This is a genomic window from Achromobacter sp. UMC71 (assembly GCF_014170305.1).
Taxonomy (GTDB): Bacteria; Pseudomonadota; Gammaproteobacteria; order Burkholderiales; family Burkholderiaceae_B; genus Achromobacter.
In genome coordinates this window covers 1-57,671 of record NZ_LZZT01000031.1, presented here as the reverse complement: position 1 = coordinate 57,671, position 57,671 = coordinate 1, and the positions used below count along the sequence as shown (strand labels likewise).

Annotated in this window: 51 protein-coding genes (1 of these 51 running past the window's edge); 40 read left to right on the top strand and 11 right to left on the bottom strand. The window is 63.8% G+C overall.

Translation table 11 applies throughout. The annotated features are described in order from the left end of the window. Positions 1–201 carry the 5' end (the start) of an FMN reductase gene (gene msuE, locus A9974_RS14395; protein WP_183004855.1) on the bottom strand. The gene continues 381 nt to the left of window position 1, outside the view, so 201 of the gene's 582 nt are visible here — the first part of the coding sequence; it begins with the start codon at positions 199–201; its stop codon lies beyond the left edge, outside the window. Between the two features lie 143 nt (positions 202–344). Here msuE and A9974_RS14390 point away from each other — a divergent pair, with 143 nt between their 5' ends. Together A9974_RS14390 and A9974_RS14385 are read left to right on the top strand one after the other, a co-directional pair. Then, the gene (locus A9974_RS14390) at positions 345–1,268 is read left to right on the top strand and encodes a LysR family transcriptional regulator (protein WP_183004854.1); all 924 of its coding nucleotides are present in this window, start codon (positions 345–347) and stop codon (positions 1,266–1,268) included. A 53-nt stretch (positions 1,269–1,321) separates the two neighbouring features. After that, complete coding sequence (locus tag A9974_RS14385) at positions 1,322–2,230, top strand: methylenetetrahydrofolate reductase (protein ID WP_183004853.1); 909 nt, start codon at positions 1,322–1,324, stop codon at positions 2,228–2,230. 43 nt (positions 2,231–2,273) lie between these two features. Here the strand turns inward: A9974_RS14385 and A9974_RS14380 are convergent, their stop codons facing one another. Continuing rightward, positions 2,274–3,209 (bottom strand): LysR family transcriptional regulator, encoded by a 936-nt coding sequence (locus A9974_RS14380; protein ID WP_183004852.1) that lies wholly within the window; start codon positions 3,207–3,209, stop codon positions 2,274–2,276. A gap of 94 nt (positions 3,210–3,303) precedes the next feature. On the opposite strand from A9974_RS14380, the gene A9974_RS14375 reads away from it, so the two are divergent. Next, entirely contained in the window at positions 3,304–4,080 is a 777-nt protein-coding gene (locus tag A9974_RS14375) for an SDR family oxidoreductase (RefSeq protein WP_183004851.1), read from the top strand. Further along, positions 4,073–4,471, top strand: coding sequence for a heme-binding protein (locus A9974_RS14370; protein ID WP_183004850.1), 399 nt, complete (start codon positions 4,073–4,075; stop codon positions 4,469–4,471). Before A9974_RS14375 ends, A9974_RS14370 begins: the two co-directional genes overlap by 8 nt. A 70-nt stretch (positions 4,472–4,541) precedes the next feature. Here A9974_RS14370 and A9974_RS14365 read toward each other — a convergent pair whose 3' ends face one another. Further along, positions 4,542–5,336, bottom strand: coding sequence for an APH(3')-II family aminoglycoside O-phosphotransferase (locus A9974_RS14365; protein ID WP_183004849.1), 795 nt, complete (start codon positions 5,334–5,336; stop codon positions 4,542–4,544). Positions 5,337–5,496: 160 nt separating this feature from the next. Between A9974_RS14365 and A9974_RS14360 the strand changes: the two genes are divergently transcribed. Continuing rightward, positions 5,497–5,847 carry a VOC family protein gene (locus A9974_RS14360; protein ID WP_183004848.1) on the top strand — a complete coding sequence of 117 codons (351 nt, stop codon included), beginning with the start codon at positions 5,497–5,499 and terminating at the stop codon, positions 5,845–5,847. Between the two features lie 5 nt (positions 5,848–5,852). Here A9974_RS14360 and A9974_RS14355 read toward each other — a convergent pair whose 3' ends face one another. Next, on the bottom strand, positions 5,853–6,869 hold the full coding sequence (locus tag A9974_RS14355; protein WP_370539633.1) for an AraC family transcriptional regulator N-terminal domain-containing protein: 1,017 nt from the start codon (positions 6,867–6,869) through the stop codon (positions 5,853–5,855). Positions 6,870–7,008: 139 nt separating this feature from the next. Between A9974_RS14355 and A9974_RS14350 the strand changes: the two genes are divergently transcribed. After that, positions 7,009–7,860, top strand: coding sequence for an SDR family oxidoreductase (locus tag A9974_RS14350; RefSeq protein ID WP_183004847.1), 852 nt, complete (start codon positions 7,009–7,011; stop codon positions 7,858–7,860). 193 nt (positions 7,861–8,053) lie between these two features. Here A9974_RS14350 and A9974_RS14345 read toward each other — a convergent pair whose 3' ends face one another. Then, positions 8,054–9,178, bottom strand: coding sequence for an MBL fold metallo-hydrolase (locus A9974_RS14345; protein WP_183004846.1), 1,125 nt, complete (start codon positions 9,176–9,178; stop codon positions 8,054–8,056). 78 nt (positions 9,179–9,256) lie between these two features. Between A9974_RS14345 and A9974_RS14340 the strand changes: the two genes are divergently transcribed. The 28 genes from A9974_RS14340 to A9974_RS14200 all read left to right on the top strand — a co-directional run bounded on the left by A9974_RS14340 (position 9,257) and on the right by A9974_RS14200 (position 32,491). Next, positions 9,257–9,910, top strand: a complete 654-nt coding sequence (locus A9974_RS14340) for a TetR/AcrR family transcriptional regulator (protein ID WP_183004845.1) — start codon at positions 9,257–9,259, stop codon at positions 9,908–9,910. 199 nt (positions 9,911–10,109) lie between these two features. Next, positions 10,110–10,742 carry a putative 2OG-Fe(II) oxygenase gene (locus A9974_RS14335; RefSeq protein ID WP_183004844.1) on the top strand — a complete coding sequence of 211 codons (633 nt, stop codon included), beginning with the start codon at positions 10,110–10,112 and terminating at the stop codon, positions 10,740–10,742. 164 nt (positions 10,743–10,906) lie between these two features. Beyond that, positions 10,907–11,914, top strand: a complete 1,008-nt coding sequence (locus A9974_RS14330; RefSeq protein ID WP_183004843.1) for a hypothetical protein — start codon at positions 10,907–10,909, stop codon at positions 11,912–11,914. Then, complete coding sequence (gene fliQ, locus A9974_RS14325; RefSeq protein WP_183004842.1) at positions 11,904–12,170, top strand: flagellar biosynthesis protein FliQ; 267 nt, start codon at positions 11,904–11,906, stop codon at positions 12,168–12,170. Before A9974_RS14330 ends, fliQ begins: the two co-directional genes overlap by 11 nt. 7 nt (positions 12,171–12,177) lie before the next feature. Then, a complete protein-coding gene (locus tag A9974_RS14320; protein ID WP_183004841.1) occupies positions 12,178–12,942 on the top strand; it encodes a flagellar biosynthetic protein FliR in 765 nt (254 codons plus the stop codon). Further along, positions 12,942–14,021, top strand: a complete 1,080-nt coding sequence (locus tag A9974_RS14315; RefSeq protein WP_183004840.1) for a flagellar biosynthesis protein FlhB — start codon at positions 12,942–12,944, stop codon at positions 14,019–14,021. The genes A9974_RS14320 and A9974_RS14315 overlap by 1 nt, the downstream gene beginning before the upstream one ends. Next, positions 14,018–16,096 (top strand): flagellar biosynthesis protein FlhA, encoded by a 2,079-nt coding sequence (locus A9974_RS14310; protein ID WP_183004839.1) that lies wholly within the window; start codon positions 14,018–14,020, stop codon positions 16,094–16,096. The genes A9974_RS14315 and A9974_RS14310 overlap by 4 nt, the downstream gene beginning before the upstream one ends. Before the next feature lie 36 nt (positions 16,097–16,132). Further along, on the top strand, positions 16,133–16,861 hold the full coding sequence (locus A9974_RS14305; protein WP_183004838.1) for a flagellar hook-basal body protein: 729 nt from the start codon (positions 16,133–16,135) through the stop codon (positions 16,859–16,861). 11 nt (positions 16,862–16,872) lie between these two features. Next, positions 16,873–17,655, top strand: coding sequence for a flagellar basal-body rod protein FlgG (flgG, locus tag A9974_RS14300; protein ID WP_183004837.1), 783 nt, complete (start codon positions 16,873–16,875; stop codon positions 17,653–17,655). Between the two features lie 7 nt (positions 17,656–17,662). Further along, positions 17,663–18,625: a flagellar basal body P-ring formation chaperone FlgA gene (gene flgA / locus A9974_RS14295; RefSeq protein ID WP_183004836.1), complete on the top strand. Its 963-nt coding sequence runs from the start codon at positions 17,663–17,665 to the stop codon at positions 18,623–18,625. Next, the gene (locus A9974_RS14290; RefSeq protein ID WP_183004835.1) at positions 18,622–19,221 is read left to right on the top strand and encodes a flagellar basal body L-ring protein FlgH; all 600 of its coding nucleotides are present in this window, start codon (positions 18,622–18,624) and stop codon (positions 19,219–19,221) included. Before flgA ends, A9974_RS14290 begins: the two co-directional genes overlap by 4 nt. Beyond that, positions 19,221–20,360 (top strand): flagellar basal body P-ring protein FlgI, encoded by a 1,140-nt coding sequence (locus tag A9974_RS14285; RefSeq protein ID WP_183004834.1) that lies wholly within the window; start codon positions 19,221–19,223, stop codon positions 20,358–20,360. Before A9974_RS14290 ends, A9974_RS14285 begins: the two co-directional genes overlap by 1 nt. A 21-nt stretch (positions 20,361–20,381) precedes the next feature. Then, positions 20,382–20,759, top strand: a complete 378-nt coding sequence (gene flgB / locus A9974_RS14280; RefSeq protein ID WP_183004833.1) for a flagellar basal body rod protein FlgB — start codon at positions 20,382–20,384, stop codon at positions 20,757–20,759. 2 nt (positions 20,760–20,761) lie between these two features. Next, the gene (gene flgC / locus A9974_RS14275) at positions 20,762–21,199 is read left to right on the top strand and encodes a flagellar basal body rod protein FlgC (protein ID WP_183004832.1); all 438 of its coding nucleotides are present in this window, start codon (positions 20,762–20,764) and stop codon (positions 21,197–21,199) included. Beyond that, positions 21,196–21,498 carry a flagellar hook-basal body complex protein FliE gene (fliE, locus tag A9974_RS14270; RefSeq protein ID WP_183004831.1) on the top strand — a complete coding sequence of 101 codons (303 nt, stop codon included), beginning with the start codon at positions 21,196–21,198 and terminating at the stop codon, positions 21,496–21,498. Before flgC ends, fliE begins: the two co-directional genes overlap by 4 nt. Before the next feature lie 17 nt (positions 21,499–21,515). Then, the gene (gene fliF / locus A9974_RS14265; protein WP_183004830.1) at positions 21,516–22,943 is read left to right on the top strand and encodes a flagellar basal-body MS-ring/collar protein FliF; all 1,428 of its coding nucleotides are present in this window, start codon (positions 21,516–21,518) and stop codon (positions 22,941–22,943) included. Further along, the gene (locus A9974_RS14260; protein ID WP_183004829.1) at positions 22,943–23,464 is read left to right on the top strand and encodes a hypothetical protein; all 522 of its coding nucleotides are present in this window, start codon (positions 22,943–22,945) and stop codon (positions 23,462–23,464) included. The genes fliF and A9974_RS14260 overlap by 1 nt, the downstream gene beginning before the upstream one ends. Continuing rightward, a complete protein-coding gene (locus A9974_RS14255) occupies positions 23,461–24,240 on the top strand; it encodes a FliH/SctL family protein (protein ID WP_183004828.1) in 780 nt (259 codons plus the stop codon). Before A9974_RS14260 ends, A9974_RS14255 begins: the two co-directional genes overlap by 4 nt. Next, a complete protein-coding gene (locus A9974_RS14250; protein WP_255468170.1) occupies positions 24,237–25,574 on the top strand; it encodes a FliI/YscN family ATPase in 1,338 nt (445 codons plus the stop codon). Before A9974_RS14255 ends, A9974_RS14250 begins: the two co-directional genes overlap by 4 nt. Further along, positions 25,571–26,029: a flagellar export protein FliJ gene (locus tag A9974_RS14245; RefSeq protein ID WP_183004827.1), complete on the top strand. Its 459-nt coding sequence runs from the start codon at positions 25,571–25,573 to the stop codon at positions 26,027–26,029. The genes A9974_RS14250 and A9974_RS14245 overlap by 4 nt, the downstream gene beginning before the upstream one ends. Continuing rightward, entirely contained in the window at positions 26,016–26,687 is a 672-nt protein-coding gene (locus tag A9974_RS14240) for a hypothetical protein (protein ID WP_183004826.1), read from the top strand. The genes A9974_RS14245 and A9974_RS14240 overlap by 14 nt, the downstream gene beginning before the upstream one ends. Before the next feature lie 5 nt (positions 26,688–26,692). Then, on the top strand, positions 26,693–27,082 hold the full coding sequence (locus tag A9974_RS14235) for a flagellar hook assembly protein FlgD (protein ID WP_183004825.1): 390 nt from the start codon (positions 26,693–26,695) through the stop codon (positions 27,080–27,082). Between the two features lie 11 nt (positions 27,083–27,093). Beyond that, complete coding sequence (locus tag A9974_RS14230) at positions 27,094–28,293, top strand: flagellar hook protein FlgE (protein WP_183004824.1); 1,200 nt, start codon at positions 27,094–27,096, stop codon at positions 28,291–28,293. Between the two features lie 59 nt (positions 28,294–28,352). Further along, complete coding sequence (locus tag A9974_RS14225) at positions 28,353–29,063, top strand: FliM/FliN family flagellar motor C-terminal domain-containing protein (RefSeq protein ID WP_183004823.1); 711 nt, start codon at positions 28,353–28,355, stop codon at positions 29,061–29,063. A gap of 76 nt (positions 29,064–29,139) precedes the next feature. After that, positions 29,140–29,454, top strand: a complete 315-nt coding sequence (locus A9974_RS14220; protein WP_183004822.1) for a FliM/FliN family flagellar motor switch protein — start codon at positions 29,140–29,142, stop codon at positions 29,452–29,454. A gap of 319 nt (positions 29,455–29,773) precedes the next feature. Further along, positions 29,774–30,523, top strand: a complete 750-nt coding sequence (gene fliP / locus A9974_RS14210) for a flagellar type III secretion system pore protein FliP (protein WP_183004820.1) — start codon at positions 29,774–29,776, stop codon at positions 30,521–30,523. 11 nt (positions 30,524–30,534) lie between these two features. Continuing rightward, the gene (locus tag A9974_RS14205) at positions 30,535–31,311 is read left to right on the top strand and encodes a sigma-70 family RNA polymerase sigma factor (protein WP_183004819.1); all 777 of its coding nucleotides are present in this window, start codon (positions 30,535–30,537) and stop codon (positions 31,309–31,311) included. A 61-nt stretch (positions 31,312–31,372) separates the two neighbouring features. After that, complete coding sequence (locus A9974_RS14200) at positions 31,373–32,491, top strand: hypothetical protein (RefSeq protein WP_183004818.1); 1,119 nt, start codon at positions 31,373–31,375, stop codon at positions 32,489–32,491. Positions 32,492–32,515: 24 nt separating this feature from the next. Here A9974_RS14200 and A9974_RS14195 read toward each other — a convergent pair whose 3' ends face one another. The 6 genes from A9974_RS14195 to A9974_RS29490 are packed head-to-tail and all read right to left on the bottom strand — an operon-like array spanning position 32,516 to position 37,884. Further along, the gene (locus A9974_RS14195; RefSeq protein WP_183004817.1) at positions 32,516–32,902 is read right to left on the bottom strand and encodes a hypothetical protein; all 387 of its coding nucleotides are present in this window, start codon (positions 32,900–32,902) and stop codon (positions 32,516–32,518) included. 8 nt (positions 32,903–32,910) lie between these two features. Beyond that, positions 32,911–33,474: a tetratricopeptide repeat protein gene (locus A9974_RS14190; protein WP_183004816.1), complete on the bottom strand. Its 564-nt coding sequence runs from the start codon at positions 33,472–33,474 to the stop codon at positions 32,911–32,913. 23 nt (positions 33,475–33,497) lie between these two features. Further along, positions 33,498–34,616 carry a hypothetical protein gene (locus A9974_RS14185; protein ID WP_183004815.1) on the bottom strand — a complete coding sequence of 373 codons (1,119 nt, stop codon included), beginning with the start codon at positions 34,614–34,616 and terminating at the stop codon, positions 33,498–33,500. Further along, a complete protein-coding gene (locus tag A9974_RS14180; RefSeq protein WP_183004814.1) occupies positions 34,613–35,515 on the bottom strand; it encodes a hypothetical protein in 903 nt (300 codons plus the stop codon). The genes A9974_RS14185 and A9974_RS14180 overlap by 4 nt, the downstream gene beginning before the upstream one ends. 11 nt (positions 35,516–35,526) lie before the next feature. Then, entirely contained in the window at positions 35,527–37,707 is a 2,181-nt protein-coding gene (locus A9974_RS14175; protein ID WP_183004813.1) for a YcaO-like family protein, read from the bottom strand. 42 nt (positions 37,708–37,749) lie between these two features. After that, positions 37,750–37,884, bottom strand: coding sequence for a hypothetical protein (locus tag A9974_RS29490; protein ID WP_255468169.1), 135 nt, complete (start codon positions 37,882–37,884; stop codon positions 37,750–37,752). A gap of 500 nt (positions 37,885–38,384) precedes the next feature. On the opposite strand from A9974_RS29490, the gene A9974_RS14170 reads away from it, so the two are divergent. The 6 genes from A9974_RS14170 to A9974_RS14145 form a co-directional block, all read left to right on the top strand. Beyond that, complete coding sequence (locus tag A9974_RS14170; protein WP_183004812.1) at positions 38,385–53,207, top strand: LysM peptidoglycan-binding domain-containing protein; 14,823 nt, start codon at positions 38,385–38,387, stop codon at positions 53,205–53,207. Positions 53,208–53,216: 9 nt separating this feature from the next. Continuing rightward, the gene (locus tag A9974_RS14165; RefSeq protein WP_183004811.1) at positions 53,217–53,522 is read left to right on the top strand and encodes a hypothetical protein; all 306 of its coding nucleotides are present in this window, start codon (positions 53,217–53,219) and stop codon (positions 53,520–53,522) included. Positions 53,523–53,818: 296 nt separating this feature from the next. Next, positions 53,819–54,352, top strand: a complete 534-nt coding sequence (locus A9974_RS14160; RefSeq protein ID WP_183004810.1) for a hypothetical protein — start codon at positions 53,819–53,821, stop codon at positions 54,350–54,352. 253 nt (positions 54,353–54,605) lie between these two features. Continuing rightward, positions 54,606–56,720: a hypothetical protein gene (locus A9974_RS14155; protein ID WP_183004809.1), complete on the top strand. Its 2,115-nt coding sequence runs from the start codon at positions 54,606–54,608 to the stop codon at positions 56,718–56,720. Further along, the gene (locus A9974_RS14150; protein WP_183004808.1) at positions 56,717–56,947 is read left to right on the top strand and encodes a hypothetical protein; all 231 of its coding nucleotides are present in this window, start codon (positions 56,717–56,719) and stop codon (positions 56,945–56,947) included. The genes A9974_RS14155 and A9974_RS14150 overlap by 4 nt, the downstream gene beginning before the upstream one ends. Before the next feature lie 317 nt (positions 56,948–57,264). After that, positions 57,265–57,671 (top strand): hypothetical protein (locus A9974_RS14145; RefSeq protein ID WP_183004807.1); only part of this gene is annotated, 407 nt, incomplete at its 3' end.

The following is a 57,671-nucleotide window of genomic DNA, read 5'->3' as shown; positions in this document are numbered from 1 at the left end:
CTCGCGCTCGACCGTGTCGGGCAGTTGCGAACGCCAGACCGCGCCCGCCAGTTGCGGGGCGAGCTGACCCAGTTCGACCAGGTGCTGCTCGCAGGGGAATTCGCCGGCGATCAGGTCGAGCAGGTGCTCGGCCAGGGCCGCGGACTTGGAGGGGCGTTGCAGTCCGCCGGAAACGGCTACGAGACGGAGTGGGCGTGTCATTTTTGCTTCACATGAATGGTTCTACGCGGCGCCGCATCTGCTTTTGTGCAGTTGCAGCATCAAGCCGGAAGCGCATGCTAGAGGAGGGGAGTGATGAAGTAAAATGGTTTTATTTCACGAATCCATGAGCGGAAATCATCTGAATGCTTGAGCGCATCCATCTCAGCATCGTCCAGCAGGTCGAAAAGCAAGGGTCCTTGACGGCGGCCGCGGGCGTGTTGAACCTGACCCAGTCGGCCCTGAGCCACAGCATGAAGAAGCTGGAGCAGCAGCTGGGCACCGATGTCTGGCTGCGCGAAGGCCGAAGCCTGCGCCTGACACAGGCCGGCCAGTATCTGTTGGCGGTGGCCAACCGCGTGCTGCCGCAGCTGGATCTGGCCGAAGAGCGCCTGGGCCAGTTCGCGCAGGGCGAGCGCGGCGCGCTGCGTATCGGCATGGAATGCCACCCGTGCTACCAGTGGCTGCTCAAGGTGGTGTCGCCCTACCTAGCGGCCTGGCCGGACGTGGACGTGGACGTCAAGCAGAAGTTCCAGTTTGGCGGAATCGGCGCGCTCTTCGGTTACGAGATCGACCTGCTGGTCACCCCCGATCCGCTGTTCAAGCCGGGCCTGAAGTTCGAGCCCGTGTTCGATTACGAGCAGGTGCTGGTCGTGGCCAAGGGCCACCCCCTGGCGGGCGCGGCCTATGTGAAGCCCCAGCAGCTGACCCAGGAAGTGCTGATCAGCTACCCCGTGGACATCGAGCGCCTGGACATCTACAACCAGTTCCTGTTGCCGGCGGGGGTTACGCCCAGGCGCCACAAGGCCATCGAGACCACCGACATCATGGTGCAGATGGTGGCCAGCGGCCGCGGTGTGGCCGCCTTGCCCCGTTGGCTGGTCGAGGAATACGCGGCCAGGATGGACGTGGTACCCGTGCGGCTGGGCGCGCGCGGCATCGCCAAGCAGATCTTCCTGGGGGCGCGCGAGGCGGACACCGCCATCGACTATGTGCGGGCCTTCATCGAACTGGCGCGCCATCCCGCCGCCGTTCCCGTCGCCGCCATCGCGCCCGAAGCCATCGCCTGACCCCACTGTTGAACGCAAACCGCTTGCCGAGCCCTTCGGCGAGCGCTTCATTCATGTCCTTGATTCCTTCCCATACGCTCAAGTCCTCCGGCACCCTCACCGACGCCTATTCGCTGGAAGTCAGCGTAAAGGACATTCCTGCGCTGACCGCGACGGCGTCGCGATTATTGCCGGGGTCGACCATTTCCATCCCCTACCTGTCAGGCCAGGATGACGAGGCGCGGCTCGCTGCCGCGAGGGCCGTGCGCGGACTGGGCTTGGAACCCATGCCGCACCTGTCGGCACGCCGTATCGCCTCGCTTGCCGAGCTTGAATCCTTCGTCACGCGCGCGGTCGCCGACGCTGGCGTCGAGCGCTGCTTCGTGATCGCAGGCGACCCGTCGACCCCGCTGGGGCCGTTTCCTGACAGTGCCTCGTTGATCGAAACCGGCGTGTTCGAGCGCGCGGGCATCCAGGTTGTCGGCGTGGGCGGGCACCCGGAAGGCCATCCGGTCATGAATGCGGCCGAGCGGTGGGAGGTGCTGGAGCGCAAGTGCCGCAGCATCGGCATGCGCGGCATGACGCCCTTGATCGTCACGCAGTTTGGATTCGACGCCGACATCGTGTTGGCGTGGTTGAAAACGCTGCGCGAGCGCGGCATTGAACACCCTGTGCGTGTGGGCGTGCCGGGGCCTGCGGGGATCGCGGTTCTGGCTCGCTATGCCGCGTTGTGCGGTGTCAGCGCCTGCGCGTCGATGTGGTCCAAGTACGGCATCTCTCTGGGTAAGCTGTTTGGCACGGCGGGGCCGGATGTTTTCGTGGATAGGCTGGCCGCGGGGCTGAGGGAGGCCCACGGTGCGGTGAGTCTGCATTTCTTTCCATTCGGCGGCATCGCGCAGTCCGTGAAATGGATCGACCAGTACCGCGCTCGCGCCGAGCAGGCGAAGCCCGTGATCGTGCGGGCGTACGAAGGGCAGGGGTGAAGAGCGCTTGGCTGCGCACCGGCCGCCTGGCACATATGGGCGCCTAGGCGGGCGGGGCTGGCGACGGCCGGACTGACGGCTCGCGCAGCATGTCGATCAAGGCACGCAGCGCGCTCGACACGTGGCGATGCCCCGAGTAGTACAGACTCAGCCCCGGGTACGCCGGGCACCACTCGTCCAGCACGCGCTCCAATCTGCCGTCCCGCAGGGCATCGGCGGCAAGATGCTCCGGCACAAAGGCAATCCCGATTCCATCAATCGCCGCCTCCACCATCAACGGCTGATCGGTGAGCGTCAGCGGCCCATCCACATTGATGGTCTCTTGCACGCCATGGCGGGCGAACTCCCACCGGTAGAGGCTGCCGCTGTCGAAGCGGAAGCGGATGCAATCGTGCCGCAGCAAATCCTGCGGCACGGCGGGCCGGCCCCGCGTGTCGAAATAGCTTGGCGCCGCTACGGCGGCAAAGCGCACGGGGCCGCCCAGGCGCACCGAGATCATGTCCTGCGGCACGGCTTCGGCCAGCCGGATGCCGGCGTCAAAGCCTTCGCCGACGACGTCGCTCAGCTTGCCGTCGCAAACGATGTCCAGATGCACCTGGGGATAGGTGCGCAGGAAGCGCGCCAGAATCGGCCATAGCACCAAGCGGACCGCGCCCTCGCTGGAATTGATGCGCACGGTGCCGCTGGGCGTGTCCCGAAAGTCGTCGATTTCCTGCAGGGTCTGGCTTAACGATGACAAGGTCGGGCGCAGCTGGGCCGCCAGCCGTTCTCCGGCATCGGTCAGCGACATGCTGCGCGTGGTCCGGTTCAGCAGCCGCACGCCCAGGCGTTGCTCGAGCGTCTTGATGGAATGGCTGACCGCCGAGGCCGTGATGTCGAATTCCCTGGCCGCGGCGCGAAAGCTCCGGCGGGCCGCGACAGCCAGGAACACGTTCAGGGCCAGCAGATCGCAACCTTTGAATTGGTGAATAGGATTCATCGAGGCGAAAAATATTGATGTGATTGTTTTGATATTAGCGTCTCCCTACACTGGCTGACAGGAATTCACACACCAGCACGGGAGGGATCACACCATGGCTCAAAAGATTTTGATCACAGGCGCCAGTTCGGGTTTTGGCCGGGGCGCGGCTATTGAATTGGCCCGGCAGGGGCACCAGGTCGTGGCCACCGCCGAAACCTGGCCGCAGGTCCGCAGCCTGCGGGCTGACGCCGCCGACGCGGGCGTCAAGATGGAGGTGATCAAGCTGAACCTGCTCGACAGCATCGATATCGCACACGCGGGCAAGTTCGACCCCGACGTGCTGGTGCTCAATGCGGGCGTGATGGAAGGTGGCTCGATCGCGGATATCCCGATGCAGCGGGTGCGCGAGTCGTTCGACATCAACGTGTTCGGGCATCTGCAACTGGTCCAGGCCATCGTGCCCAAGATGGTGGCGCGGCGGTCGGGCAAGGTGGTGTGGACGTCGTCGATGGGCGGCATTCTGGTGGTGCCTTTCCTGGGCGTCTACTGCGCGACCAAGCATGCGATCGAGGCGATTGCGGGGTCGATGAAGGCCGAGTTGGCGCCCTTTGGCGTCAAGGTCGCGACCGTCAACCCCGGGGTCTTTGGCACGGGATTCAACGACACCGGGGCGGAAAGCTATGTCCAGTGGTATGACGCCGACAAGGCGGTGGTGCCGATGCCGGACTTTGGGGACAGCCTGCTGAACCAGGCCGATCCGCAGGAAATGATCGATGCGATGGTCGAGATCATTCCCGCCGACGAGCATCTGTACCGCACGATGCGTCCGCAGGCGACGATTGATGTCGCCAAGCAGTGGCAGGCAACGGAGTGGTCGCAAAATGCCTGATATCGCCCTCGATCACGCGCAGCGCCTGGTGGCGCGGGGCCGGCAGGCGGCCGGGCAGGCCGGGGTGAACGCGGTGTTCGCGGTGCTGGATCGCGGCGCGAACCTGGTCGCCTTTGCGCGCATGGACGATGCGTGGCTGGCGTCGAACGAGTTAGCCGTGGCCAAGGCGCGGGCAGCGGTGATGTTCCGGATGCCGAGCGAAGCGTTGAGCGCGCCGGTGCAGGTGGGTGTGCCGCTGCCGCACTTTGACCACGTTCATGCGGGCGGCCTGTTGCTGATGGGCGGCGGGGTGCCGCTGTTTGACGGTCAAGGGGCGCTGATCGGGGCCTTGGGCGTGTCGGGCGGCACGCCCGAGCAGGATGCGGCGATTGCGCGCGCTGCGCTCGATTGATCTATTGCCGCGGTCGGATCTTTCGGCCGTCGCGCCGGTTCGTGCCCGATGTCGCCCTAGGGCTCGCCTGTCAGAAAAATTCGTCGAGCAGGCGATAGAACTTGAGCCGCTCTCGGTCAGGACGGTCGATCCCGTAGCGGTCCAGAAAGGGGTTGACCCATTCCGGTCCCAGCGTGTCGCCAATATCCCGCGCGGCCAGCGCCAGGTCCTGATAGCGGTCGGCCAAGCCCAAGCGACCGCAATCGATCAGTCCTGATACGCGGCCCTGATCGACCATGATGTTGGGCAGGCACGCATCGCCGTGCGTGACCACGGGGGCTTCGTCCCGCGGTCGGGTTTGTTCGAGATTGGCAAACAGCGCCGTGGGCGTGAGCGCGCGGTGGTCCTCATCAAAATCGTCCGTATCGACACGCCCGGCGGCGAGGCGGGCGCGGGCATGCTCGATACGGCGCGCGGCCCGCTGATCAAACGGGCAGGTCTTGGGATCCACGCTGTGCAATCGACGCAGGACCTCGGCAAGGATCGCCACCTTGTCCGCGGGCGGCAGAGGTGCCGAGTGCAGATCCGTGCCAGGCACGGCATTGAGCAGCATCCAATCGCGGCCGGCTTCATGGGCCAGATCAAGGACTTGCGCGCACGGAATGCCGGTCTGGCCCAGCCACCTGAGCCGGGCCGCTTCATTCTGCAATTCGCTCAGGGGGCTGGCGGGTTCGGTTTTGAGGAACAAGGTGGGGCGGTTCGGGGCTTGCAGCTGGAACACGGCGGCATCGGAACAGCCGGCGGTTTGCCGCGTCCAGTCGTAGCTCGCCAGGGTATTGCGCCAGGCGGTGGGGGCAGATGGATTGAAGTCTGTGTTGTCAGGCACGTTTGGATTCCGTCTTGCATCCTCGCGGGTACATTTGCCGGTTTGCCAGCTAGTACGAATGGACAATCAAGGCCATGTGGCCGTGTTCGAGTTTATGCTTGCGATCGCGTCGCAGCCGATTTGAATGTGCTGGACTCCCCGACCGCCACCTAGGACCTCGATGAAAGTCAATCGCATTGTCGCAAACATCCCGGCAGCCGACCCTTGCGCGGTGGACCCGTTCTATCGAGGCCTCTTCGGCCTTGATCTGGTCATGGACCATGGCTGGATCCGCACCTACGGGGATGCCGCCAAGATGACGGTGCAGGTCAGTTTCGCCAGCCAGGGGGGGGCGGATACGCCGGTGCCCGCGTTGTCCATCGAAGTGGACGACCTTGCCGAGGCACTGCGCCGGGTCGAGGCCGCAGGCATCGCCCTGGAGTACGGTCCGGTCAGCGAGCCGTGGGGCGTGCGTCGGTTTTTTGTCAGGGATCCGCTTGGCACGCTCGTGAATGTGCTTCAGCACGAATAGCGCCGTCAGTGCGGCGTGGCGATCCCTTCCAGCTGCGCCGCGGGCAGTAGCGAAAATGCGAATTTCATTTCCCGTGTTTCCTCCCCCGGGCTGCGGCCGAACTGCCGCTTGAATTCCCGGTTGAACTGCGATGCGCTTTCGTAGCCGACGCGCGCGGAGGCGGCCGCGGCGGTGAGGTTGTCGCGGATCATCAGCAAGCGGGCCTGGTGCAGCCGGACGGACTTGATGTATTGAATCGGGGACGTGCGGGCGATGGCCTTGAAGTGCGCGTGGAAGGCGGGCACGCTCAGGCCGGCTTCACGGGCCAGCGAACCGACGTCCAGGGGGCGCGCGTAGTCGTCGTGGATGCTCTGCAAGACGCGCGAGATGCGGCCGAAGTTGCCTTGGCTGGCCAGGGCGGCCCGGATCGCGCCGCCCTGCTCGCTTTGCAACACGCGAAAGCACAGTTCGCGCACGATGCCGGGGGCCAGCACTTTGGCCTCGATCGATGTGGACAGCGCGCGCAGCAGACGCAAGGTGGTGTCGGCCAAGGCGTCGTCCAGCGGCGTGGAGACGATGCCCTCGGGCGCGGCGTTGCCGTCTGATCTTGCGTTGGGGGCAGGCTGCTGACCGTCATGCGCGTCCCCCGGCGTTTCCTGGCCATCGACTTCGATCGCCAGGTCCGCCACCGTCGTCATGTCCAGGCGCACGGATACCGCCAGCAACGGTTCGGCTTCGGTGGCGTCGGTTTCGGTGGCGAACGGCAGCGGCACGGACAGCACCAGGTAATGCTGCGCGTCGTAGCGGTAGACCCTGTCCGCCACGTAGCCGCGCTTGGAGCCCTGGCAGACGATGACGATGCTGGGTTCGTACAGCACCGGGGTACGCCCCACGGGCCGGTTGGCGCGCATGAAACGCACGCCGTCCAGGCGCGACCGGGTGTAGCCCTCTTGCGGGGCCAACTGGCCGAGCAGGGCGGTCATCTGCTGCTGGACCGATACGGAAGAGGGCATGGTGAGCTCGGGGGTAAGAGTCTTAGGCATCATTTTGCCTGGAAATAGGCAAGAATGGAGATAAGTTCTTAGGAATAGGCAATGATCCAATAGCTGTGTGCCTATCGGACCGTTGCCTGCGCGCCTAGCATTTGATCCTGCAATCCCCTCATCACTGGAGCACAGGAAAATGCAAAAAAGCCAAGGCAACAAAGTCTGGTTCATCACCGGCGCCGCACGCGGCATCGGGCTGTCGCTGGCGCGTCAATTGCTGGCGCGCGGTGACAAGGTCGCTGCCACGTCGCGCACGCTGGCCAGCCTGCACAAGGCGCTGGGAAGCGACAACGCGAATCTGCTGGCGCTGGAAGTCGATCTGGTGTCGGAAGCCAGCGTCCAGGCCGCCATTGAAAAGACTATCGCGGCCTTTGGCCGGATCGACGTGATCGTCAACAACGCGGGTTACGGCCAGCAAGGCGCGGTGGAAGCGCTGACCGACGACGAGGTGCGCCGCAATTTCGAAGTCAATGTGTTCGCGCCGCTGCACGTGCTGCGCCACGCGTTGCCTCACCTGCGCCAGCAGCGTAGCGGGCATATCTTCAACGTGGCGTCCATCGCCGGCTTCATGGGCGGTTATGCGGGCTGGGGCAGCTACGTGGCGACCAAGTTCGCGCTGGCGGGGCTGACCGAAACCCTGGCGGCCGAAGGGGCGGAACTGGGCATCAAGGCCACGGTGGTGTATCCCGGGCCGGTGCGCACGGAGTTCCTGACGAACAACAGCCTGGTGATTGCCAAGCGTTCGATCGCCGACTACACCGCGGCGCAAGCGTCGCTGGACCTGCATCAGGGACTGGATGGCAAGCAAGACGGGGATCCGGACAAGCTGGCCTTGATGATCCAGCAGGCTGCCGCGGTGGCCGAGCCGCCGGTGCATCTGTTCGCGGGCAAGATTGCGAACGGCTTTGCCGACGAGAAGCTGGCAGCGGCGCGCCGGGATATCGATGCGTGGCGAGGCGCGTCCGAGGCGACGGATTTCGCTGACTGACGCATAGGCCGGGGCGGCGGCGAGCCATCGAGGCGGGGGCGGGTCCGCTTGCCGGGCAACGCGTCGAATCCGAGTCGGCGCGCAAAGGCGGATCGCGGCGTTGCCGCAGTCCGTCTTTGGCGTCAGGCGGTCACGAAGCCGTCCGGCCAGATGGATAGGGCAAGGATGGATTTACCGTCAGACGGCGGGTCGGCTATTCCGTTTTGGGCGCTGCTGCCATCCGTTTATCGGGCGAGGGTTGCGCCACCAGCTTGCGCCACCACGGCGATCCGGCGTGCGGCGCGGTGATGTCCAGGCGTTCACCCATTTCCGGCGTGGTCAGCGCAACGCCTTGCGCTGCAGCCAGGGCGCTGATGCGTTCAAAGGGCTCCTGCCAGGCATGCATCGCCAGGTCGAAAGTGCCGTTATGGATGGGCAGCAGCACGCGGCCGCGCAGGTCCAGGTGGGCCTGCAGCGTCTCTTCGGGCTGCATGTGCACGAAGGCCCAGCGCTTGTCGTAGGCGCCGGTTTCCATCAGCGTCAGATCGAACGGGCCGTGGGCGTCGCCGATGGCCTTGAAACCGTCGAAGTAGCCCGAATCACCGCTGAAGAATATCTTCACATCGTCGTCCTGGATGACCCAGGACGCCCACAGGCTGCGGTCGCTGTCGGTCAGGCCTCGTCCCGAGAAATGCTGGGCGGGCGTGGCGGTCAGGCGCAGCTCGTCGACCACGGTCGATTGCCACCAGTCCAGTTGGTCGACCTGCTTGGGGTCGATGCCCCAGGCGATCAGTTGATCGCCCACGCCCAGGGGCGCGATGAAGCGGCCCGTCTTGCTGGCCAGTTGCATGACCGCAGCGTGGTCGAGATGGTCGTAGTGGTTGTGCGACAGGATCACGCCGGCCAGCGGGGGCAGGTCGTCGATGCGGATGGGCGGCGCATGGAAACGCGCCGGGCCCGCCCACTGCACGGGCGAGGCGCGCTTGGAAAACACCGGGTCGGTGATCCAGTAGCGTCCTCGCAGCTTCAAGAGAATGGTGGAGTGCCCCAGGCGGTACAGGCTGCGGTCCGGCGCGGCATCGAGATCGGCGCGGGTGAGCGTGCGTACGGGCACCGGCTGGTCGGGCACCGTGCCGGTGGGCTTGTCAAAAAGGAAGGCCCAGGTCAGTTTCAGCCCGTTCCAAAAGCCCATGGGCGGGCGGGGCGACGGATTGGTGAAGCGGCCCTCGCGGTGCTGGGGGGAATCGGGATAGCTGGGGTTGCTGCGGCACAAGGCAAGGCTGGTCAGGGCGGTCACGGCAAGAATTCCTGGCAGGAGAGCGGCGGAAGAGCGCTTCATCGGTAGCGTCCAAAATTACACTGATGAGTGTAGTTTCGTTTTCTAAAAAAGTACACTGGCCGGTGTAAAATCGTTCACATGTCATCTTCCCGTTCCGCCAAACCCGCCGCCCCGCAGCGCCTGACCGACCGCAAACGTGAAGCCATCGTGCGCGCGGCGGTCGACGAGTTTCGCAGTGCGGGATACGAGGCCACCAGCATGGACCGCATCGCCGCGGCGGCAGGGGTGTCCAAGCGCACGGTCTACAACCACTTTCCCAGCAAGGACGAACTGTTCGGACTGACGCTTGAACACCTGTGGGAAAGCAGCGCGGGCAGCGAAGATCTGGCCTATCGCCCGGACCTGCCGCTGGATCGGCAATTGCGGCAGTTGTTGATGCAAAAGCTGGAGCTGCTGGGTGACCCGAGCTTTATCGATCTGGCGCGCGTGGCGATGGCCGAGATCATTCACTCCCCAGAGCGCGCGCAAGCCATCGTCTGCCGCATGGGGGAAAAAGAGACAGGGGTGACGGCCTGGATCCGCGCGGCCATCGCCGACGGTCGATTGATCGAGGTCGATGTGGATTTCGCCGGGCATCAATTGCAGGGCCTGGTGAAGAGCTTTGCGTTCTGGCCGCAGGTGACGCTGGGCCAGCCGCCGCTGGCGAAGGCCGAACGGCGGCGGGTGGCGGATTCGGCGGTGGCGATGTTTTTGGGGTGTTATGCGCGCCAGCGGGCTGACGGCAAGGCCTGAAAGGGGGAGGTGCCGATTGGGCCTCTGCCGATGACTTGACTATGGTTTGACCCGGACACTGCAATCAGGCGCTCAGGCGCCTTTTTTCATGGCCAGAAAAATATTTAATTTACACCCCTAAACTGATTTCGGACCAGGGGGATAACTTAGGAATGTAGCGGCGCGAAAGGCGCGCCGCGTGTGCTTGCCTGGTTTATCCATGTCCCGCGAAATCCAATGGTTGTGGCCCACTCCGATCATGCATTGCAACCTGCGCGAAAGCGGCCAGGTGGATGCCGGTCTGCATGACGCATTGCAGGCGTTCTCGGAACGTAACCAGAGCCGCTTGCTGAACGACGAGAAGCGCTCGTCCACTCGGGAAACGCTCTATACCCGTTACGACACGGGCATATTCAAGCGCACCCGAAATCCTCAACTGAAAGCCATCCGCGAACTGATCTTGTCAGAGTGCGACGACTTCGCGGCGCAGGCCTACGGTGACCAGGTGCGCCAAGCCAGGCGCGACCATACCATGTGGTTCGTGGTGCAGCGGTCGGGTCAGGCCAAGGACGCAGTGCACGCGCATTATCACGAAGGCTCGGACCTGGCCTTTGTCTATTACCTGACCATGCCCAAGGACGGCAGCGGCCAATTAGTGCTGATGGACCCCCGCGGCACGGTTGGCAGAGGCGGTTTCGTCGTGCCGCGCCATGCCCTGGTGAACATCATCCAGCCCCGTGAAGGCGACCTGATCCTGTTCCCGCGCTACCTCATGCACTACACAACGCCCAATACCGACAATGTAACAAGGCGGGTGATTGCAGGTAGCGTCAAGTACGAAAGACCGCATTAGATAAGGCTGAACGCAATGTTCTGCCAGGATTTTTGCATTCGTTGACAGTTACAACATACATGTTCTGCAAATATAAGTTTCGTCTTGAGATGGGTGCCCAGCGCCTTCAAGCCTCCACGAATTCGCGCTGATACACCGCAGTCGCCGTTTGCTCCGGGTTTTTCATGTACTTCCTGTTTCGTCCCATCAAGCATCTGCATCCCATTCGTGAATGGGCGCTTGCACATGGCGCGGACGCCTCGTTGGACCCGTTGACGTTCGAGATGACGCTGCGTTGCGACGGCCGCACGGTCGTGCTGTATCCGCGCTTCGTGCGCCAGCACGAGGGGCGCACGATGTATCAGCGACCTTTCGCCGGGGATGGTGATTTCATCGGCTGGATGCCCTATCCGGTGAAGTCATGGGGGTTGTCCACGGACAAGACCTTGTTCAAGGACTATGCCCTGGCGAATGGCCTGCGTGTCACGGCCAGCTGGACGGACGGCCCCGGACTGGTGTCCGACTATATCGTCAAACCTGCCATCAGTTCGTTCGGCGTGGGCATACGGGGTCCGTTCGGTCCGCTGGCGCCACCGGTAGGCGGGCTGGCGCTGGGGCCGGGCGAGTTCTGCGAACAATTCATTCGTGGCCGCAGCGCCAAGGCCTGGTTCTGGAATGGTGAGCCGGCGGCGCTGGAAGTGCTGACGCCGCCGCAGATCATCGGCGATGGCCGGCGCACACTGCGCGAGATCGCGACACAGCCGCGCGGAAATTTCGACCTCGTGATGGACCTGGACGCGTCCTTGCAGATTCTGGCGTGGCAAGGCTATCACCTGGATTCCGTGGTGCCAGAGGGCGTGGAAGTGATGTTGGATTTCCGCTACCTGACTCCGCACGACCGGGTCACGCTCAAGAATCGCGACGTCTGGAACGCGGTGTCCACGGAGATCGCCACACAGTTCTGTTATGCCGGCCCGCTGCTCTACCGAGGCATTGATGAGCCGCTGCGGCGCAATTCGGTGTTCACGCTGGACGCCGTGATCGACGCCGACGATCGCGTGTGGCTGCTTGAAATGAACAGCCACCCCATGATCCACCCCAACGTGTACCCATTGATGCTGGCGTCGGTCTTTGCGGACGAACCGCCGGAGGCTGAGCCGACGCTGGAAATCAGGAGCACGCATGAGGCCTGATCTCGCCATCCAGTTGATGAGTGACCTGTTCTGGACCGGTTTGATGATCTGCGCACCCGTGCTGCTGCTGACGCTGGCGGTGGGAGTGGCCATCAGCATCCTGCAGGTGGTGACCCAGGTGCAGGAAATGTCCCTGACTTTCATTCCCAAGATTGTGGCGGCGGTGGTCGCCATGGTGATCTTCGGTCCCTGGATGCTGCGCACTCTGATGCAATACGCGAGCACGCTGCTGCGGGATGTGCCGGGACTTCGCTGAGAGCGCTATGTTTGCCATTGATATTCCTCTCCTGGCGACGGCCGCCCTCGTGTCGATCCGCATCGCGGTGATGCTGGCTTTCACACCTGTCTTTACGCAGTTTCCCATCCCGGCGACCGCCCGCGTGCTGTTGGTGGCCATGCTGTCCATGACGCTAGCCATGGCCTTGCCACGGACCGGCCAACCGGTGCCGACCGACCTGGGCGGCTTCATCCAGGCCGCCGCCCTGGAATTCTCGTTCGGCTTGCTGCTGGCTTGCGGCATCTTCTGCGCCTTCTCGGCGATTGCCTTTGCCGGGCGCGCGCTGGATATCCAGATCGGCTTCGGCATCGGCCAGGTGTTCGATCCGATCAGTCGCGCGCAGGTGCCGATCATGACGTCGGTGCTTTTGTATACCGGCGTCGTGGTGTTCTTTCTGCTCGACGGCCACCATGCCTTGCTGCGGGGGCTTGCCTACACATTGACGGTCGTGCCGGTGGGCGGGTTTTCTCCGCAGGACGTGAACGTGCGCGCGGTGATTGCAGCCTGGGGCAACGTGTACGGGCTGGGGTTCATGCTGATCGCGCCCGTCGCTGCATTGTTGCTGCTGGTCGAGCTGGGGTTGGGCATCCTGGCCCGTGGACTGCCGCAGATGAACGTATTCGTGATCGCGCTGCCGATCAAAATCATGGTGGGCCTGGCGGCGCTGGCCGCTTGGGCACGCTTCATGCCGTCGGGCCTGTCGCGCATCTTCGGCCTGACGTCGGATGTCTGGAACGGGGCGGTGCGCTGATGCAGGAATTCGATAAGAGCGAAGCCGCCACCCCGTTCAAGCTGCAGCAGGCGCGTAACCGCGGTTCGGTGGCGCGCAGCCCCGACCTGACGGGCGCGGTTGCCATGCTGACGGCCGCCGCGGTGATGTATGCATGGGGTTGGGAGGCCGTGCAGGCGCTGGCGGCGCTGGCGCGTGCGGCCCTCGTTCATGGCCTGGGCATGCATGTCTCCGCGGCGTCGGTGGTGTCGTTGATCGGTCGCGTGGGAGCCGATGCCTTGCATATCGTTGCGCCGTTCGCGCTGACGGTGGGCGCCGCTGCCCTGATCGCCAATGTTGCGCAGACAGGGCCGGTGTGGAGCGGATTTCCGCTCAAACCAGATCTGAACCGCATCAATCCGGCCAGTGGCCTGAAACGGCTATTTTCGCTGCGCACGGTGTATGACGCGGTCAAGAGCGTACTCAAGGTAACCGTGCTGGCGTGGGTGCTGTACCTGGTGATCAAGGACCTGAGGTCGTTGTTTTATCTACTGGGCGAGCGCACGCCTTTCCTGGCGTTGAAACAGTTGCTGGAAATGTTGACCTCCATGGCGCTGAAACTGGCGTTCGCGGCCTTGTTGCTGGCGTTGATGGACCTGGGCTACACCCGCTTCGAGTTCAAGCGCAAGATGCGTATGAGCAAGCGCGACGTGAAAGACGAGGTCAAGAACCGCGAAGGCGATCCACGCGTGCGCTCGCGCCTGCGCGGGCTGCGCATCGAGATGCTCCAAAAAGCGGCGTCCGTGCGCCAGGTAGGTCAGGCCGATGTGCTGATCGTCAATCCCACCCATATTGCCGTAGCGCTGCAATACAAGCGGGGCGAGATGGCCGCTCCCGTGATGCTGGCCAAAGGGGCCGGCACGCTGGCCGCACGCATGCGGGCCGAGGCTTCTCGTTGCGGCGTGACGGTGGTACGCAGTCCCACACTGGCACGCGCGCTGTTCTTCCAAGGCGACATGGGTCAGGCGATTCCGACCGCGCTGTACGCCGATGTGGCGCGCATCATGGTCTGGCTGATCGCCCAACGCAATGCGCGCAGCGCGCCGGGGGGGGCGGTATGAACCGGCTGTCGCAATGGCTGGCGAGCAACCGGGACATCGTGATGGTCCTGGTGGTAATGGGCGTGCTGATTGTCCTGTTCATGCCGATTCCGCCAGGGGCGCTGGATTTCCTGATCCTGGCAAATTTCAGTTTCGCCTTTCTGATCCTGCTGCTGACGTTCTACATGACACGGCCGGTGGAGTTTTCGACGTTTCCGTCGCTGCTGCTGATCGCCACGCTGTTCCGCCTGTCATTGAATGTTGCCGCCACGCGGCTGATCCTGTCGGAGGCGAATGCCGGTAGTGTGATTTCGGCCATTGGCGGCTACGTGGTGGGTGGCAACTATGTGATCGGGCTGATCGTGTTCCTGATCCTGATCGTGGTGCAGTTCGTCGTGGTGACCAACGGCGCGCAGCGCGTGTCCGAGGTGGCGGCGCGTTTCACGCTGGACAGCATGCCCGGCCAACAGATGAGTATCGACGCCGACCTGAACATGGGTTTCATCACCCAGGAACAGGCACAGGTGCGCCGCAAGACGCTGGAAAAGGAAGCCGCCTTCTATGGTGCGATGGACGGGGCGTCCAAGTTCGTCAAGGGCGATGCGATTGCCGGCATTCTGATCATGGCCATCAACATCATCGGCGGCCTGGTGATCGGCGTGATGCAACTGGGTATTCCCTGGAGCGAGGCGATCCGCGTTTATACCTTGCTGACGATCGGAGATGGCATTGTGACGCAGGTGCCGGCGCTGGTGATCGCGGTGGCCACCGGCATCATCGTGACGCGTTCGGCGTCGGACGGCAATTTCAGCCAGGAAGTGGCGCGCCAGATCACGCTGTTTCCCAAGACGCTGTTCCTGGTGTGCGCGGCTCTGTTCGCGCTGATGGCGCTGCCGGGCATTCCGGCGTTGCCGGCATTCCTGCTGGCGGTGACCGTGCTGGCGCTGGGCTGGGCGGCGCATCGGGCGGCGCGGGCCAAGCGCGCCGCGGACAGTCCCGCAGAGGACGCGTTGCCAGCTTCTGTGTCGGCAGGTGACCCCTATGATGCCTTGAAGGTCGAAGCCATCGAGATCCTGGCGGGCGCGCACTTGCTGCCGTCGGTGATGGAACTCAGTGGCTTCGCCGACCGTATCGCCGCATTCCGCAACCAGTACGTGCAGGAAATGGGCATGGTCATTCCCTCGGTCAAGGTGCGCGCCAGCACCCGGTTGGGGCCGGACGACTACGAGATCGTGGTGTATGGCGTGCCGGCGGGCAAGGGCCAGGCTATGGCGGAACGCTGGCTGGCGATCCACCCGGCAGGCGTGACCAAGACCGTGCGTGGCATCGAAACGCGGGATCCGACCTACGGCTTGCCGGCGGTGTGGGTCGAGGAATCCGAGAAGGCTAATGCGCAGCAGGGCCGCTACACGCTGATCGACGGCCTTACCGTGTTGATGACGCACCTGACCGAGGTGCTGCGGCGCGAGTCCGCCAATCTATTGACCCGCGCCGAGACCGACCGGCTTCTCGAGCGTGTGCGCTTGGCACAGCCCGGCCTGGTGGAAGAACTGACGCCGGGAATCCTGTCCATGACCGAAGTGCAGAAGGTGCTGCAGGCGCTGGTACGCGAGAAGGTCAGCATTCGCAATCTGGAGGCGATCCTGGAAGTGTTGGCGGATGCGGGTCGCAACCAGCGGGATCCGGGCTTTCTGGCCGAACAGGTGCGCCAGCGCCTGGGGCAGGCGATCTGCCGCTCGCTGTCGGGCGACGCCAGTACGTTGCACGTCATCACGCTAGACCCGTTGACCGAAGCGCATATCGGCCATTCCCTGCGCCATACGGCTGAGAACGGCGGTCGCTTGGCGATCGAGCCGCGCGTAGCGGACCAGTTGATCGGCAGTCTCGTGCAGCAGGCCGAAGCCATGATGAAGGCCAATCTGCTGCCGGTACTCCTGTGTTCGCCGGACCTGCGGCGCCATCTGCGCATGTTGACCGAACGCGTGTTGCCGCATCTGCGGGTGCTGTCCATGGCAGAGATCCCCGGCAGCATCGATCTGAAAGCATTTTCGGCGGTTTCCGTTGCCGCCTTGCAGGAAGCCGCGAACCGCGCCTGAAAGGCGTCGGCGCGACTGAATCACAAGGAGTGAACCATGGAAATAATGAATCTGATCGGGCAGGGCATGAGCGTGGATCAGGACCGCCTGACGGCGATCGCCGTGAATCTGGCCAATGTGCGCACGCCTGCCTACAAACGCGAACTCGTGAACGGCGTGGCATTCGAGACGCAGATGGACGTGCTGGAACGGCGCACTCAGGGCGCTGACGCGCCGTCGCCATCGGCCACGTATTCCGACATGCGGCCCGGCGCGGTGCGTTACACCGGCCGCCCGCTGGACCTGTCGCTCACGGGCGAGGCCGTCTTTCTTGAACTGTCCCGTGACGGCAAGACGCTATATGGGCGGCAGGGGTCATTGCATGTGGATAGCCAGGGTCGCCTGGCGACGGCGAGCGGCGATCTGGTCATGGGGCAGGGCGGCGAGATTCGCCTGACGTCGACCGCACCGCGGATTGATCCGATGGGCAACGTCTACGACCAGGGCCGCTTTGTCGACAAGCTGAGCCTGGCGTCATTCACGGATCCGCAAGGCCTGACGCGACTGGGCGGCGGCGTCTACGCGGCAGCGCAAGGCCGCGCCCAACTGGCGCGGGAAGGCGAGTCGTCGGTGCTGCAAGGCTATCAGGAAGGATCGAACGTGGATCCGGCGCGCGAGATGGTCGGCATGATCGACGTGATGCGCCACTTTGAAAGTCTGCAAAAGAGCGCCCAGTTCATCGACGAAATGACCGGTCGTGCCGTCCAGAAACTGGGCGAATTCTAAGGAAAACCCGAATGATCGATTCCCTGTATATCGGCGCCACCGGCATGCATGCGCAGCAGACCGGCGTGGATGTCGTGGCCCAGAACCTGGCCAATATGAATACCACTGGCTACAAGAAATCGTATGTTGTGTTCGAAGATCTGATGACGCGGGCCGCCAGCGGCGGGCAGCCTGCCGGCGTGCTGGGCGCGGACCCCGCTTCCAACATGGGGCTGGGCGTGGCGATTGCGCGCAATGCCAAGTCGTTCACCACCGGCGAGATCAAGCAGACCGGCAAGCCCCTGGATCTGGCCATTCATGGTGACGGGCTGCTGGAAGTCAGCATGCCCGACGGCGGCGTGGCCTATACCCGTGGCGGCACCTTGAAGATCGATCAAGACGGCATGTTGTCGACGCTTGCGGGCCTACCGTTGAAGGCGTCGATTTCAGTGCCGGCCGATACCGAAAAGCTGGCCATCGCGCCCGACGGGCGTGTCACGGCCTGGCGCAATGGCGGTCGGGATGCCGACGAACTGGGCAAGCTGGAACTGGTGCGTTTTAACGCACCGGAAGACCTGAATTCACTGGGCGAGGGGTTGTACCAAGCGACGGAACGATCGGGCGAGCCCGTGTTGGGACGCCCGGGCGAGGACGGTCTGGGGCTGTACGCGCAAGGTTTTTTGGAATCTTCCAATGTGCAGCTCAATGAGGAAATCGTCAATCTGATGGTGGCGCAACGCGCCTATGAGGCCAACGCCAAGGTCGTGCAGGCGTCGGACGACATGCTCGGCCTTGTCAATAACCTGCGACGCTAGGCGAAACGTGCGCAAGCTGTTCTTCCTGTTGATGCTGTGGCCATGCGTGGCCGGGGCGGTGCCGCAAGAGGGCGATGCGGTGCTGTTCCTGCGCGCACAGGTGCGGGTGCCGACGGCGGTGCTGACGCTGGGCGATGTAGCACGCATCGAGGCGCCCGCTGAGCAGCTGCCTGCGTTGGCGGGCCTGGCCATCGGCGCTGTGCCGCCCGCCGGCGCAACGCGTGAGATCGGCCGCGAGGAATTGCAGCGCTGGATCGATACCGCTGGGCAAGATCTGGGGCAGGTGCAGTGGCGCGGCAACGCCTCGGTGCGGGTGGCGCGCAAGACGGCCGCGCTGGATACCGACGCCGTCCTGAAGGTGGCTCAGGACGCGGCGCGCCAGGCATTGCAGGCGCGCTTCAAAGAATTCTCGGTGGAAGCGGCGGGCAATCCTTTGCCGGACGTCGTCTCGGCAGGCGCCTTCGAACTCCGGGCGCGTCCAGTGGCAGCAAGCGACACCCTGGCATCGCGCCTGGTGGTATGGGTCGAGCTGTGGCAGAAAGGCCAGTTGTATCGGGCCGTGCCGGTGGCGCTGAAGGTACGGGCCATGGCGCCGGTGCTGCGGGTGAATGCCTCGTTGCCGGCGGGCGCATCGGTGTCGATGGCGGACGTGACCGTCGAACAACGTGACGTGGCGGCCCTGGCCGGCGCGTATTGGCCAGCGGATGAACCGCTGGGCGCGGTGCGCACACGCCTGGCCGTGGCCTCGGGGGCCGTGCTGCTGCGTTCGCAGCTGGACGCGCTGCCGGATGTGGAACGCGGTGACCAGGTGGCGCTGCGTGTACGCGCGGGCACGGTCACCATCGAGACCACGGCGCAAGCCATGCAGGACGGTTGGGCCAACCGCACGTTACGGGTGCTGCCAGCCAATGCCACGGACACGATACAGGCGCGCGTGATACGCGGCGGGCTGGTGGAGGTAGTGCAATGAAGTTGAATGCTGTCTTGGCACGCGCGGCTGCCGCACGGGCAATGGGCCTGGTGCTGGCGTTGGCGGCGGTAGCCGCACAGGCCGAAAGCCTGTATGACCCGGCGCTGTACCGCTCCCTGGGCACGGACCGCAAGGCCGCCCGGATTGGCGACGTGCTGACCATCCAGGTGGTCGAAACGTCGTCGGCGACCAGTTCGGCCGACACCTCGACGGGCCGCAAATCCAGCATCGATGCGGAATTCCGTCTCTCGCGCCGGCCGACGACGGCCGGTGGACTGGAGGTGGACAGCGATTTCGAGGGGGGCGGCAAGACCCAGCGATCGGGTCGGTTGTTGGCGCAGATGTCCGTGAACGTGGTGGACATCGCGCCCAACGGCGATCTGTATGTCAAGGGCGATCAGTTGCTGACCGTGAACGACGAGCAACAAAAAATTCACGTCAAGGGCAGGGTGCGGCCGCAGGACATTTCGCCGGGCAACGTGGTGCTGTCCACCCGCCTGGCGGAAGCCGAAATCATATACATGGGCGAAGGCGAATTGGCAGGGCGACAGCGCCCTGCCTGGTGGAACCGTTTTCTCAATTGGTTGGGCTTCTGATGCGCGCGAGGATCGCAGTACTGGTGATGGTGGGGGCTCTGGTGACGTCGCAATCCGCCTTGGCGGTGCGGGCGGCCGATAGCGAGGTTGTGCGCATCAAGGACCTTGGCAAGCTCAAGGGCTGGCGCGAGAACTCGCTCGTGGGCTACGGCATCGTGGCCGGCCTGGCTGGCACGGGTGACTCGCCGTCCAATAAAACCACGCGTCAAGCGATGGCGAACGTGTATTCGCAGTTCGACCTGACCGTGGCGCCGGATCAGGTGCAAAGCCGCAACGTGGCAGTGGTGATGGTCAGTGCCATGCTGCCGCCTTTCGCGCGTCCGGGAGACGCCATCGATGTGGTGGTGACGTCGGCCGGCGACGCTCGGAGCCTGGTGGGCGGCAACCTGCTGGTGACGGCGCTGAAGGCGCCTAACGGCAAGATATACGCGCTGGCGCAGGGCTCGCTGTCGGTGGGCGGCTACCGCTACGACATGAACGGCAACGTGGTGCAGAAGAACCACCCGACCGCGGGCTCCATTCCCGGTGGGGCGACGGTGGAAGTGGGCGTGAACGCACAGATGCTGACGGAGGAGGGCACGATGACCTTCCTGTTGGCCAACCCCGACTACACCACGGCCGGCCGCGTTGCGGCCGAGATCAACCGGGCGCTGGGCCGGCCGCTGGCCAAGGCGCGCGACGCCGCGGGTGTGGATATCCGAGTGCCGGAATTCGAACGCGACGATCTGGTGACATTCGTGTCGCGCATCGAAGCGCTGTCGATCACGCCCGACCAGCGCGCCAAGGTGATCCTGGATGAGCGTACTGGCACGGTGGTGTCCGGCGGCAACGTGCGGCTGTCCAAGGTAGCGATTTCGCACGGCGATCTGCGCATTTCCATCGTGACCGACAACCAGGTGTCGCAACCTATCTTCGTGCGCCAGGGCGATGGCGCCGGTATTCGCACCGAAGTCGTGTCCAACTCCAGTATTGACGTACGCGACGGCGAGGCCAGCGCCTTCGTCATGTCCGAAGGCAGCACGGTGGCCGATTTGGTCCAGGCGCTGACCAAGATTCGCACCAGCACGCGCGACATCATTTCCATCCTGCGTGCCATCAAGACGGCCGGCGCACTGCATGCCGATCTCATCATCCAGTAAACCCAATGAGCCCATCACGCCATGATTGATCCCGTTACGCTAGCCGCCCTGGGCGCTGCCCTGGATGCCGCCAGCCTGCGCCAACAGGCCGGCGCGGCCAATATCGCCAACGTCAATACCGCAGGCTATACGCCGATGCGGGTGCAGTTCGAGGAACTGATGCCATCGGCGGCCGCCGCGCTGGACCGCAACGGACGCATCGCCTTGCAGGACTTGCCCGCGCCGCGCCTGGTGCTCGAAAGCCCGACGTCGAATGTGCCCTACGGCGCCAATGGCGTGGCCATCGACCAGGAAGTCGCGGGCCTGGCCCGCAATGCCTTGCACTACCAGGCGCTGGTCAAGTCGCTCAATGGGCAGTACGCGCTGGTCGAGTCGGCCCTGAATGACGGGAGGCGTTGAGCATGGACTACCAGAGCGCATTCGCCATCAGCGCCGCCGGCATGAGCGCCGAGAAGCTGCGCGCGGACGTTGCCGCGCTGAACCTGGCCAACGCCAATACGCCACTGACAGCCAAGGGCGCGGGCTTCCAGCCGCTGCGAGTGATGTCGTCGGCACGAGCGACGCCCGCCGCCCGCAATTTCGGTGCAATGGTCGAACAGGGCTTGTCGGTGGGTCAAAGCCTGAGCGTGGCGCCGTATCGGGCGCCGGCTCGACGGGTCTACGAGCCCGGGCATCCACAGGCGGACAAGGACGGCTATGTCTCCTATCCGGGCGTGGACACGCTGACCGAGATGATGACGCTGATGGTGGCCAGCCGCGCCTACGAGGCCGACGTGGCGGCCTTCAATGCGGCTAAATCCATGGCGATGAAGGCTCTGGAGATCGGAGGCCGTCAATGACCATTGCCGCGATCGATGCGTTGCAGTCCGCCGCCGTTCAGGTTCAGGCCCAGGCGTCAACCGCAGCAGTCCCTGCGGCGGCGCAGTTCGATGCCTTGGTGCATTCAGGCCTGACGGGCGTGAACCGCACACTGCTGCAAACGGAGACCGACGCCCAGCGGCTGGCCGTCGGCGATGTACAGAACCTGCACCAAGTCATGATCCATATGGAAGAGGCCAAGGCCAGCTTCCAGTTGTTCCTGCAAGTGCGCAACCGTCTGTTGGACGCATATCAAGAAGTCATGCGTATGCAGATTTGAACCGGGGTTGACCTGAAATGTCTTTATCGGAGTTTTGGACGCGCCTGGATCGGCGTAACCGCTACACCTTGATCGCAGGGGCCGTGGTCATCGTGGCGACGGTGGCGATTGCGGGGTGGATGCTGACTCGCGCCAATTACCAGGTACTGTTCTCAGGCATGAAGCCGCAGGACGCCTCGGTGATGCTGAGCGAGCTGGATAAGCAGAAGATTCCTTATCGGCTGGAAGCGGATGGCACCGCCATCCTGGTGCCGCAGGAGGTGGTGCACAAAACCCGCATCCGCCTGTTGGGCCAGGATCTGCCGCTGCATGGCGCGGTGGGGTTCGAGCTATTCAACAATGCCGACTTCGGCATGACGGAATTTGCTCAGCGCATCAACTACCAGCGCGCGCTGCAAGGTGAAATCACGCGCACGATCCTTTCGCTGACGAATGTGGAATCGGCGCGGGTGCTGATCGCGATGCCGGAGCAGGGGCTGTTCCATCGGGGCGCGGGTGTACCAACGGCGTCCATCGCGGTGGCGCTGCGCGACGGCCGCAGCCTGTCGCCCGAGCAGGTGCTGGGCATCCAGCGGTTGGTATCGGCGTCGATCCCGGATATCGAATCTCGCAACGTCACGATCGTCAACCAGAACGGTGTGGCCTTGACGGCAGGCGCGGGCGAACCGGATGGCGCGGCGTCAGCCGACACGCGTCTGGCGCTCAAGCGTTCGACCGAGGAATACCTGACCCGCAAGGTCACCGGCATGCTGGACCAGACCTTTGGCAGCGGCACGGTGGTGGCGACGGTGGACGTGCTGTTGAACATGGACCGCATTCGAATCACGACCGAAGACGTGTTGCCATACTCCCCCGCCGGCAAGGGACAACCCACCGGTGTGGTGGTGCGAGAACGGCGTTCGAACCGCGACGGCGAGCCGGGCACCGGCGTCAACAATGGCCGCAAAGCCGGCTCTGGCACGGACAACGAAACCGACTACCAGGCAGGCCGCAAGGTCGAAGAGATCGTATCGACGCCTGGCGTCATCATGAAGATGGGCGTTACCGCCGTGGTGCGCGGGCCCATGGACGGCGTGGCGCTGGAACGCCTGAAGACGCTGGTGGGCAACGCCGCGGGCGCTCAGGTCGAGCGCGGCGATACGGTCATTGTCTACAGCACCGAGCAGATGGCTGCGCGCAGCGGCGTGGTGGTGCAAGACGCGGGCATGACGGTGGCCAAGGCGATCGAGCCGCAGCGATTGCGCACGGAATTCGAATGGACGCCGCGCCTGGCGATCGCGCTGCTATTGGCGGTAGGCGGGGTGGGATTGATCCTATTGCTGCTGCTGGGTCGCCGCCGGGCTCCGGTGCCCAGGTTGTCGGCCGAACAGCGCGAAGTGCTGCTGCATCAACTACGTGGCTGGCTCGAACCCGGCAAGACGCCCGCCGACGCGGAGAAGCCGTAATGGACGGCCTGCGTCTTTGCGCCCTGGCCTTGCATGCCGTCGCCAGTCGCGATCGGGCCTGGTTGCTGTCGCGCCTGCCGGATGGCCCGCGTCGCCAACTGACGGCGCTGGTGGACGAGCTGCGCGGCACCGGCATACCCGCCGATCCCGAGCTGGTGCGCCAGTTGGTGCGCGAACGCGAGCTTCTGGCGCGCGATCCTGCACAGCATCCGACCGGTGCGCGGCTATTGCGCGCTAGCGCGCAGGATGTCTGGATGTTGCTACGCGGTGAGTCGGATGCCTTGGTCTGCCGTGTGATTCGGCGCCACGAGTGGCCCTGGAAGGCCGAACTGCTGGACCTGTGCGGTCTGGCGCGAGCCAAGCGGATTGAAGCATTGGCGGCGCAACTGGCGCCCGCCGTGGCGCTTGAGCAGGCCATCGTGGATGAGCTGGAGCTGCGTCTTGGCGCGCGTCAGTCGGTGGCCGGCCGGCCACGTCCGGCACGCTGGCAGTTCCTGCGGCGCGAGGGGAGACCCGCATGAAAACCGCTGCCATTCTGCGCCAGATGCCGGTGGCGCCGTCTTCCCGCCTGCTGGGACAGCGTCCGGCGTTGGCGCCGCGTACGCTGACTCCCGCCCATCCCCCTGCCTTGCGACCGGCGCCGGATGCCGTCGTCTCACCTGCGCCAGCCGCAGCGCCGCCTTCGATGGCGCCCGTGGACCCCGCCCTGACCGAGGCAGAAATCGAGCAACGTAGCCTGGTTCTGGCACAGCGGATGATGCAGACAGAGTCGGATCAGGTGCGCAAGATCGCCCGTGAGGAAGGCCTGCGAGCTGGTAGGGAAGAGGGTCTGCGCCAGGCGCAGACCCAGGTGGCCGAACAACTGACGGCGCAACAGGCGCGCTTCCAGGAAGTGGTGGATGCGCTGGTGCAGGCGCTGGCACGAGATGGCCGGGCCACCGAGGACGCCGCGTTGGAACTGGCCCTGGCCGTTCTGGCCCGCATGCTGGGCGAGGCGCCCGATGCAACGCGGGTTGCGGCGGTCGTGAGACAGGCCGCGGCACAACTGCGCGACCCCGGCCAGTGGCGGGTGCGCATGGCTCCGGCCGACATTGAACTCCTGAAGGAAGCCGGCGTCGATCCGGCCTCCCTGGCGCCGCAGGCTGCCGATGTGCAGTGGGTGGCCGACCCCGCGGTGCAGGGTGGTTGTGTATTGCAGACGGCGACCGGCAATCTGGACGCGCGTCTGCATAAACAGGTCGCCGCGCTGGCTGACGCCCTATCGCAGGTCTATCGCGCGCGAGGAGAGCAAGCATGAGTATGCCGGCCCTGGCGCCCTATCTGAAGGCGATCAATACCGCGGCGCTGTATGCGCGCGACGGGGCGGTGCGGCATGTCACTGGCCTGGTCGTGACCTGCGCCGGACCGGACGCAAGCCTGGGCGAACTGTGCCGGATAACGCCCCAGGGCGGCGGCGCCGACATCCTGGCCGAGGTGGTCGGCGTCCGGCCGGACGGTGTCGTGCTCATGCCCTACGGCCGCCTGGATGGCGTGGCCGCGGGCTGCCGGGTGACGGTCGCGGGCAGCCTGGCCGGCGTGCCGGTGGGCCAGGCGCTGCTGGGCCGGGTGGTGAACGCATTCTGCGAGCCGCTGGATGGCGGTGCGCCGGTGGCAGCCGAGGTGTTGGCACCGCTGAAAGCGGCGCCTGTCAATCCGCTGCACCGCAAACCGATCGATGCTCCGTTGGAAACGGGGGTGCGGGTCATCGATGCCATGTTGCCGCTGGGTCAGGGGCAGCGCATTGGTATCTTCGCTGGCAGCGGCGTCGGCAAGAGCACGCTGCTGGGCATGCTGGCGCGCGGCGTGCAAGCGGACGTCAACGTGATTGCCCTGATCGGCGAGCGCGGCCGCGAAGTGCGCGACTTCATCGAGCGGCAACTGGGACCCGACGCGCTGGCGCGCTCGGTGGTGGTGGTGGCGACATCGGACGAACCCGCATTGATGCGCGCCCGCGCCACCTACGCCGCGATGGCGGTGGCAGAATATTTCCGCGACCAGGGGCAGAGCGTATTCCTGACCATGGATTCGGTGACGCGCTACGCCATGGCGCGGCGCGAGATCGGGCTGGCAGCAGGCGAGCCGCCGACTGCCCGCGGTTACACACCCTCGGTGTTCGCCGATATTCCCGAGCTGTGCGAACGCTGCGGCCGTTTGGAAAACGGTGGTTCGATCAGCGCCATCTTCACGGTGTTGGTGGAGGGCGATGATTTCAACGAACCGATCGCGGATAGTTTGCGGGCAACTTTGGACGGTCATATCGTGCTCACCCGTGACTTGGCCCACCGTGGGCATTATCCGGCCATCGACGTGCTGCGCAGCGTCAGCCGTCTGGCTGGCGAACTGGCCAGTAAGTCCGAACGGACATTGATCGCAGAGGCGTCTGCCAGACTGGCGCTGCTTGAGCGCAACCGCCAGATGGTGGACATCGGCGCCTATCAAGCGGGCACCAATCCGGCGCTGGATGCGGCACTGGCACTGGCTCCCGCGTTGGAGGGCTGGCTACGCCAGGAGACCGACGCGCCGGATACCCGCCGCGGTGCGTTCGAGGCGCTCGCGGCGATCATTGCCGACGGGCGGGGGGAGGCGTCATGACGGCGCAGACCCGCTTCAAGTATTCGCTCGCCGCGTTGGAATCCTTGTACACGCATCGGCTGGAACAGGCGCGTTTGGCCATGGCCCAGGCGCAGCAGCGGCTGGATGCCCATCAGGACGTACTGCAAGGGCTGCGCCAGGCGTTGAGGCAGCATCACGCGGATTGGGTATCGACCACGGCAGGCGGCTTCGACCCGGCGCGCCACGAGGTCGTGCGCGCGGCCCTGAGCCTGATGCAGGCGCGCTTGGATGCCGCCTGCGGCCACGAGACGGCCTTGATCGAGGCCGTCCAGGCATGCCGCGACCAGGTGCTGCGCGCGCATCGGCGCAGCGACACCTTGGACCGCCACAAGCAAGACGCTGCACGCGATTTCCAGTTGGAGTCCGCGCGCAGCGATCAACGACTGGCCGATGACGCCTGGCCGCTGTGGGGAGGCAACCATGAGCACCTTTGACGCATTGATGCCGAGCGGCACCACCTCGGCTGGCAGCACGCGCTCAGGCGGTGGTTCGGGCGATTGGCGTCAGGCTGTGGAACAGGCGCAGGCTCAATCGTGGCTGCGCGACCGGTCCTTGGGGGCGAGGCAGGAGCGGGTCCCGCCCGGACCGGGCGAGTCTGCGACGCCCGCCCGACCAGCAGCGGGCCGCGCGGAGCAGACAGGTACGCCATTCACCGGTCCGCTAGACGAGGCGCCCGCACCGCTCAGCGCCCCGGGTGCGCACGGGGCGCCGATAGCAGCCGCGCGCCTGACGTCGGGCGCAGGCGCTGCGGCACAGGCGGTGTTGCCGATACCGCTGGCCTGCATGCCGCCGCTTGCCGCCGCGTCGACCAATCCGCGAGGTGTCGCCGCGTTGCCTGCTGCCATGGCGGGCCAAGGGGAAGTCTTGCGCAGTGCTCGCACCCGCAAACAGTCCATTCATGCCGAATGCGGCGAGCAGGGCGTATCCGTCTGGATTCGGGATGCCTCGCTGAACAGCCGCGAGGCCAGTCATTTGGCTGCTGCCATTGCGTCGAGCCTGTTGTCCGGGCGGCAAGACGTGGCATCGCTATATCTCAACGGCCGTCCGGTGGTGGACGGTTCGCAATTGTCCTCACCCAAACCGTCGGAGTAAGCATCATGGCAATCGATTCGACCGCGGCAGCATCCGCCTCGACCCAACTGGGCATGCAGGACCTGCTCAAGGTGCTGCTGGCGCAGCTGACCAACCAGAACCCGCTGAAGCCGATGGAGAATCAGGATTTCATCGGTCAGATCGCGCAGTTCTCTTCCCTGGAGCAAAGCCGCCAGACCTACGCCAAGCTCGACCAGTTGGTGGGCCTGCAATCCTCCCTGCAATCTGTGGGGCTGATCGGCAAGACAGTGGATGTGCAGTCCGCTACGGGCAGCATCACAGGCGTGGTGACGGCGCTGAGTCTCGCGTCCGGCAGCCCCATGCTCAGCGTGCGGACCTCCAGCGGGTCCATCGTCAATGACCTGAGCTTGGGCTCGGTGTCGGCCATCCGCTGAAGGGGACGGATATGCTCGACAGCATCTGGCTCAGCCTGGCAGGAATGAACGGATTTTCCAAGGGGCTGCGCACCATAAGCAACAACGTCGCCAACATGAACACGCCGGGTTTCAAGAAATCCCAACTGCTGTTCGAAGAGCAGTTCAATGCCAGCGTGCCGTACAAGCATGATCGGCAAGGGTTGGGCGGGGAAGGCAGCGGCGGCGGCGTCAATGCCTATGCCAGCCGCATCGATTTCTCGCCGGGCGAGGCCCGCCAGACGGGCGCCGGCCTCGATATGGCGTTGGACGGCGCCGGCTATTTCATGCTGCGCGCGCCGGACGGCGAGGTACGTTACACGCGAGCCGGCCAGTTCGACTTCGGCGATGACGGTATCCTGCGCAACAAAAGCGACGGGGCAGTCGTGCTGGGCACCAATCGAAAAGGCGAAGGGCCGCTCGGGCAAATCTCGCTGGCAGGTCTGACCACGTCGCCCGCCAATTCCACCTCGTCCATCCGCTTTACCGGATACCTGTCCTCGACGGGCACCGACCACCAGTTGGCGGCGGTCAAGATCTACGACCGCAGCGGCACGGAACATTTGCTCAAGGTGTCCTTCGCCAACGTGGGGGCAACCCAGCCGGGTGCCTGGAAGGTCACCGTGGAAGACGGGCCGAACAAGATCGGCGAAGGCACGCTGGTGTTCAAGGACGGCCGGTTGGATCCTGCCTCCGCCAAAATCGGCGTGACCTACGCGCTGCCGTCGCTGGCGACGCAGTCGATCACGCTGGACTTCAGCGAGGGCGTGACCTCGTTCGCGTCGGGCACCACCTCTACGCTCACCGTGTCGGGCCAGGACGGCTACGCCGCCGGGACCGCCACTGGTGTGACCTTTGATGCTGCCGGCGTGCTGTCGGTGGCATATTCCAACGGCCGGTCGGTCCAGGGGGCACGCATTGCACTGGCCCGCTTTGCCTCGGACGACGTGCTGTCGCCGCTCGGCGCCAGCCAGTTCGTCCTGTTGGACGAGCGGGGTCGCACGCTGGGCAACCCCCGCGAGGCGGGCTTCGGGCGCCTGCAGACCGGCCGGATCGAAGGGTCCAACGTCGACCTGTCGCAGGAATTCAGCGACCTCGTCGTGATGCAGCGCGGCTACCAGGCGGCGTCGCAGACGATTTCCACCGCTAACGACCTGATCCAGTCGCTATTCGACCTGAAAGGCAGACGCTGATGACGACCTGGACGATAGCTTGGTGGACGCAGGCGGAACGCGAGCGGGCTGCAGACAGGGTGCGACTGGCGTTGCGCGACTGGGCTGGGCAGTGGGGTACCGACGAATCCATCGTGGCGGTCGCCGGTGGCGCCGTAGCGCCAGCCGAGGCGGCCGTAGCGGGCTGGTTGTGCCTGACGGGTAGCGGCGACTGGGATGGCGTTTGGTTGACCCACCCGGATGCCGCGGCGCAGGGACTGGGCGGTGCCCTGTGCGACGACCGGCGGGAGCCGGACGCGGTGACCCGCCACGGCGGACCTGTCTCACAGGCCGTGGCGCGTCAGGCCGTGCGCGCCTTGGCCGCGTCGCTTTGCACGCGTTTCGACTGGACCGCGGTCAATGACGACGCAGCGTGCGTCTTGCCGACGGGGTTGTTGCGCGGGGGGCTGGCGCTGTCGTTGTCGGTGGCGGGTGCGCCGCTCGTACTGGTGTGCAGCGCTGGGGTGGCGCGCAATGTCACGGCGCGTCTGCCTGATGCGCTGGAGGTGCCGCTGGTGTCGTTACCGCAGGTAATTGGCCTGCGTCCGGTCACCCTGTCCGTCGCCTTGCGTTCGGTGCGCCTGGACATCGGCAGTCTGTGTTCGTTGACGACGGGCGATGTGATCGCCCTGGACCACAAGCTGGATGAACCGGTGGCGCTGCTGGCCGGTGACGCGTCGCCGGTCGCTGACGCGCATCTGGCCAGAATCGGCCCGCAAAAGGCCATCAGGTTTGGACGGGCGGCGCCCTAGGCGACGTTCGCAATATTAGAAAAACTCTGCAGGAGTACGAATTTTGACTACGCAACACGGAGACATTGCCGGCGCAATGGCTCAACCCATCGAGTTCCCGGAAGGCGTGGACGCCCAGGCTGAGCAACAGGCGTTGGCAATCCGCAATCTCAACCCCATCCACAGCGTCAAGGCAACGTTGTCCGTGCGGGTTGGCGAAGTGGAACTGACGGTGGGAGACCTGATCAACGCCAGGAGCGCGCAAGTCTTTGCGTTGAATAGACGGGTCGATCAGCCGGTGGACCTGCTGCTGGAAGGCAGTGTGGTGGCGCGAGGCGAACTGGTCGCGGTTGGCGACCACTTCGGCATCCGCGTCATTGAGCTACCCCTGGATCTGCGTTCGCTCGCATGAGCGCCGGTACGCCCTTGGAGTGGGCGCGAGAAACTGCTCCAACGACGGGGTTGCAGTCCTGGTCGTGGGCGCTGGCGATCGTGTTGGCGCTGGCCGCGTGCGGCCTCGTGCTGTGGTGGCGCGCACGTACCGGGACGCCGGCGGGCCGCCGGATTTCGGGTCCGGCATTGCGGCGCCTGGGCGGCACGCGTTTGAGTCCTAAGGTGACTCTGGAGGTCATCGAGTTTGGCGGTCAACGGCTGCTGTTGTCCGTCAGCGATGCGGGCGCCCGCGAAGTGGCCCGTGAACCCGTGTCCGGTGCAGACGCGCGGAGCGAACCATGAAGACGCGCCATCTCGCCGCCGTCATGGCGGTGCTGCTTCCGTTCGCCTATGCGGCAAGCGCCCTGGCCGCCGGTCAGGCCCCTTCCGCAGGATCCCTCGTGCCCGCCGGCGCCGCACCCGAAACCGCCATGGCGCTGCGAGTGGCTATCGGCCTGACGGTGTTGAGCCTCTTGCCCGCCATGCTGGTGTGCATGACGGGGTTTCTGCGCATCATCATCGTGCTGTCGATGTTGCGCCACGCCTTTGGCATGCAGGAGACTCCGCCCAACGCTGCACTACTGGGTCTGTCGCTGTTCCTGACGCTTTTCGTGATGGCGCCCGTGGCGCAGGACGTGAACCAGCACGCGCTGCAGCCGTTCATGCAGGGCACATTGTCGATCGAAGATGCCTATGCTCGCGGCGCCCAGCCACTGCGTGTCTTCATGGTCAAGCAGACCCGCGAGGAAGACCTGGCGTTGATGCTGGAACTGTCGGGCGCGCCCAAGCCGAACATGCTGGAAGAGGTCAGCAATGTGCAGCTGATTCCCGCTTTCATGCTGTCTGAACTGCGTGTGGCGTTCCAGATTGGCTTTGTGATTTTCCTGCCGTTCCTATTGATCGACCTGATCGTCTCCAGCGTCCTGATGGGGCTGGGCATGATGATGATGCCGCCGGTCACAGTTTCCCTGCCGATCAAGATCCTGCTGTTCGTGCTGATCGACGGCTGGGGGCTGGTCTTGCGTTCAACGATCGGGTCATTCCATTGAGCGCCCTGGCTATGAGCAAAAGCTCCTACGAATCGGACTGGCCGCTTCTACCCGAAGAGGACCGGCTGTGGCTCGCCTACCGCGAGGCGCCCACTCAGACGCTGCGCGACCGGCTGGTGACCCGGTATCTGCCCTATGCCCGCGCGATCGCGGCCCGCATGTATTCGCGGCGGGGCGGGCAGGACTTCGAGTTCGACGACTATCTGCAATATGCGTCGCTGGGCCTGATGGAATGCGTGGACCGTTACCAGCCCGGGCTGGGAGCGTCGTTCAAGACGTATGCCACGACCCGCATGGCCGGCTCCATCCTGAATGGCCTGGAAAAGCTGACCGAGCGCCAGCAGCAGCTGTCGATCCAGCGCCGCCTGACCGCCAACGAAGACCGCATGGCGTCGTGGGCCGAAGATGACGGCGAGGACGACGGCATGGAATCGACCGAAGCTTTGTTCCGCCGGCTGGCTGCCGTGGGGGTGGGCGTAGCGCTGGGCGTGCTGCTGGAAGGCTCCGGCCTGATCGAGTGGCAGGCGGGCCAGGCGGCCAACGGCCTGGGCGCCTACGAACAGGTCGAACTCAAGCAGTTGCGCGACCGCGTGCTGGCGCTGGTCACGGCCTTGCCCGAGCGAGAGCGTCATATCGTGCGGGCCCACTATATGCAGGACGTCCCTTTTCAGGACATCGCGGCCGAACTGGGGCTGACCAAAGGCCGGATTTCGCAGTTGCACAAGCGGGCATTGGAAATGCTGCGCAACGAACTGGCGAAGTACCGGCAATCGTCGGCCGATTTCTGACTGCCGCGGATCGCGCTACGCTAATCCCTTGAACCGATTTCGTATTACAGGAATCCTTGCCATGTCGAACCCCATAGACCGCCTGGACCGTTTTGACGGCTACCTGCGGCAAGATCCGGACAACACCGCCTTGGCGGTGGACGCGTTCGAACTGGCCCTGAGCCTGGGCCTGCACGAACGAGCCGGGGCCTATCTGGACGCGGCGCAGGCCAGCGCGGGCGATGCTCCGTACCTGGCGTACCGACGCGGCGCCTGGCTGGCCGCGCAGGGTCGCTGGGACGAGGCGCTGGCATTGCAGCAGGCGCTTTGCCAGCGCTATCCGGACGATGCGGATCTGGCAGCCGCAAAAGCCAGCTTGCTGCATTATGCGGGCCGGCATGACGAAGCCGAGGCCGACTGGTCGGCACTGCAGGCATCCGGGCAACTGCCCGACCACGCCTGGGCCAACCGCTTGCGTACGCTGCATTTCCTTGGGCGGCTGAAAGAAAGCCTGGCGCTGGCCGGCATGCGTGCCGACCTGTTGCGTACCCAACCCGAGGCTGCCGGCGTGCTAAGCCTGATGGCCGTGGATGTCGGCGATTTCGCCGCGGCCCGGCTGTGGTCTGATCTGGCGCTGGCTGGCGAGCCGCCGTCGCTGGAGGCGTTGACCGCGCGGGGCGCTTTGGCCTTGGCGATCAAGGATGCGCCTGGCGCCCTGGCGGCGCTGGCGCCGGTGGTGCAGGCGCGGCCAAACGAAGGGCGGGCCTGGTCGTCGATGGGCATCGCGCATTTGCTGCTGCAGGATGCCGGTGCGGCCCAGGCCGCATTTCTGCGGGCCACGGCCCTGATGCCCGAGCATATCGGCAGTTGGCACGGGTTGGGTTGGGCACGGCTGCTGGGCCGCGATGTGGCGGGCGCCGCCATGGCGTTCCAACAAGCCCTTGAACTGGACCGAAACTTCGGCGAAAGCCATGGCGCGGTGGCCATTGGCCTGGCCCTGGCCGGCCAGCACGATGAGGCCGAACACCACATAGCGCTGGCCCTGCGCCTGGACCCGGCGTCGCTGTCGGCGCGTTTCGCCCAGGCGGTGTTGAGCGGCGCATTGCAGAATCCAGACGAGCTCCAGGCGCTGGCTTTGCGGGCACTACGCGGCGTCGAGGCGCCGGACGGCCGGTCGCTGGCGGACTGGATTCGCACGTGACAAGCGGCGCCCTCGGGCGCCGTTTTATTTTTCGGTCGTTTCTTTGGGCATGGCCAGCAGCAAGCGCGCGGCGCGCCGGCTGGCCGCCAACAGTTCAGGCTGCGCTTCCATGCGCTGCTGAACGATGTCCACCAGCTGATGGAATTTAGGGTCATTGATCAGGTTCGTGCCCAGGTCCGAGAGCAGGGCAGCTTCCAGAAAGTACCGAAAGGCTTTGCGCTCCCTGCCGGGGTCATCGGGGTTCAGGGCCCCGACACGGATCACGAGTTCGGTGAACGCCGGGGGTTCCTCTGTCTTGGCCGAGCCCTTGGCGCGGATGGCCTTGTCGGCCTTATTGGTATTGCCCGCGCGTCCGCCGGCCGCGGTCCGCTGCTGAATAAGCTGGGCCAGGCGCCCAATGCCGTCAATCATCGTAGGGCCTACAGGTTCTGCTTGTAGGATGCCAGCACAAACTGGGTTGCGGCTTCGTTTTGTTCGCCAGGCGCGGGGTCGTCGGCGCGGCCTTGCAGGGTCTGGATATGCGCGGCGACCATGCGCATGTCGTGGTTCAGCGGCGCATTCTCTTGATTGTTGGCGATGCCTTTTTCAAGCAGCAGCAGCGCATCGTCGAAGGCGTCGATCGCCAGCGCCGCGAAGGCGCGCTTGAACAGCACCAGGAAGTGGACTTCACCGAGGTCTTCGAGCGGTTGCCAGGTCTGGAACGCGGCCAAGGGCCGCGCGCTGGTGAACTGCAGCAGGCCCAGCTGAAAGCGTGCGGTGGCCAGCACGGGTTCAAGCTGCAAGGCGCCAATGAAGGCGGCCTCGGCCGCATCGGGTTCGCCGCGTTGCATGTGGTGCGCGGCCAATACCGCCAGGACTTCACCGGAGCGAGGCTGCGCCTGTCGGGCGTGCTGCAGCACGGCCAGTGCGGCGTCGTTGTCGCCGCGCTCCAGCGCTTGGGCGTAGTGTTCTAGAAAGGGTGGGGGAACGGGGGCTTGGGTCATGGCAATGGCGCGGCAGAGGAAGATCAGAGAGGGGCGACGGCGGACAGTTGCAGATCGCCTGCCAGGGATTCGGCAAGCTGGGCGCAGTGCGTCGCATCGTGCCCGGTGACCGCAAACATGGGCCATGCGTGGCCAAGGTCGTAGGGGCGGCTTGAATCGTACGCCAGCTCTCGAATCAACGGTACGCATCCCGCACCGAATGCCGCCTGGCGTCGGCCATGCTGCAAGGGTAACACCAGCCGCCTGATGCCCACATAGGGAGTTGGCCAGGAGAATTCCAGGGTTTGTGCCAGGCCTAGCATGTAGGCCAGCGCGGCGGGGTAGAACGGCAGGCCCAGTCCGTGGAAAGCCCGATCCGGCATGGTGCCGGGACGCAGGTTGATGTCGATGGGACACAGCTCGCCGTCCTTTTCCACGCACTGTATATAGATGATGGACTGCCGCAGGCCGATATCGTGCAGCGACTGGATCATGCGTCCGATCTGCTCGTGGCGGGGGTGGTGTTGGCCCAACAGCATCCATTCACACTGCATCGAATCGCGCGGGAATCGCAGGCGGCTGCCTTCGTGGACCACGATCTTTTCCGGACCGGACACGGCCGCCGCGGTATACACGTCGCTGTCGCCGATGTACTCCATCGTCAGATACCGGCCGTACCAGGAGTTGGGGTCGTTCTGATAGGCCAGGAAGGCTTCCAGCAGATCCTGGGCCACCAGCCAGTCATGAAAGTGGCGCAGGCTGTCATAGCGCTGGTAGGCCCAGGGGTGCTCGGCGAACGAGCCGCTGCCCTTGTCCGGCTTGACGATGATGGCGTAGGACAGGTCCAGCAGCAGGTCTTCGGCGCGCATGGGAGCATGCGTCCAAAGCGTGCTGAAACCACAGCGCGCGAAATGGCGATAGGCCAGGGATTTTTGCGTGGCAATAGTGGTGGCCAGGACATCGGGTCCGGCTACACGGTGCAGCGCGGCGAGATTGGCTGCATCCACGCTACGAAAGTCGCTGCAGGCGAACACACCCAGGGTATGGGCGTCGGGGTAGGGAACGACGTCCAGGTCCAACGCGTGGGCCGCGGCGTGGTACTGCTTTTCCTTGGCGGCGCTTTCGCGGCTGTGCGAGGCGAGCAGAACGATATTGTGTTTCATGTGGATGCCTTCAGGTCGGGATGCAACATGCCGCCACGCAGCAGGTCGAAGGGATGCGTCGTGCCGAAGTGCCGGTTGGCCTGCCAGCTGTCACGTTGGGCGTCATGATCGAACCAGGGCGCAAACCCCAGCACCAGGTGGATGCGGGGCGTATTGCTGGGTTCTTTCACATACACCCGGTGGGGGATGTTGGTATTGAAGGTGTAGGCATGGCCGGGCGCCAGGAAGTGCTCGGTCATGGTGTCGGAATCGGCCTGGGGAGTGTCCTTGGCGTGCTCGATCTGCAGGCGGTACGCCGGGTCGGACGTCAGCGGGATGTTCAGTCGCAGGTTCTCGAACACCGGCTCGTCGCGGTGCCAGCCGTCCATGAAATCCGCTGTGATGCCGCGTTTGCCGATCAGCACCGATAGCCGGGAACGGATCAGCGTCAGGCCGCACTGATCCAGGAACGATCCCAACGCGCCCAGCCGGGCCGCGGGCGTGCGGACCCGAAAGCCATACGAATCGAAGTAGGTGTTCTTCAGGGTGCGATGGCGCTCCACCGAGTTGTAGTAGAACTCGCTGATCGGATTCATTGAGGTGCCCAGCGTGGCCTGGTGCACGTCGTGCACGCCGGGGTCGTGCATGTCGGGGTTGTGCACCAGCGATAGCGACTGGTAGTTGTGATCGTCGTAGCGGCCTTCGGCCGACAGCCAGCCGTGCAGGCCGTGCGCCTCGATCGCCTGGATTGCGGCGTCCTGCAATCCCTGGTAAAGGCCGGGCGGCAACGCAATCGCCAGCAATTGCGATGATGTCTGGCCTTGCATCGCTGAGCAGGCGTCGGCAAACGGGGTTTGCGCCTTCAGGTGCTGGACGATCGTCAGCGCCTCGGGCGCATCGTGAACCGGAAACGGGGTCATGGCGGGGCCTTTCAATTGAAGGGGTGGGGGAAGGCATGCTGGCGACGAGGTGCGCCAGTGGCCTGCAACGTGCGTTGATAGGCGGGGTGCCCTTCAGCCGCGTTCCCGACACCGAATTTCAGTGGGATCAAGCCAGGTATGAATGCGCGCACGGTAGGCGTACGCAGCGGCGCACCCTCGCTCAGGTCGACGGCAATCAGCCGCTGACCATCGCGACGCAGGTGCTCGACCAGGCCGTTCCAGTCCTGCGCGCCGTTGGCGGGACGCAGCGGCGGCAACGGTGAAGACACCAAGTGGTCGGCGCGGCGGAAATATGCTCTCTGCCGGTATAGCTGGGCATGGCAGGCGGCTTCTTGCACTTGCGCCGGGCGCCAGACGGCCGGCTGGGGTTGATGCATCGTCACGTACACCTGCGCTTCCAGTTCCATCAGCGCATGGTCCATGGCCAAGTCAAGCGTGTAGCCAGCGCTGCTGGCGACCCGCGTGAAGGCGTGCGAGACCGACTGCCCAAAACAGAAGGCGACCTGGCAGTATGGCGATGGCAGGCTGCGCAGTTCGACCTGCAGGCCAGCCGTCCGCAAGCGCTGCACACGGGCTTGCACAAACCCAGGCAGCGCGGCTTCATCCACGGCGTGGGCGGCCTGCCCCAGCCACACGCACACGACGGCGTCGCGTTCAATCAATTCCAGTGCCGCATTTTCCAGCGCCGCCTCTGTTGAGGCATGACAGGCGACGCCGGAGGTATTGCCGCTGGTGTAGGCAGTGGGGCGACGCAGATCGGTCAGTGCTTCTTCCAGATACACCAGGTCCGCCAGCATGAAGCACGGCTGGTCGGCGAATACGTCATGGGCTTCCTTCCACCAGTAGGTGGCCCCCTCGTCAAAGCGTTGGTAGGGAAAGGCCTGTCGACGGTATTGGGCATCGCGATAGCGCAGCACGTGGGCCGGATGCACGGCACCGGGCAGATCTTGCCGTCGCGCCGCCACCAGGTCCCGCGGTTGCAGCAACGCTGCGCGCTCGCGGCTTTCCATCACGGCTTTCAGCCGGGCCCGGGCGGGTTGTGCATCGCGTCCCCATGACCACGGATGCGAGGGGTCGCAGCGGGCGCGGCACAAATAAAAGCCAGCGTCCCCGCCTGCGTGTAGGTCGACCCAGTCGAATTCGTCATCAGAGGGTGCGTCGGACTCGGAGCCTGCCGAGCCGATTAACACGGTCGTGATCGGTACGATGCCGGTCGGCAAGCGCAGCAGACGGCCCAGCTCGTCTTCAATGAAGCCGCCGATCTCAACCGCATGGCAACCGCCTGATGCCGCCGCCAGCATGGCGTTCTGGGCGGCATGGCCCGCCTCAAGCGGTACGTAGGACAACGCCCGCAGGCCGTATTTCATCGCGCTGGCCGAGAAGTCGGCCGCGATCACCAGTACGCCCTGTGCCTGGTCCAGCAGTTGCGGCGAGGAAAACGCGGCGCAAGCGCGCGACAGATCCGTATCGATCGGTACGTAATGCAAGCGGCCGACAGGACCCGCGGCAAGACGGTATACCCCGGTAGGCAGTACCCGCGGTACATCGTCGCCCGCAGCATTGCCGACCCGCAGGTTGACGTAGAAATAGTGCAGGGGATAAAGGGCGCCCGCCGATGGACTGGTGGTCCGCGTCGCGTCGGCTTCGGTGATGATGCCGGCGGCGGCCCAAAGGATAGACGTCAACGTCGGTGTGTCCACGGCGGCCAGGCCGAAGCTGCGCCGAGACCGCCGCCTGGCCAGCAGCGCATGCAATGCGGCGGCCGGGCCACCGCTATCGAGCGCTATTGCACCATCGCCTGGCGGTGCGTTCAAACGCTGTTGGGCGACATCCATCAACACTCGCAGCGCCTTGGCATCGGGTTGTTGGCCCAACGTGCGAGGATTTTTGGCGTAGGCCCACAAGTGTTGCGGCGCGTCGTGAACGCAGACCAGCGCACCTTCTTCGATCAAGGTGTGCAGCAGGCCGTTGACGGATTCGGCATGCCAGTTTTCGCGTTGCCGGCGTTGCAGCCATTGGCGTGGAGTCAGGCTACCGTCGAATTCATGCAAGGCGCGCAAGACGCGGGCCGGCGCATTCAGCGACAGCGTGCTCGTCGGCAGCCGGCATTGCAGGCGTTCGCCATGCAGCAGGCTTCCGGGCATCAACACATAAGGAAGATCCAGTTGCATCGGCGGCGCCTGCGCGGGGCTGCCGCCGCAGGCCTCGTTCGCTTACTTGCCGCTGCTGCCTGCGGGAACGGGCACGGATTGACCACGACGCTGCTGGTTGGACGCGGTCCAGGTGAAGCGCTTGGGATCGTTCTGGCCGGCGACGGGCTGGGGAGTGGTAACGGGGGGCTGGCTCATGGTTGCTCCTGTTTCAGGACATCGGCACGCCTCGCGGCATGCGTTGGATGGAGAGTCCGGGTATCAGCCGGCTCGCATAACTTGTCCGCGCGAAGACGGGGTGGTTTAGGGCGGTGAGGGAATTGACGAAAGGCAAGGGGCGACGCTAAACCCGCGGCGCGCCGGTCGGAGAAGTTGAGTGCGGATAGTGCGCCCTCGAAGTGAGGGACGGCTAACAACGACTTCAAGGACTACGTAGAAAAATGGTCGCAATCGTAAGCGGGAACAGCCTGGGAATTAACCTAAGTTCTCTTGCCAAGCTGGGAGACCAAGGTGTATTTGGCAATGCCAATCTTGGCCGCAGCAACGACCAGGTCTACGTCAATGCATGGTCCGGGAATCTGGTGTTCCGGACGCCCGACGACCAGTTATCGGGGCATGGCTCGTTGTTCGGCTCGGTGCGCACCTATAACAGCCAGGGAAAGCTTGGACATACCGACGCTTGGTCGATTGGCGCGGCCTTGAAAAAGGTACGGCTGAATGGGCAGTTGTTCAACTCGATGAGCTCGATGACCCGAGTCGACGACGATGGATCCGAGCAATCGTTCCTGACGGACTCGTCCATGGCGGCAACCTACGTTTCGTCCGGCGGCGCGGGAGCCTATGACAGGATCACATACGACTCGGTCAAAGGGCAGTTCGTCTGGCAGGATGGCGCAACCGGACTGATCGAACGCTACGAGGGTAGTGGTGCCGGCCGGTTATTGAGTTCGACGGATGCCAGCGGGAATACGCGCACCTATGCCTATGGTCCGAACGGCAAGCTCAGCAGTGTTACCGATGCCAGTGGGGGTGTCACCTATTACGACTACGTCGGCCAGAATCTGACCCAGATACGCACCGTCACCGTCGAGAATGGCGTGCAGGTAATGCAGACCCGGGTCCGCTACGGCTACGACGGACTGGGGCGTCTGTCCGCCGTATCCATCGACCTGACTCCGGAAGACGGCTCAATCGCCGATGGCAAGGTCTTCCAGACGTTCTACACCTACGATGGCGATAGCGATCGGCTTGCCTCGGTATCGCAGACGGATGGCACGCAGTTGTCGTTCACCTACGTGCAGGATGGTGCGGATTTCAGGGTCGCCAGCGTCACCGATGCGTTGGGACAGGTCACCCGCTACACATACAGCTACGGACTGACGACGGTTGTCAATCCCAAAGGCGAGGCCACGCTCTTCCAGCACAATTACTGGACTGGTGAACTGCGTACCGTGACCACGCCGCCGGTGAACGGCGTCAGCCAGGTTACGACGTTCACGATGGATGGCAAGGGCAACGTCACGCGTATCGATCAGACGGGTGGCTATTCTGTCAGCATGACGTACGACGCCCGGGGTAACCAGTTGTCCTGGTCGGATTCGGGAAAGAACGTCATTACCCGAACCTACGACAGTGGGAACCGGGTGCTGACCGAAATCTCGTATGTCGTTCCGATGACACCAACGGGAGGTGCGGCACGCGGCGAACTGACCACGCGTTATGTCTACGATGCCGCGGGACGGCTGCGCTTCCATATCAATCCGGTGGGCAACGTCACGGAATACCGCTACAACGCATACGGTGAGCGTGTGTCGACGCTGACCTATGCCGGCGACGTTTTCCCCATCCGTACGTTGTATGTCAACGAATCCGCTACGTTGGCGCAGATGGAGAGCTGGGCGGCCACGGTCAATTTCAGCCGCGTCTCGCGAGTCGACTCGGTCTATGATTATCGCGGGTTGCTGCAGCAAACGATCGCCTATCAGCGCGTGTCGAGCACCGGCGACGGCATTCTGGACGGCGATCAGGTTCTCACCCGTTATGTGTACGACCAAGCTGGTCGTCTCCTGACATCGATCTCGCCGACCAATGGCGCGACGAGTTATGTCTATGATGGCCTGGGCCGTCAGATTTCGGTGCAGGACGCCCAGGGCAACCTGACCTTGACGCAATACGACGATGCCGGCGGTCAAGTTGTCGTGAAACAGGCGAATGGCCTGAGCATCGTCTCGACCTACGACAAGGCAGGTCGACTGGTCAGTCGGATGAATCGAGACCAGGCTGGCGCGAACCTGGGCGAGACGCGATACGCGTACGATGCCAATGACCGACTGATCATGACGACGGATCCGTCTGGCGGACGGCAGTTCAACATCTATGATGCCGCGGGTCGCAAGGCTGGCGAGGTCGATGCCAGTGGCGCATTGATCCAATACATCTACAACGACGCTGGCAAGCTTTGGCGAACTACACGGTATTTTGGCAAGGTGAATATGGCGTTGCTGGTGGACGCGCAGGGCAACGCGCTCAACCCCTCCATCGACAACATCCCCCCTAATACCGGTGGTTTTGCCACAAAGTGGAATCTCTACGATACGTCGGGGCGTTTGGCCAAGACGATTGACGAGACCAACGCCATCACTGAGTACGTCTACGACGGCCTGGGTCGGATGACCGAGGAGATCAAGTACGCCCAGCGCATGACCACGTGGAAGGTGGCCCAACCCAGCCGGCCAGAGCACGCTGTGGTGTCCGTCGATTCGGGTGATGTCCACCTTATGCGTTACTACAACGCGGACAGCACGCTGCGGGGCGTGATGGATGGCGAGGGTGGCGTCATTGAATATATCTATGATGCTGCGGGCCGGGAAGTGCAAAGAATCTCGTATGCGACCAAGTCATCGAGATCTGGCACCAACGCACAGTTCGAAAGCGTCAAGCCCGCTTCGTCTCCCAACGACATCTTCGACTACAAGATCTACAACAATCTCGGCCGCCTGGTTGGCACCATCGACGCAGAAGGCTACCTGACCGAGCTGGTCTACGACGCCAGCGGCAACCTCACCACCAAGATCCGCTACGCCACGTCGCTGACCGGGGCTAACAGCGCCAGCCGCAATACGTTGAATTTCACGCCGGACCTGGCCAAGCTGCGGCCGGCTTCCACGCCGCAGGACCAGGTCTGGACCTACTCGTACACCCGGCTGGACAAGGTCTCGTCCGAGCGTAATGCCGAAGGCACGCTGACCCTGTATGTCTATGACGAGATGGGCCGCCTGACGTCCACGGTAAAGGCGGCTGGCACGTCCACATCGCGCAGTGTGCTGTCGCGTTACGACGTGCAAGGGCGCCTGATCGGCGAGTTGTCCGGCGAAGGCGCGGCCAAGCTCAATGGCAACCAGACCCAGGCCGAGATCGACGCCATCTGGAAGACCTACGGCACCACCTACACCTATGACGCCGTGGGCCGCCGCACGTCCATGATGGATGGCGCGGGCCAGCGCACGCTGTATTACTTCGACGCCAGCGGCCGGGTTACGCACACGATCAATGCACTGGGCTATGTGCAGGAACGGGTCTACGACAACATCGGCCAGTTGGTCGAAACCATCCGCTATGGCGTACCGATTGCCCTGCAAGGCTTGAATGGCGGACTGGTCAACGACGCGCTGCGCCTGGCCATTGCCGCTACCAGCAATGCCGACGTGGATATCCGCGCGACCTACACCTACACGGCGGACGGCCGTGTGGCCAAGGAAACGGACGGTGCGGGAGGGGTGATCGAGCGCAGCTACGACGCGTTCGGCAACGAGGTCATGCGCCTGACCAAGATCGCCGGAGCGATCAGCCGTACCGACAAAAGGGTGTACGACCGGATGGGTCGGTTGACACAGACGATCGACGATCTGCAGTACGGTCGCAAGACGTTCCGGGAGTACGACGCGTTTGGTCGGGTCACGACGACGCGCGACGGCAATGGCGTGTCCGTCAACTATCAGTACGACAAGCTCGGCCGCGAGGTGCTGACCTACGACACTGTCGGCCGTAAGGCCACCGCCTACGATGCATTCGGCAATGTGCTGTGGCGTATCGACGAACTGGGCCGTCGGACCAGCTATGCCTATGACGCGCAGAACCGCAGCGTCACGGTGACCACGCCCGATGGCGTGTCGGTCACGACTGTTCATAATGCCTTTGGCCAGACGGTAGAGGTTCGCGACGGTAACGGCAACGTTACCAAGCATACTTACAACACGGATGGCAGCCTGGTGCGCAGCGAACAGGGTGGCACCATCATCACCCAGGGCTACGATAGCCTCAATCGCTTGATCGAAACGGTCGATGGCCGCGGCGTCAAGACCGTCTATGCCTATGACGCCGTCGGGCAGCGCCTGAGCCGCACGGTCGACCCGGCCGGGCTGAATCTGCAGACGCAATATCGTTACGATGCCTTTGGTCGCCAATACCAGATCACGGAGCCGGGCGGCAATCAGACGGTTGTGACGTTCGACAAGGCGGGTCGTGTCCTGTCTTCCACGGTGGACGCGAGTGGCCTGAAACTGGTCACGCGCTATACCTACAACGAGGCGGGTCAGCAACTGACGGTCACGGCGCCCAATGGCATTGTCACCGTCTATACGTATGACAAGCTCGGTCGCCGCGACAGCGAGACAGTGGACCCATCCGGCTTGGCGCTCAAGACGGTCTATACGTACGACATGAGCGACAACCTGACCACCAAAGTGGATCCAGGCGGCGCCAAGACGCAATACGTGCGCGACGACCGTGGGCGCGTGGTGTTTCAGGTCGATCCGGCCGGCTATGTGCTGGAAACCCGCTATGACGCCGCCAACCAGGTCGTTGGCACCATCGCCTACGCGACGCCGGTGGACAAAAAGCCCACGGGCTGGTTCAGCGCCTTTGAACTGCGCGGCCTGCTCAAGCCTAACCCCGCCGACATCGCCGAGTACCGCTACTACGACAGCGCCGGCCGCTTGGCGATGACCGTCAGCGGCACCGGCAACGTGGTGGCCATGCGTTACGACGGCAACGGTAACCTGGTCGAGCGCACCGCCTACGCCAGCCGGCTGTCAACGGCGGGCATCGGCGCGGCCGAGATGCCCGCGGCGCCGACGGCCAGTCCGACCTACGATCAGCGCCAGCGCACGGTCTACGATGCACTGAATCGCGCCGTATTCCAGATCGACGGCCTGGGCGGCGTGGTGCGCCAGCGTTACGACGCCAATGGCAACGTGGTGGAACGCGTGGCCTATGCCGGGCGCATTCCCGTGGACACGGCAATGACCGAGTCTGCCATCAACACCGCGTTGGCGGCCGTGGCCGACACCGCGAGCGACCAACGCGCCGTCAACGTGTACGACAGCGTCGGCCGCCTGACCTACTCGATGAACGGCCTGGGCACCGTGACGCACAACGTCTACGACGCCTCGGGCAACCTGCTGCGCAAGACCGTCTTCGCCACGCGTCTGGCACCGGGCAGTGACCCCGCTTCCGTGCCGGCCGCGGCTGGTGACATCACCGTGTCGCGAATCTACGACACTGCCAATCGCCTGGTGGCGTCGGTGGATGCCAATGGCAACACCACCCGCTATGTGTTGGACGCCGCTGGCCGCACCGTATTCCAGATCGACCCGGCGGGCGCCGTGGTCGAAAGCCGTTACGACGCCGCGGGCCGCGTGGTGGCCACACTGGGCTATGCCACCCCGATCGTCATGCAGGACCTGGGTCAGCAGGCGTCCGACGCCCAGGTCCGCGCGCTGCTCAAGCCGCAAGCCGGCGATCAGGCCGAATACCGCTATTACGGCGCGGATGCCCGCCTGGCGATGACGGTGTCTGCAGTGGGCGCGGTGGTGAGTTACCGCTACGACGCCAGCGGCAACCTGGCGGAACGCACGGCCTATGCCAACCGGCTGCCCGCCGCCAGCATGGGGACCGCGGCCATGCCCGCGGCCCCGGCCGTGGACATGGCCTACGACCAGCGCCAGCGCACCGTGTACGACGCGCTGGGCCGCGCCGTGCTGCAGGTGGATGGCACTGGTGCCGCGGTGCGCCAGCGCTACGATGCCAATGGCAATGTCATCGAACGCATCGCCTACGCGACGCGGGTACCCGCCAACGTCGCCCTGACATCGGCTGCCATCGAGGCCGCCCTGGCCACGGCGGCGGATGCCGCGCGTGACTTGCTTACGGTCAATGCCTACGACGGGATTGGCCGCCTGACGCATGTGATGGACGGCCTGGGCGCCGTCACGGAAAACATCTACGACGCCGCCGGCAACCGGGTGCGCCAGATTCAGTACGCGACCCCGGTGGCGGCAGGTGGCGATCCGCGCAGTGTGCAGGGCAGCATGAAGGACCGCGCCAGCGACTGGGTCTATGACGGCATGGGCCGCCAGATTGCCAGCGTCGACCCCACCGGCGCGGTCACGCGCAGGGTGCTCGACGCCCAGGGCAACGCGATTCAGGTCATCAGCTATGCCGTCCGCCTGGGCGCCGGTGTGCCACGCACCGGTGAGGCCATTCTGGCGTCATTGCAGCCCGGCGCGCTGGACCGCGCCACCACCACCGCGTTCGATGCCGCTGGCCGCGCCGTGCTGGTCATCGATGCCGAAAGGGGCGTCCAGCGCAATACCTATGACGCCGCGGGCAACCTGCTGGAGTCCTACCGCTATTCCACGCCGTTGACCGGCGCCGATCTGGCGGGCGTGGCGCCGGCCAGCCTGACGCTGGCCGCGCTGAGCGCGCGCCTGCCGGCCGCCGACAGCCAGGGCCGCAGCACCCGCAGCGTATACGGAGCCAATGGCCTGCCGGTCTACAAGATCGATGCGGCCGGCTTTGTGACGCAATTGACCTACGACACTCGGGGCAATGTCACCAGCAGCCGGCGCTATGCCAATGGCGTGCTGCTGGGCAGCACGCCGTCCGCCTCGGACGTGGCCGCCGTGCTCAGCGCGGATAACGCGCGCGACCGGGTGGATACCTTCGTCTTCGACGCAGCCGGGCGCCTGCTGGGGTCAACGGATTCGCTGGGCAAATCCGAATCCTATGGCTACGACGGGGTGGGCAACAAGGTACGCTTCGTCAACAAGGCCGGCAATGAGTGGACCTACGAGTACGATGCCGCCGGCCGCCTGCTGGTCGAGCGCACGCCGCAGACCAGCGTGGTGGATACCAGTTGGTCTGGCGGCGGCGACCTGGTGGTGGGGGCCACCAAGTCGATTTCCATGGTGACGCGCAACGTCTATGACGGCCTGGGCAATCTGGTGTCGCGGACCGAGGCCGATGGCCAGCCCCAAGCCAAGACTACCCGCTACGTCTACGACGCCGCCGGCCGGCAGATCCGGACGATCTTCGCGCCTGTCAATGTCTATGACGCGGCAGCCGACAACCTCTTGACGAACGGCGCCTCAGGCGTGGCCGCGCGCAAGGAAGGCGCACCGATCTCGCTGACGTCGGACGTGCTTTACGACGCCTTCGGCAACGCCGTGGCCGGCCGCGACGTGGCCGGGGCCATCAGCTACAAGGTCTACGACAAGACCGGCGCCCTGAAGTATGAAGTCGACGCCGAAGGCTTTGTGACCGAGTACGAACGCAACGCCCAGGGCGACGTGACCCTGCGCCTGCGTTACGCCACCAAGACGACGCTGACCAGCCACGGTTATGCCGGCCTCACTGCCGAAGCCGTGTCCGCCGCCGTCAACGCCGCCGGCATCGACCACAGTGGCGACCGCGGCGTGGTGACGCAGTTCGACCGTCTGGGCCGCGCGGTCGAGACCAGCCAGTCGCAGATCTACGCCTACGATTCGTCGGCCGCGGCAGGCGCGCAGTACTTCACCAGCAACAAGCTCACCCGCACGGAATACGACGCCTTTGGCCAGGTGGCGGCGGTGCGCGAGCTGGTCAACCCGGTGTCCCAGGTGTGGGCCACCACCACCCAGTACTACGACCGCGTCGGCAACATGACGGCCCGCGTCGATGCCCTGGGCTATGTCACCACCATGTCGTACGACGGCCTGGGCAACAAGACGTCGGTGCGCGAATACGCCACCGCTACCAATGTCTGGAGCGCCACGGGCTACGGCCTGCCCGTGACCCATGCCAACGACCGCCTGACCACTTACGCCTTTGACGCGCTGGGCCGCAAGATCGCGGAAACCCGCGTCAATGTGGAATACAGCAACCAGTCCAATGGCACTGTGCAGCGCGGCGACCTGAAGACTACCTTCGGCTATGACGCCCTGGGCAACCAGACCTACGTCGCCAACCCCAATGGCGGCCGCACCTACAGCTACTACGATGCCCTGGGCCGCGTCACGGCCACCGCGGAGCCGATGCGCACCGATGCGTCCGGCAAGACCTACGCGCCGTTGACCACCTTCTATCGCGACGCGCTGGGCAACACCGTGCTGACGATCCAGCACGCCAATGGCGCATCCACGGTATTGGAATCCGGCTACACGGCTGGCGCCGCCAGCAGCCAGGACCGCTACAACTACGTCGGCTACGACAGCCGCGGCAACAAGATCCAGACCATTGATGCCAATGGCGCGCGTACCAACTATTCCTACAACGCCGCTGGCCTGATGGCCAAGCAGTGGCGCGGGGTGACGGGCAACGACGGCAGCGTCAAAACGTGGTTCCAGGCCTACGAATACGACAAGCTCGGCCACCAGACCCGGGTCATCGACCCGGCGTCCACCGCCGTCCTGAAAAACGGCATCCAGACCAGCTTCTCGTCGGCGTCCAAGGAATTCCGTCAGCGCGAGAAATACGTCGTGACCGGCGACAGCGCGATCAACCTGAACTGGTCATCGTTGATTGACGCCGGCGGCGGCCTGGTGCGCGTGCAGGTGTACTACAGCACCGTGAGCACGCTGTACAGCGAAACTACCCCTACCGAAAGCGGCGGGGGCGGCGAAGGCGGCGAGGGCGGGGTGTCCACCGGCGGCACCACCGTCACCTATGGGTCGGCCAGTGTGGCCACCAGCCGCACGGTCGACTTCGGTGCTGCCTCGGCGGCATCGGGCGTGTCCATCCGCTGGAACGACTACCGTGCCCGTCAGGGCGGCATTGCCGAGCTGAGCTACATCCGCATCTGGCAGCAGGACGCCGCGGGCAACTGGATCAGCAAGTGGGAAGGCAGCAATGCCCAGGCCAACGGCTCGGGCATTTTTGACGTGTCGCAACAGGAAGCCGGCTGGTCCGATACCGTCACGGAATACAACGCGTTCGGCGAGATGGTGCGCCGCGGCGTCAACGGCGGCCGCCAGGAATACTACCAATACGACAACGCCGGCAACGTGGTTCGCAGCAACGGCAAGGATGGCAAGGACCAGATTACCCTGTACAACCTGCAGGGCAACGCTACCGCCAACCTGACCAGCGGCGGCGCGGGCGGCGGCAACGTCAACGTCGCTGCGATCGGCTCGATCCAGCAGGCGGCCAACATGGGCAACCTGCGGCGCGAAGATACCGTCTACAACCTGCTGGGCAACGCGGTCAAGACACTGGCGCCCGAGCGCTCGGTGTACGAAGGCGGCGTTTCCGTCAGCCGCGACTTCACGGGTGCGGCGATCACCTCGTCCGCCACCCTGTATTACATCCCCAAGCCCGAGACCGGCGGCGGCTCGGAAATCGGCGAGGGCGGCAATGAAGGCGGCAATGGCCCGGTGGACCCAGGCACGCCGGCCTGGCGCGGCACCAACAGCGTGCAACTGAGCTGGACGAGCCTGGCTAACCTGGGCGACGGTGACGTGCGCGTGGTGATGACCTACCAGAGCGCCGGCGGCACGCGCCGCAGCATCACCCAGAGCTTCGCCGCGGCCTCGGCCACATCGGGCGTCCTGATGAGCTGGGACGGCACCGCCAGCAACACCACCGACGGCGGCGTCAGCCGCGTGGTGGCCATGGTGGTCTACAAGAAAGACACCAACGGCACCTGGCAGGCGGTGATCAACCAGCAGGGCACCTTTGGCAATACCGGCAACTTCATCGACATCGCCGCACCCGTCGATCCGGGCCTGAAGGTCAGGTTGGAGATCCGCGTGCCCAACGGCGGCTGGAGCGAAGTCGGCCTGGTCAACTACGGCAATTCGCTGCGGTACGACGCCGAAGGCCTGGCCGTCGGCAACTATGAATACCGCGTGTCGCAGATTGGCCGCGACGGCGTCGTCAAGGTGACCGGCAACGGCACCCTGTCGCTGACCGCGCCCAGCCTGGCGTCCATCGGCAGCGCCATGGGCTTCGGGGCCGTCGGCAACGACGTTTTCAGCTGGCCGTCGTTTGGGGCGGGCGTGGATGCGCAGTTCCGCTACCGCGTGCCGGGCGGCGGCTGGGTGCAACTGCCGGTCTCGGCGCGCGCATCGGGCCACGATGGCGTGGACTGGGTCAACATGGGCGCCGGCCGCTTCGAATACGAACTGCTGCTGATCGACCGCAGCTCGGGCGCGGCCTATGCCCACGCCACGGGCTTCATCGACAAATCGGCCGCGGTGCCCGACCGCTGGGTGCCGCAAGTGGGCTATCCGCCCATCACCCAGGCCCTGACGCTGGATTCCAGCAACACCGGCATCTCGTGGACCACCATCGGCGACTGGCGCGAACTGGAAGGCACCGCCACGCTGAAATACCGCATTCAAGGCAGCAACGGCGGCTGGTCGTCGGTCGTGATGAACAAAGTTCCGAGCACCGTGCCGTTCGCCCCTGTGGGCACCGGCGGAGGCGTCAGCGAGGGCGGGGAAGGCGGCGAGAATGGCACCGGCTTCATGACCTACTGGGTCAAGCTGGGCACGCTGCCCGCCGGCACCTACGAGTTCGACCTGGTCTACACCCGGCCGGGCTCCGGCGAACCCTACAAGCACCGCATCGGCGTCATTGCGCAGGGCGCGACCACGCCGGGCTACTACTACACCCGCTATTACAACGTCACCGTTCCCTATCAGGTATGGGTCCCGCCCGTGCCCGGCACGGGGGAAGGTGGCGAGGGCGGCGAAAGCGGCGGCACCCCCGGCTACTGGAAAACTGAATACCGCACCGAAACCCGTTCCGAGCAGGTCTGGGTCGCGGCGGTCACCCCCCGCCCCGGCATGTCGCAGACCACCGCCACCTACGTGCCCGGCTATACGGTGCCGGGGCGTCCCCCCGCGTATTCACTGTCCAGCACCACCGCATCCAACCCCAACCCGATCAGTACTACCGTGTCGGGCTACCTGGGCGTCGCGGCATCGTGGACGCCCGTGGGCGCCAACGGCGGTGTGCAGTCCAGCCGTCCCACCGTCGAACGCACCTACGACCGATGGGGCAACGTCGCCACGGTCACAGACCCGCGTTCGCCATATTGGATCACGCGCTACACCTACAACGCCAACAACCAGATCACGTCCGAAGTGCGTCCTTCGGCCGATGGCGTGGCCGGCGCTGGTCCCGCCACGACGCTGTACTACGACGCCCTGGGCAACAACGTCGCCACGCGTGACGGCAACGGCAACGTCAACGGCATCCAGTACGATGCTGGCGGCAACCGTATCGCTGAACTGCATGCCGACGGCGGCGTCTACCGCTACGGCTACAACGCCTTCGGAGAAAAGACCACCTGGGTCGATGCGCTGGGCAACACCACCAGCTACACCTACGACAAGCTCAGCCGGCTGGTGCTGACGTCCAACGCGGCCGTCACCAGCTACGTCATGAGCAACGGCACGACGCTGGCGGTTACCGGCACCAAGACCGTCACCGAGAGCGTGCGCTACGACGAACTGGGCAACAAGCTCAGCTCGACCAACGGCGCGGGCGACACGGTGTACTTCCGCTACGACCTGCGCGGCAATGTCACCGGCGTGCGCAAACCGGGCATGTCCACGGAGCTGCGCACCGCCTACGACGCGCGCGGCAACAAGACCTTCGAGGCCGACGGCAACGGCAACGCCTCGACCTGGGCGTACGACTACTTCGGCCGCCTGGTCGCGCACACCGACATCGGCGGCGCCAAGTACTTCTACAGCTACGACAACGCGCGCCAGCTGCTGCAGCAGACCAACACGCGCGGCCAGAACCTGAACTACACCTACGACGCCACGGGCCAGGTCACGCGCATCTATGACGCCAGCCTGGGCAAGATCACCGACTTCTCGTACGACCACGCGGGCAACAAGGTGCGCGAGCGCACGAGCCAGGGCGGGGTGGTGTACCAGAGCAACATCATGGCCTACGATGCGCTGGGCCGCCTGCGAGAGGTGTCCGACGGCTACCTGCGCCAGAGCATCGACTACGACGCCAACGGCAACCGCAAGCGGGTGCAGACGCAGTACACGGACGCATCCGACACGTGGCGCAACCGGGACTATTGGTACGGCTACGACGCGATGAACCGCCAGACCACGGTCGAGGCGGTCAACGCCAACCTGGAGATCAACGCGGCCCAGGGCCACAAGCTGACGTACGACGCCAACGGCAACCGCCTCTCGGACACGTATTGGGACAAGGTCCTCTATGCCGACGGCGGCACGGCGGCCGGCTTCACCACGGAGCGGTACACGTACGACGCGATCAACCGCCTGACCACGCTGCGGCGCGACGGGCTGCTGCTGGACGCGCGCTACTACGACGGGGCCGACCGCGTGGTGCTCAGCGGCATCGACGGGTCGCTGGGCAAGGCGTTCTTTGACCGGTCGGGGCTGGCGGGCGAGCAGCGGCGCAACGTCTACGACGGCGCCGGGCGGCTGTATTCGGCGCGGGTGGTCAAGATGACCGATGCGGGCCTGTCGGGCGGCTACGCCACGACGTATTCCGGCTACGACCAGGCGGGCAACGTCACGCAGTACTCGACGGCGGTGTATGACGGCTCGCCCTACACCAACACGTACACCTACACCCACGAGCGCTACGAGGGCTACCGGGAGAAGACGCTGTCGGGCACCAGCACCGCGCTGGACCCGGGCCAGACGACGTACCAGTACGACGTCAACGGCAACCTGATCGGCGTGGTCGATAGCAAGGACAGCAGCAAGAACCAGACGCTGGTCAATGATGCCAACGGCAAGATTTTGCAGCGCGTGCAGAACGGGCAGACGATCCGGTCGCTGGTGGTGAACGGGGAGTTGATGGGGACGACCGGACCGGCGGCGGGGGCGGATGATTTCTCGCCGAGCTTCCGACCGATTGACGGGGGCAATCCTTCGGCCAGTCCGGGGTCGTATCGGATACAGGCGGGCGATACGCTGCAAAGCATCGCGCAGCAGGCGTATGGGGATAGCCGGTTGTGGTATCTGGTGGCCGAAGCCAATGGCCTGGCCAGTGACCGCGATCTGCGGGTGGGGGCCACGGTCACGATACCGAACCGGGTGTCGGGGAACCATAACGACTACAAGTCGTTCAAGCCGTATGACCCGGGCAAGTTGATTGGGGATACGCAGCCGACGATGCCGGTGCCGCAGGCGGATAGTGGCGGAGGAGGTGGTGGCTGCGGCGGGATCGGGAAGATCTTTGTTGCGGTGGTGGCAGTGGTGGCGACAGTGTTTACGGCAGGGGCGTTGATGCCTCTGGCCGTGGGGGCACTTGGCGTTGTCGGTGGTGCCATGGCGGCCACAGCGATAGGCGGCATTGTCGGCAGCGTTGTCAGTCAAGGCGTTGGCATGGCACTGGGTGTCCAGAGCAAATTCAACTGGGGCGCTGTCGCCATGGCTGGTGTTGCGGGTGCTGTCTCAGGTGGCGTGACCGGCTTCCTCAACCCGAGCGCGATTAGTTCCGCGGCGGGTATGGGAAGTGCGGGCTCGGCCACTACGGGGGCAGCGGTGCAGTCTGGCTACTCCACGTCCGCCATGGTCGCAGCCGCTGGTAGAGCCGTAGTCAGTTCCACAATCACGCAAGGCATTGCTGTTGCGACTGGCTTGCAATCCAAGTTCAGTTGGAGCGGGGTGGCGCTGGCTGGCGTGGGGGCTGGCGTGGGCTCCGCGGTAGGCCAGACCGTGTTCCAGGATTGGGAAGGAATGAGCGGTCGAGTCGCTCGGGGTTTTGCGGCGGGCGCGGCTGGTGGCATTACGACGAACGTCTTATCGGGAGGGAAGGCGAACTATTTGCAGGTCGCTGTTGACGCATTTGGGAACGCGTTGGGGAACTCGGTTGGCGACGCGGCAGTGCGAGCGTGGAATGACGGGCCTTCATCTGTTGGCAAGGTCATTGGCACTACCGATGGGTTTACGGTTGCTGGCACTGGGAAAAACTGGGATAGCGGTTACACCGGGGGGGAAGATTTTGCCGCAGATGTACGTTGGCGTCGCGAATTGCTAGGCGCCGGAATTGCAACGGACGGCGTGGGGATGATTTCAGATGGCGTGGCAACGATGGATTGGAATATCATCGATCCCCGTGGGGTGCTGTCTAGCGTGCAGAAGGGAGCTTCTCTGCGCTATCCCAGGGATACGGCAAGTAGTGTTCGAGATCAGCTGGATGGCTCAATGCGTGATTTGGCGGACCCGAGATTCGCAAATGTGCTGCGTGAAGAGTACATCTTGACCCGAGATCAAGCCGCCAGCGTAGCTTCGGTTGAGCAGCAGTACTCAAAAGTGAGGTGGGGAAGCGAAGACTATCGTCGTGATTTGACAGCTTTCTCCAAGGCATTGGGGGCGTTGGATGATGATATTGTTCGACTCCATGCGCTGACCAATATTGCCCAAACCTCGAATCCTGGCTATCAAATAGATGGTCAAGTCAGTATTGGAAGGATGCCGGTGTTGTGGGCGCGAGACCTAAACCTCCTGGGCTTCCCAAGTAAAGTGTGGGGTGGCTGGAGCGCACTACTTAATCAGGGAGCCGAAGCAATCGGTGCTGATGGGACGAAGTATTTTGTGAATGGAAATTCACATCAATACGTTAGGGAAGAAGAGGTTGCTCTAGATATTGCCGCCGTTGGTATGACTCCGACGCGATCAGCCGGAGGCTCTGCAGTTCTGCGTAGCGGTTTGGTATTTGGGGTGAAGGCTACAGAACGCTATGGTGCGACTTTGGCTGCTGCGGAACGGGCGAGTTTACAGCACAACCCATCGAACGAATTGGTGTCGGTGATATCGCGCGAAAGCGGGAATTTGGTGATCCAGCAAAAGCTGGGGGAAACTGGAGGTAGGTTGTCCGACGATGTTTTGCAATTGCTGAAGGGTAATACCATGACGCATAATCATCCGTCAGGCGGTCCGTTGGGATACGACGACCTTACTACGGCAATTAGATTTGGGGCGGCAGAAGTTCGTGCGGTGTCTCCAGAAATGACTCACGTTGCCGATTTGTCCCGACTGTCTCTAGATGCTAGAAATAATGCTGGTAATGTATTAAGTAATATTGCAAAAGAGCACTCTGATGCTTTTAAAATCGCTCATCCGGACTATAAATCGTACGCATTGGATTATAGGACATCGCTATCTGAAAAGGTTCTTGATAGTATATTTAAACAATTCTCTGGAAAATTTCCAGATCAAGTTAGATTTTTTAATGTTCCTACCGTTAAAAAATAGATTATTAAAATGACTGATGCTAATGTTCTGGAAGTGTTGTTTGAAAAAATGGTGCTGGAGGCTGAGGAATTGCTGACACCAGCTGAGAAGGTAATTTTGAGAACGAGTGAAAAGCATGATGCATTGGCACAGCTTTCTTGGCGTGCTGGTCACGTATTTTTGAGTACGTTAGGGCTAAGAGATGCTGATGGGGTCGAAAAATGGAAAGCGATTGAGGACTATGCCAATCAGGGGATACTTATTCCCTTTAATGCTGAAGGGGCGGCGGGAGCTCTGCTCGGCTATTTCTGGGATAAGTTTAACAAGATGGCATAGTATTTTTTTTATTTTTCATGATTTTGTTTGTCAGAGTATGTTTGATGTGAAAAAAGAAAAGCCCCGGCCGCGTATTGCATATTGCTGCTGGGGCTTCTTCTTTGCTTGTGAGAGATGGATGGCCTTAGCTTTACTCACGCGATTTTTAATTCAACGCGTAATTAACGTGTCAGGCTACGTTTAGTTTGACAGCATGTGGTAATCCCCGGCCAAAAAATGCGGTCGGGGTTTTGTTATTTGCTGAGGTTCGGTCGAGTCAAGCCTGTTATTTAATCTGGTCATGATTTTTTCCTTGCGTGTCCATTGCGCGATTCCGCCTGCGAGAAGTGTCCGACGGCTACCTGCTCCAGAGCATCGACTACGACGCCAACGGCAACCGCCTCTCGGACACGTATTGGGACAAGGTCCTCTATGCCGACGGCGGCACGGCGGCCGGCTTCACCACGGAGCGGTACACGTACGACGCGATCAACCGCCTGACCACGCTGCGGCGCGACGGGCTGCTGCTGGACGCGCGCTACTACGACGGGGCCGACCGCGTGGTGCTCAGCGGCATCGACGGTTCATTGGGCAAGGCGTTCTTTGACCGGTCGGGGCTGGCGGGTGAGCAGCGGCGCAACGTCTACGACGGCGCCGGACGGCTGTATTCGGCGCGGGTGGTCAAGATGACCGATGCGGGCCTGTCGGGCGGCTACGCCACGACGTATTCCGGCTATGACCAGGCGGGCAACGTCACGCAGTACTCGACGGCGGTGTATGACGGCTCGCCCTACACGAACACGTACACCTACACCCATGAGCGCTACGAGGGCTACCGGGAGGATATTTAACGTGTCAGACTGCCTTTAATGTAAAAAGAAGAAGCCTCGGTCGCATATTGCTGCTGGGGCTTTTGTTTTCTTGTGGGAAACGAATGGCTTTAGCCACCCGGCTTCTAAACGTAGTCTGACACATTAAATTCACCGCGATCTGCGGGTGGGGGCCACGGTCACGATACCGAACCGGGTGTCGGGGAACCATAACGACTACAAGTCGTTCAAGCCGTATGACCCGGGCAAGTTGATTGGAGATACGCAGCCGACGATGCCGGTGCCGAAGCCGGATAGCGGTGGCGGTGGTGGCTGCGGCGGGATCGGGATGATCATCGTTGCGGTGGTGGCGGTGGTGGCAACGGTGTTGACGGCGGGGGCGTTGGCGGCACCTGCCGGTGCGACGCTGGGCACAATGATGTCCGTCGGCGCGACCACGCTGGTTGGCGCTGGCACCATTACAGGAATCAGTGCTGTTGGCATAGGCCTTGCAGCTGGGGCCGTGGGCAGTATTGTGAGCCAAGGTGTCGGCATGGCGATTGGCGCGCAATCCAAGTTCTCGTGGAAGGGAGTCGCAACGAGCGCGCTGGGCGCCGGAGTTACGGCGGGGGTGGGGTCAGCAGTCAATGGAGCCAATATCCTGACTGCTGCGGGAGGCGGCACAGCGACAGGCCTTAGTACTGGCTCGGCCGCAATGGATCTGGCTTTGCGTGCGACGGTGAGTTCGACTGTTAGCCAAGGTCTGGCAATGGCGACAGGGCTGCAATCGAAGTTCAGTTGGACGAACGTCGCGGCGGCTGGCATTGGCGCTGGTGTGGGCTCTGCGGTTGGCTCCCAACTATTCCCCAATGCGACGAATTTTGGTGAGCGCCTGGCTCGCGGATTCGTGTCCGGCGCTGTGGGCGGGGTGGCAGCTTCGGTGCTGTCAGGGGGCAAGGCGAACTACGTGCAGATTGCAGTTGACGCGTTTGGGAATGCGTTGGGGAATTCAGTGGTTGATGAGATGAGCTTGTCCGGATCAAGCCAATCTCAGTCTTCTTCCACGAACTCTGTTTCAGATGAGCGCACGCGGGACATCTTCCGCCAACAGACCATGGGAGACATTCAGCGGCTGGCCGCCCAGGAAGGTGGGCGAGGATGGGGGCAGAGTCCAGTTTCTCTGGACGAGACGGCGTTCAATGACATCGGATCTTTGAGGGAGCTTGGGCGTGGACCGAGGGGAGAGATCTACTGGAACAATGACGTTACGTCTTATCCCGTCGCGGATAGGAGGATGATCTCCGCAGTGCCACTGGCCGCTCTGTTGCCCGAAAGGCCGGCAGACAGCATACGAGAGATTGGTCCGGGGGAAGGGTTCTTCACATTCAACCAGTTTGGACGCTTCCTCTCCAGCGCAGGTACGACCGCCAAGGCCCTTCCCGGCGCGTTCTTACACTCGGCGCAACAAGTCGGCTATGCGTCGGCAGACGTCACGGGCTACGCTGTGGGCCAGTTGCACGAGTGGGCCGGTGACTCCAGCTATCGAGTCAGGCCCCAGAGCAACTTTTTCATGCAGGTGCAAGAGGAGGGCCTGGGCCTGACCGCTGCAAAGTACGGTCTCGAGATGGTAGACGGTATGGTTGCACGTCCGCTGCGGGCCATTGTGAATAGAAACCCAGAGCAGATGGGCGAAATCGCTGCGGAATTGGCTTTGGGCGGCGTGGCAGGAAAGCTTGTGAAGGGCGGCGCTGGTATGGCCGGGGATGCGATTGTGGGAGGCGGGTGCTGGGTGGGCGATGCGTTTGCGAATCGCGTCGAGGGCACTCTTAGTCGGCAGGGGGGGGCACCGAATTTGTTGCCTAGTGATTCGAAGTTCGTTCATGGCGGTGATAAAGTTCCACCATCGGTAGACCTGACTGCTCAGGCTGGAGGACTTGGCGGCATACGTTTTCCTCGTACTGAGGGCCTCGGCACACATGCAAGCATGGCTGAGTTGCGCGCTTCAGGCGCATTGCCTGGTTTGGACGGCGTAATCATTACTGATAGAACTGTTAGATTCGGCGACGTATTTGAGCTAGGAACGCTTGGCGGCAGGACGGTGGAGTTTTCGTTGGTTGTCGAGCGGATTGATGGTCAACTTGTTAAGAAACTTTATAGCGGTGATGCCTGGGCAAGCCCGGTTCCGCGTGATTCCCGGCTTATCGGGCATGTTCATCCAAATGAAAATTCTTTCCAGCGTTGGGCATCCGGCGAAGATATGGAGGTGGTGAATGCTCGCTACTTTAGAGCGCTGGAAAGCAACCCGAATGCTGTCGCTCTGCCCTCTCGTATTTTCTGGGGCGCGGGAGATGCGGATAATACTGTTTTTTATCCCGGATTTGGTAAAGATCCTCTGCTAGGAAAAAGGTGATTGATATGGACGACAAAAGGCTTGAAGCTATGGCTGATGAATATTTGTTTGGGAGTGGCCTAGTGTTATCCAATTTTTATATCGAAAAAACTCCTGTCAGCGAGGTTCTTTGTTTTATAAATGATAAAGGTAGGCATTTTGATCTGCCGATTAGCGATCCTGTTTTGGCTGGTGCTGTGAAGGGGAGATTGAGGGAGCTTGGCGTTAAAGTGGTAATCCACGATTAGGTAGTCAGTTGCGAAATTAAAGTTTCAGGCTTATTTTGACGCGACAGAAAATTAACGAAATTTAAGATGCTGTATTTCCCGCGCCAAGCATTTAGAAATAATCAAGACGGTATGGTGAGCGTGCTTTGAGTGCACCGAAGAATTAATTTAACGTGTCAGAATGCATTTGATTTGATAGAAATTAGGAAATCCCCGGCCGCAAAAAAATGCGGTCGGGGTTTTTGTTATTTGCTGAGGTTCGATTGGGTCATGCCAGTTATTTAATCTGGTCATGATTTTTTTCTTGCGCGGCCACTGCACGATTCCGCCTGCAAGAAGTGTCCGACGGCTACCTGCGCCAGAACATCGACTACGACGCCAACGGCAACCGCAAGCGGGTGCGGACGCAGTACACCGATGCGTCGGACACCTGGCGCAACCGGGAATACTGGTACGGCTACGACGCGATGAACCGCCAGACCACGGTCGAGGCGGTCAACGCCAACCTGGAGATCAACGCGGCCCAGGGCCACAAGCTGACGTACGACGCCAACGGCAACCGCCTCTCGGACACGTATTGGGACAAGGTCCTCTATGCCGACGGCGGCACGGCGGCCGGCTTCACCACGGAGCGGTACACGTACGACGCGATCAACCGCCTGACCACGCTGCGGCGCGACGGGCTGCTGCTGGACGCGCGCTACTACGACGGGGCCGACCGCGTGGTGCTCAGCGGCATCGACGG

Bases quoted from the DNA above. Each gene is read 5' to 3' on its own strand.
- A9974_RS14390 (WP_183004854.1), top strand. From the start codon at position 345: ATGCTTGAGCGCATCCATCTCAGCATCGTCCAGCAGGTCGAAAAGCAA.
- A9974_RS14385 (WP_183004853.1), top strand. From the start codon at position 1,322: ATGTCCTTGATTCCTTCCCATACGCTCAAGTCCTCCGGCACCCTCACC.
- A9974_RS14380 (WP_183004852.1), bottom strand. From the start codon at position 3,209: ATGAATCCTATTCACCAATTCAAAGGTTGCGATCTGCTGGCCCTGAAC.
- A9974_RS14375 (WP_183004851.1), top strand. From the start codon at position 3,304: ATGGCTCAAAAGATTTTGATCACAGGCGCCAGTTCGGGTTTTGGCCGG.
- A9974_RS14370 (WP_183004850.1), top strand. From the start codon at position 4,073: ATGCCTGATATCGCCCTCGATCACGCGCAGCGCCTGGTGGCGCGGGGC.
- A9974_RS14360 (WP_183004848.1), top strand. From the start codon at position 5,497: ATGAAAGTCAATCGCATTGTCGCAAACATCCCGGCAGCCGACCCTTGC.
- A9974_RS14355 (WP_370539633.1), bottom strand. From the start codon at position 6,869: ATGCCTAAGACTCTTACCCCCGAGCTCACCATGCCCTCTTCCGTATCG.
- A9974_RS14350 (WP_183004847.1), top strand. From the start codon at position 7,009: ATGCAAAAAAGCCAAGGCAACAAAGTCTGGTTCATCACCGGCGCCGCA.
- A9974_RS14345 (WP_183004846.1), bottom strand. From the start codon at position 9,178: ATGAAGCGCTCTTCCGCCGCTCTCCTGCCAGGAATTCTTGCCGTGACC.
- A9974_RS14340 (WP_183004845.1), top strand. From the start codon at position 9,257: ATGTCATCTTCCCGTTCCGCCAAACCCGCCGCCCCGCAGCGCCTGACC.
- A9974_RS14335 (WP_183004844.1), top strand. From the start codon at position 10,110: ATGTCCCGCGAAATCCAATGGTTGTGGCCCACTCCGATCATGCATTGC.
- A9974_RS14330 (WP_183004843.1), top strand. From the start codon at position 10,907: ATGTACTTCCTGTTTCGTCCCATCAAGCATCTGCATCCCATTCGTGAA.
- fliQ (WP_183004842.1), top strand. From the start codon at position 11,904: ATGAGGCCTGATCTCGCCATCCAGTTGATGAGTGACCTGTTCTGGACC.
- A9974_RS14320 (WP_183004841.1), top strand. From the start codon at position 12,178: ATGTTTGCCATTGATATTCCTCTCCTGGCGACGGCCGCCCTCGTGTCG.
- A9974_RS14315 (WP_183004840.1), top strand. From the start codon at position 12,942: ATGCAGGAATTCGATAAGAGCGAAGCCGCCACCCCGTTCAAGCTGCAG.
- A9974_RS14310 (WP_183004839.1), top strand. From the start codon at position 14,018: ATGAACCGGCTGTCGCAATGGCTGGCGAGCAACCGGGACATCGTGATG.
- A9974_RS14305 (WP_183004838.1), top strand. From the start codon at position 16,133: ATGGAAATAATGAATCTGATCGGGCAGGGCATGAGCGTGGATCAGGAC.
- flgG (WP_183004837.1), top strand. From the start codon at position 16,873: ATGATCGATTCCCTGTATATCGGCGCCACCGGCATGCATGCGCAGCAG.
- A9974_RS14290 (WP_183004835.1), top strand. From the start codon at position 18,622: ATGAAGTTGAATGCTGTCTTGGCACGCGCGGCTGCCGCACGGGCAATG.
- A9974_RS14285 (WP_183004834.1), top strand. From the start codon at position 19,221: ATGCGCGCGAGGATCGCAGTACTGGTGATGGTGGGGGCTCTGGTGACG.
- flgB (WP_183004833.1), top strand. From the start codon at position 20,382: ATGATTGATCCCGTTACGCTAGCCGCCCTGGGCGCTGCCCTGGATGCC.
- flgC (WP_183004832.1), top strand. From the start codon at position 20,762: ATGGACTACCAGAGCGCATTCGCCATCAGCGCCGCCGGCATGAGCGCC.
- fliE (WP_183004831.1), top strand. From the start codon at position 21,196: ATGACCATTGCCGCGATCGATGCGTTGCAGTCCGCCGCCGTTCAGGTT.
- fliF (WP_183004830.1), top strand. From the start codon at position 21,516: ATGTCTTTATCGGAGTTTTGGACGCGCCTGGATCGGCGTAACCGCTAC.
- A9974_RS14260 (WP_183004829.1), top strand. From the start codon at position 22,943: ATGGACGGCCTGCGTCTTTGCGCCCTGGCCTTGCATGCCGTCGCCAGT.
- A9974_RS14255 (WP_183004828.1), top strand. From the start codon at position 23,461: ATGAAAACCGCTGCCATTCTGCGCCAGATGCCGGTGGCGCCGTCTTCC.
- A9974_RS14250 (WP_255468170.1), top strand. From the start codon at position 24,237: ATGAGTATGCCGGCCCTGGCGCCCTATCTGAAGGCGATCAATACCGCG.
- A9974_RS14245 (WP_183004827.1), top strand. From the start codon at position 25,571: ATGACGGCGCAGACCCGCTTCAAGTATTCGCTCGCCGCGTTGGAATCC.
- A9974_RS14240 (WP_183004826.1), top strand. From the start codon at position 26,016: ATGAGCACCTTTGACGCATTGATGCCGAGCGGCACCACCTCGGCTGGC.
- A9974_RS14235 (WP_183004825.1), top strand. From the start codon at position 26,693: ATGGCAATCGATTCGACCGCGGCAGCATCCGCCTCGACCCAACTGGGC.
- A9974_RS14230 (WP_183004824.1), top strand. From the start codon at position 27,094: ATGCTCGACAGCATCTGGCTCAGCCTGGCAGGAATGAACGGATTTTCC.
- A9974_RS14220 (WP_183004822.1), top strand. From the start codon at position 29,140: ATGGCTCAACCCATCGAGTTCCCGGAAGGCGTGGACGCCCAGGCTGAG.
- fliP (WP_183004820.1), top strand. From the start codon at position 29,774: ATGAAGACGCGCCATCTCGCCGCCGTCATGGCGGTGCTGCTTCCGTTC.
- A9974_RS14205 (WP_183004819.1), top strand. From the start codon at position 30,535: ATGAGCAAAAGCTCCTACGAATCGGACTGGCCGCTTCTACCCGAAGAG.
- A9974_RS14200 (WP_183004818.1), top strand. From the start codon at position 31,373: ATGTCGAACCCCATAGACCGCCTGGACCGTTTTGACGGCTACCTGCGG.
- A9974_RS14195 (WP_183004817.1), bottom strand. From the start codon at position 32,902: ATGATTGACGGCATTGGGCGCCTGGCCCAGCTTATTCAGCAGCGGACC.
- A9974_RS14190 (WP_183004816.1), bottom strand. From the start codon at position 33,474: ATGACCCAAGCCCCCGTTCCCCCACCCTTTCTAGAACACTACGCCCAA.
- A9974_RS14185 (WP_183004815.1), bottom strand. From the start codon at position 34,616: ATGAAACACAATATCGTTCTGCTCGCCTCGCACAGCCGCGAAAGCGCC.
- A9974_RS14180 (WP_183004814.1), bottom strand. From the start codon at position 35,515: ATGACCCCGTTTCCGGTTCACGATGCGCCCGAGGCGCTGACGATCGTC.
- A9974_RS14175 (WP_183004813.1), bottom strand. From the start codon at position 37,707: ATGCAACTGGATCTTCCTTATGTGTTGATGCCCGGAAGCCTGCTGCAT.
- A9974_RS29490 (WP_255468169.1), bottom strand. From the start codon at position 37,884: ATGAGCCAGCCCCCCGTTACCACTCCCCAGCCCGTCGCCGGCCAGAAC.
- A9974_RS14165 (WP_183004811.1), top strand. From the start codon at position 53,217: ATGACTGATGCTAATGTTCTGGAAGTGTTGTTTGAAAAAATGGTGCTG.
- A9974_RS14155 (WP_183004809.1), top strand. From the start codon at position 54,606: ATGCCGGTGCCGAAGCCGGATAGCGGTGGCGGTGGTGGCTGCGGCGGG.